The organism is Lysinibacillus sphaericus, from assembly GCF_006864135.1.
GTDB lineage: Bacteria > Bacillota > Bacilli > Bacillales_A > Planococcaceae > Lysinibacillus.
Window position 1 is genome coordinate 115343 of record NZ_SADV01000006.1, and the last position, 57671, is coordinate 173013.

The 57671-nt window shown below is 37.5% G+C and carries 61 protein-coding genes and 2 other annotated features (2 of these 63 running past the window's edge); of the genes, 14 read left to right on the forward strand and 47 right to left on the reverse strand.

What is annotated here, in order from left to right; translation table 11 throughout:
• The 17 genes from C7Y47_RS09610 to C7Y47_RS09690 all read right to left on the reverse strand — a co-directional run.
• Positions 1-1818, reverse strand: partial view of an ABC1 kinase family protein gene (locus C7Y47_RS09610; protein ID WP_142508580.1) — the 5' portion only. Its footprint begins 171 nt before the window's first position; the window shows 1818 of its 1989 coding nt (coding positions 1-1818); it begins with the start codon at positions 1816-1818; its stop codon lies beyond the left edge, outside the window.
• Between the two features lie 478 nt (positions 1819-2296).
• Positions 2297-3247 carry a c-type cytochrome gene (locus tag C7Y47_RS09615; RefSeq protein WP_142508581.1) on the reverse strand — a complete coding sequence of 317 codons (951 nt, stop codon included), beginning with the start codon at positions 3245-3247 and terminating at the stop codon, positions 2297-2299.
• A gap of 279 nt (positions 3248-3526) precedes the next feature.
• Positions 3527-4231: a DsbA family oxidoreductase gene (locus tag C7Y47_RS09620; protein ID WP_142508582.1), complete on the reverse strand. Its 705-nt coding sequence runs from the start codon at positions 4229-4231 to the stop codon at positions 3527-3529.
• 13 nt (positions 4232-4244) lie between these two features.
• The gene (locus C7Y47_RS09625) at positions 4245-5021 is read right to left on the reverse strand and encodes a sulfite exporter TauE/SafE family protein (RefSeq protein ID WP_142508583.1); all 777 of its coding nucleotides are present in this window, start codon (positions 5019-5021) and stop codon (positions 4245-4247) included.
• An 86-nt stretch (positions 5022-5107) separates the two neighbouring features.
• A complete protein-coding gene (locus C7Y47_RS09630; RefSeq protein WP_142508584.1) occupies positions 5108-5335 on the reverse strand; it encodes a sulfurtransferase TusA family protein in 228 nt (75 codons plus the stop codon).
• A 207-nt stretch (positions 5336-5542) separates the two neighbouring features.
• The gene (locus tag C7Y47_RS09635) at positions 5543-6670 is read right to left on the reverse strand and encodes an MBL fold metallo-hydrolase (protein ID WP_142508585.1); all 1128 of its coding nucleotides are present in this window, start codon (positions 6668-6670) and stop codon (positions 5543-5545) included.
• Positions 6671-6752: 82 nt separating this feature from the next.
• Positions 6753-7148 carry a DsrE/DsrF/DrsH-like family protein gene (locus C7Y47_RS09640; protein ID WP_142508586.1) on the reverse strand — a complete coding sequence of 132 codons (396 nt, stop codon included), beginning with the start codon at positions 7146-7148 and terminating at the stop codon, positions 6753-6755.
• A 12-nt stretch (positions 7149-7160) separates the two neighbouring features.
• Complete coding sequence (locus C7Y47_RS09645; protein ID WP_142508727.1) at positions 7161-7709, reverse strand: sulfurtransferase TusA family protein; 549 nt, start codon at positions 7707-7709, stop codon at positions 7161-7163.
• Positions 7710-7786: 77 nt separating this feature from the next.
• Entirely contained in the window at positions 7787-8074 is a 288-nt protein-coding gene (locus C7Y47_RS09650; RefSeq protein WP_142508587.1) for a rhodanese-like domain-containing protein, read from the reverse strand.
• Positions 8075-8086: 12 nt separating this feature from the next.
• Entirely contained in the window at positions 8087-8377 is a 291-nt protein-coding gene (locus tag C7Y47_RS09655) for a rhodanese-like domain-containing protein (RefSeq protein ID WP_436970104.1), read from the reverse strand.
• Between the two features lie 93 nt (positions 8378-8470).
• Positions 8471-8731, reverse strand: coding sequence for a metal-sensitive transcriptional regulator (locus tag C7Y47_RS09660; RefSeq protein WP_132361424.1), 261 nt, complete (start codon positions 8729-8731; stop codon positions 8471-8473).
• Between the two features lie 260 nt (positions 8732-8991).
• Positions 8992-9216: a sulfurtransferase TusA family protein gene (locus C7Y47_RS09665; protein ID WP_132361421.1), complete on the reverse strand. Its 225-nt coding sequence runs from the start codon at positions 9214-9216 to the stop codon at positions 8992-8994.
• A gap of 20 nt (positions 9217-9236) precedes the next feature.
• The gene (locus C7Y47_RS09670) at positions 9237-10298 is read right to left on the reverse strand and encodes a YeeE/YedE family protein (protein WP_142508589.1); all 1062 of its coding nucleotides are present in this window, start codon (positions 10296-10298) and stop codon (positions 9237-9239) included.
• 793 nt (positions 10299-11091) lie between these two features.
• Positions 11092-12144 (reverse strand): LLM class flavin-dependent oxidoreductase, encoded by a 1053-nt coding sequence (locus C7Y47_RS09675; RefSeq protein WP_142508590.1) that lies wholly within the window; start codon positions 12142-12144, stop codon positions 11092-11094.
• 16 nt (positions 12145-12160) lie between these two features.
• The gene (locus C7Y47_RS09680; protein WP_142508591.1) at positions 12161-13204 is read right to left on the reverse strand and encodes an LLM class flavin-dependent oxidoreductase; all 1044 of its coding nucleotides are present in this window, start codon (positions 13202-13204) and stop codon (positions 12161-12163) included.
• 16 nt (positions 13205-13220) lie between these two features.
• Entirely contained in the window at positions 13221-14636 is a 1416-nt protein-coding gene (locus C7Y47_RS09685; RefSeq protein ID WP_142508592.1) for a 4-hydroxyphenylacetate 3-hydroxylase N-terminal domain-containing protein, read from the reverse strand.
• Positions 14599-16068 (reverse strand): 4-hydroxyphenylacetate 3-hydroxylase family protein, encoded by a 1470-nt coding sequence (locus C7Y47_RS09690; protein ID WP_142508593.1) that lies wholly within the window; start codon positions 16066-16068, stop codon positions 14599-14601. The genes C7Y47_RS09685 and C7Y47_RS09690 overlap by 38 nt, the downstream gene beginning before the upstream one ends.
• Positions 16069-16591: 523 nt before the next feature.
• On the opposite strand from C7Y47_RS09690, the gene C7Y47_RS09695 reads away from it, so the two are divergent.
• Positions 16592-17416 carry a MetQ/NlpA family ABC transporter substrate-binding protein gene (locus C7Y47_RS09695; RefSeq protein WP_142508594.1) on the forward strand — a complete coding sequence of 275 codons (825 nt, stop codon included), beginning with the start codon at positions 16592-16594 and terminating at the stop codon, positions 17414-17416.
• 65 nt (positions 17417-17481) lie between these two features.
• Here C7Y47_RS09695 and hmpA read toward each other — a convergent pair whose 3' ends face one another.
• Positions 17482-18648 (reverse strand): NO-inducible flavohemoprotein, encoded by a 1167-nt coding sequence (gene hmpA, locus C7Y47_RS09700; protein WP_142508595.1) that lies wholly within the window; start codon positions 18646-18648, stop codon positions 17482-17484.
• A 190-nt stretch (positions 18649-18838) separates the two neighbouring features.
• Between hmpA and C7Y47_RS09705 the strand changes: the two genes are divergently transcribed.
• On the forward strand, positions 18839-19276 hold the full coding sequence (locus tag C7Y47_RS09705) for an Rrf2 family transcriptional regulator (protein WP_142508596.1): 438 nt from the start codon (positions 18839-18841) through the stop codon (positions 19274-19276).
• Between the two features lie 51 nt (positions 19277-19327).
• Here C7Y47_RS09705 and C7Y47_RS09710 read toward each other — a convergent pair whose 3' ends face one another.
• The 5 genes from C7Y47_RS09710 to C7Y47_RS09730 form a co-directional block, all read right to left on the reverse strand.
• Positions 19328-20308: a GNAT family N-acetyltransferase gene (locus C7Y47_RS09710; protein WP_142508597.1), complete on the reverse strand. Its 981-nt coding sequence runs from the start codon at positions 20306-20308 to the stop codon at positions 19328-19330.
• A gap of 87 nt (positions 20309-20395) precedes the next feature.
• Complete coding sequence (locus C7Y47_RS09715; protein ID WP_142508598.1) at positions 20396-20773, reverse strand: VOC family protein; 378 nt, start codon at positions 20771-20773, stop codon at positions 20396-20398.
• Complete coding sequence (locus C7Y47_RS09720) at positions 20770-21207, reverse strand: DUF1801 domain-containing protein (RefSeq protein ID WP_142508599.1); 438 nt, start codon at positions 21205-21207, stop codon at positions 20770-20772. Before C7Y47_RS09720 ends, C7Y47_RS09715 begins: the two co-directional genes overlap by 4 nt.
• A gap of 217 nt (positions 21208-21424) precedes the next feature.
• On the reverse strand, positions 21425-22078 hold the full coding sequence (locus C7Y47_RS09725; RefSeq protein ID WP_142508600.1) for a YdeI/OmpD-associated family protein: 654 nt from the start codon (positions 22076-22078) through the stop codon (positions 21425-21427).
• Positions 22079-22202: 124 nt separating this feature from the next.
• Positions 22203-22697: a DUF1648 domain-containing protein gene (locus C7Y47_RS09730; protein ID WP_142508601.1), complete on the reverse strand. Its 495-nt coding sequence runs from the start codon at positions 22695-22697 to the stop codon at positions 22203-22205.
• Positions 22698-23008: 311 nt separating this feature from the next.
• Here C7Y47_RS09730 and C7Y47_RS09735 point away from each other — a divergent pair, with 311 nt between their 5' ends.
• Positions 23009-24703: a methyl-accepting chemotaxis protein gene (locus tag C7Y47_RS09735; protein WP_142508602.1), complete on the forward strand. Its 1695-nt coding sequence runs from the start codon at positions 23009-23011 to the stop codon at positions 24701-24703.
• Positions 24704-24989: 286 nt separating this feature from the next.
• Positions 24990-25227: a binding site (T-box leader), on the forward strand.
• Positions 25228-25349: 122 nt separating this feature from the next.
• Positions 25350-26921: a 2-isopropylmalate synthase gene (locus C7Y47_RS09740; RefSeq protein WP_142508603.1), complete on the forward strand. Its 1572-nt coding sequence runs from the start codon at positions 25350-25352 to the stop codon at positions 26919-26921.
• Positions 26922-27081: 160 nt separating this feature from the next.
• On the opposite strand, the gene metG is transcribed toward C7Y47_RS09740, so the two are convergent.
• The 6 genes from metG to rsgA all read right to left on the reverse strand — a co-directional run bounded on the left by metG (position 27082) and on the right by rsgA (position 33148).
• Entirely contained in the window at positions 27082-28716 is a 1635-nt protein-coding gene (gene metG, locus C7Y47_RS09745; protein WP_142508604.1) for a methionine--tRNA ligase, read from the reverse strand.
• A gap of 63 nt (positions 28717-28779) precedes the next feature.
• Positions 28780-29046: a binding site (T-box leader), on the reverse strand.
• Between the two features lie 165 nt (positions 29047-29211).
• Positions 29212-29859, reverse strand: a complete 648-nt coding sequence (locus C7Y47_RS09750) for an HAD hydrolase-like protein (RefSeq protein WP_142508605.1) — start codon at positions 29857-29859, stop codon at positions 29212-29214.
• A 108-nt stretch (positions 29860-29967) separates the two neighbouring features.
• Positions 29968-30981: a DUF4179 domain-containing protein gene (locus C7Y47_RS09755; RefSeq protein WP_142508606.1), complete on the reverse strand. Its 1014-nt coding sequence runs from the start codon at positions 30979-30981 to the stop codon at positions 29968-29970.
• A complete protein-coding gene (locus tag C7Y47_RS09760; RefSeq protein ID WP_142508607.1) occupies positions 30974-31507 on the reverse strand; it encodes a sigma-70 family RNA polymerase sigma factor in 534 nt (177 codons plus the stop codon). The genes C7Y47_RS09755 and C7Y47_RS09760 overlap by 8 nt, the downstream gene beginning before the upstream one ends.
• A 103-nt stretch (positions 31508-31610) precedes the next feature.
• Entirely contained in the window at positions 31611-32033 is a 423-nt protein-coding gene (fosM, locus tag C7Y47_RS09765) for a FosM family fosfomycin resistance protein (protein WP_142508608.1), read from the reverse strand.
• A 38-nt stretch (positions 32034-32071) separates the two neighbouring features.
• Complete coding sequence (gene rsgA / locus C7Y47_RS09770; protein ID WP_142508609.1) at positions 32072-33148, reverse strand: ribosome small subunit-dependent GTPase A; 1077 nt, start codon at positions 33146-33148, stop codon at positions 32072-32074.
• A gap of 370 nt (positions 33149-33518) precedes the next feature.
• On the opposite strand from rsgA, the gene C7Y47_RS09775 reads away from it, so the two are divergent.
• Both C7Y47_RS09775 and C7Y47_RS09780 read left to right on the forward strand, forming a co-directional pair.
• The gene (locus tag C7Y47_RS09775; RefSeq protein ID WP_142508610.1) at positions 33519-34601 is read left to right on the forward strand and encodes a type III polyketide synthase; all 1083 of its coding nucleotides are present in this window, start codon (positions 33519-33521) and stop codon (positions 34599-34601) included.
• Between the two features lies 1 nt (position 34602).
• Positions 34603-35145: an isoprenylcysteine carboxyl methyltransferase family protein gene (locus tag C7Y47_RS09780; protein WP_142508611.1), complete on the forward strand. Its 543-nt coding sequence runs from the start codon at positions 34603-34605 to the stop codon at positions 35143-35145.
• 50 nt (positions 35146-35195) lie between these two features.
• On the opposite strand, the gene C7Y47_RS09785 is transcribed toward C7Y47_RS09780, so the two are convergent.
• On the reverse strand, positions 35196-36389 hold the full coding sequence (locus C7Y47_RS09785) for a GTP-binding protein (RefSeq protein ID WP_142508612.1): 1194 nt from the start codon (positions 36387-36389) through the stop codon (positions 35196-35198).
• A 169-nt stretch (positions 36390-36558) separates the two neighbouring features.
• Here C7Y47_RS09785 and rpmG point away from each other — a divergent pair, with 169 nt between their 5' ends.
• On the forward strand, positions 36559-36708 hold the full coding sequence (gene rpmG / locus C7Y47_RS09790) for a 50S ribosomal protein L33 (protein WP_053481849.1): 150 nt from the start codon (positions 36559-36561) through the stop codon (positions 36706-36708).
• A gap of 90 nt (positions 36709-36798) precedes the next feature.
• Here rpmG and C7Y47_RS09795 read toward each other — a convergent pair whose 3' ends face one another.
• The 4 genes from C7Y47_RS09795 to C7Y47_RS09810 form a co-directional block, all read right to left on the reverse strand.
• The gene (locus C7Y47_RS09795) at positions 36799-37602 is read right to left on the reverse strand and encodes a hypothetical protein (RefSeq protein ID WP_142508613.1); all 804 of its coding nucleotides are present in this window, start codon (positions 37600-37602) and stop codon (positions 36799-36801) included.
• A gap of 15 nt (positions 37603-37617) precedes the next feature.
• Entirely contained in the window at positions 37618-37914 is a 297-nt protein-coding gene (locus tag C7Y47_RS09800) for a hypothetical protein (RefSeq protein WP_142508614.1), read from the reverse strand.
• Positions 37907-38482, reverse strand: a complete 576-nt coding sequence (locus C7Y47_RS09805) for a hypothetical protein (protein ID WP_142508615.1) — start codon at positions 38480-38482, stop codon at positions 37907-37909. Before C7Y47_RS09805 ends, C7Y47_RS09800 begins: the two co-directional genes overlap by 8 nt.
• Before the next feature lie 136 nt (positions 38483-38618).
• Positions 38619-39257 (reverse strand): hypothetical protein, encoded by a 639-nt coding sequence (locus tag C7Y47_RS09810; protein WP_132361363.1) that lies wholly within the window; start codon positions 39255-39257, stop codon positions 38619-38621.
• Positions 39258-39696: 439 nt separating this feature from the next.
• On the opposite strand from C7Y47_RS09810, the gene C7Y47_RS09815 reads away from it, so the two are divergent.
• Positions 39697-41049 carry a hypothetical protein gene (locus tag C7Y47_RS09815; RefSeq protein ID WP_142508616.1) on the forward strand — a complete coding sequence of 451 codons (1353 nt, stop codon included), beginning with the start codon at positions 39697-39699 and terminating at the stop codon, positions 41047-41049.
• 264 nt (positions 41050-41313) lie between these two features.
• Positions 41314-41928, forward strand: a complete 615-nt coding sequence (locus C7Y47_RS09820; protein WP_132361359.1) for an exosporium glycoprotein BclB-related protein — start codon at positions 41314-41316, stop codon at positions 41926-41928.
• 143 nt (positions 41929-42071) lie between these two features.
• Here C7Y47_RS09820 and C7Y47_RS09825 read toward each other — a convergent pair whose 3' ends face one another.
• The 10 genes from C7Y47_RS09825 to C7Y47_RS09870 form a co-directional block, all read right to left on the reverse strand.
• Complete coding sequence (locus tag C7Y47_RS09825) at positions 42072-42584, reverse strand: YfiT family bacillithiol transferase (RefSeq protein WP_142508617.1); 513 nt, start codon at positions 42582-42584, stop codon at positions 42072-42074.
• Positions 42585-42734: 150 nt separating this feature from the next.
• Complete coding sequence (locus C7Y47_RS09830) at positions 42735-43217, reverse strand: hypothetical protein (protein ID WP_142508618.1); 483 nt, start codon at positions 43215-43217, stop codon at positions 42735-42737.
• Between the two features lie 446 nt (positions 43218-43663).
• The gene (locus C7Y47_RS09835; RefSeq protein WP_255505114.1) at positions 43664-44437 is read right to left on the reverse strand and encodes an alpha/beta hydrolase; all 774 of its coding nucleotides are present in this window, start codon (positions 44435-44437) and stop codon (positions 43664-43666) included.
• Complete coding sequence (locus C7Y47_RS09840; protein WP_142508619.1) at positions 44434-45234, reverse strand: ABC transporter ATP-binding protein; 801 nt, start codon at positions 45232-45234, stop codon at positions 44434-44436. The genes C7Y47_RS09835 and C7Y47_RS09840 overlap by 4 nt, the downstream gene beginning before the upstream one ends.
• An 11-nt stretch (positions 45235-45245) precedes the next feature.
• A complete protein-coding gene (locus tag C7Y47_RS09845) occupies positions 45246-46247 on the reverse strand; it encodes a FecCD family ABC transporter permease (RefSeq protein WP_142508729.1) in 1002 nt (333 codons plus the stop codon).
• A 22-nt stretch (positions 46248-46269) separates the two neighbouring features.
• Positions 46270-47277, reverse strand: coding sequence for a FecCD family ABC transporter permease (locus C7Y47_RS09850; RefSeq protein WP_142508620.1), 1008 nt, complete (start codon positions 47275-47277; stop codon positions 46270-46272).
• 265 nt (positions 47278-47542) lie between these two features.
• Positions 47543-48520, reverse strand: coding sequence for an ABC transporter substrate-binding protein (locus C7Y47_RS09855; protein ID WP_142508621.1), 978 nt, complete (start codon positions 48518-48520; stop codon positions 47543-47545).
• 219 nt (positions 48521-48739) lie between these two features.
• Positions 48740-49570, reverse strand: a complete 831-nt coding sequence (locus tag C7Y47_RS09860; RefSeq protein ID WP_142508622.1) for a helix-turn-helix domain-containing protein — start codon at positions 49568-49570, stop codon at positions 48740-48742.
• A gap of 10 nt (positions 49571-49580) precedes the next feature.
• Positions 49581-50045: a DinB family protein gene (locus tag C7Y47_RS09865; RefSeq protein WP_142508623.1), complete on the reverse strand. Its 465-nt coding sequence runs from the start codon at positions 50043-50045 to the stop codon at positions 49581-49583.
• Positions 50046-50070: 25 nt separating this feature from the next.
• Positions 50071-50637 (reverse strand): nucleotidyltransferase family protein, encoded by a 567-nt coding sequence (locus C7Y47_RS09870; RefSeq protein WP_142508624.1) that lies wholly within the window; start codon positions 50635-50637, stop codon positions 50071-50073.
• Between the two features lie 387 nt (positions 50638-51024).
• Between C7Y47_RS09870 and C7Y47_RS09875 the strand changes: the two genes are divergently transcribed.
• Positions 51025-51777, forward strand: coding sequence for a sulfite exporter TauE/SafE family protein (locus C7Y47_RS09875; RefSeq protein ID WP_255505122.1), 753 nt, complete (start codon positions 51025-51027; stop codon positions 51775-51777).
• Here C7Y47_RS09875 and C7Y47_RS09880 read toward each other — a convergent pair.
• Positions 51774-52133: a YybH family protein gene (locus C7Y47_RS09880; protein ID WP_142508626.1), complete on the reverse strand. Its 360-nt coding sequence runs from the start codon at positions 52131-52133 to the stop codon at positions 51774-51776. The two genes, C7Y47_RS09875 and C7Y47_RS09880, sit on opposite strands and share 4 nt — an antisense overlap.
• A 134-nt stretch (positions 52134-52267) precedes the next feature.
• Between C7Y47_RS09880 and C7Y47_RS09885 the strand changes: the two genes are divergently transcribed.
• A complete protein-coding gene (locus C7Y47_RS09885; protein ID WP_142508627.1) occupies positions 52268-52759 on the forward strand; it encodes an SRPBCC family protein in 492 nt (163 codons plus the stop codon).
• Positions 52760-53009: 250 nt separating this feature from the next.
• Here C7Y47_RS09885 and C7Y47_RS09890 read toward each other — a convergent pair whose 3' ends face one another.
• Together C7Y47_RS09890 and C7Y47_RS09895 are read right to left on the reverse strand one after the other, a co-directional pair.
• Positions 53010-53438 carry a hypothetical protein gene (locus C7Y47_RS09890; protein WP_142508628.1) on the reverse strand — a complete coding sequence of 143 codons (429 nt, stop codon included), beginning with the start codon at positions 53436-53438 and terminating at the stop codon, positions 53010-53012.
• A gap of 254 nt (positions 53439-53692) precedes the next feature.
• Positions 53693-54205, reverse strand: coding sequence for a DNA-deoxyinosine glycosylase (locus tag C7Y47_RS09895; protein ID WP_142508629.1), 513 nt, complete (start codon positions 54203-54205; stop codon positions 53693-53695).
• A gap of 742 nt (positions 54206-54947) precedes the next feature.
• Here C7Y47_RS09895 and C7Y47_RS09900 point away from each other — a divergent pair.
• The 3 genes from C7Y47_RS09900 to C7Y47_RS09910 all read left to right on the forward strand — a co-directional run.
• Positions 54948-56486 carry an ATP-binding protein gene (locus C7Y47_RS09900; protein ID WP_185903448.1) on the forward strand — a complete coding sequence of 513 codons (1539 nt, stop codon included), beginning with the start codon at positions 54948-54950 and terminating at the stop codon, positions 56484-56486.
• Entirely contained in the window at positions 56455-57168 is a 714-nt protein-coding gene (locus C7Y47_RS09905; protein WP_142508631.1) for a response regulator, read from the forward strand. Before C7Y47_RS09900 ends, C7Y47_RS09905 begins: the two co-directional genes overlap by 32 nt.
• A gap of 105 nt (positions 57169-57273) precedes the next feature.
• Positions 57274-57671, forward strand: the 5' portion of a protein-coding gene (locus C7Y47_RS09910; RefSeq protein WP_142508632.1) for a CitMHS family transporter. The gene runs 925 nt beyond the window's last position; 398 of the gene's 1323 nt are visible here — the first part of the coding sequence; it begins with the start codon at positions 57274-57276; its stop codon lies beyond the right edge, outside the window.

Sequence of the window (57671 nt, forward strand, 5' to 3'; positions counted from 1 at the left end):
AAGTAAGACTAAACGGGAAAACAAATTTGTAATAAAACGAGCATTATCCTCATCCGAAAAAACATCGTGATGTAACGTAATTTTTCCGCTCTCCACCCGTTGAATGAGCTGATTAACTCGTCTTGGCATTTTGTGCAATGCCGGAATAAGCATTGCTAATTCTTCTTGTAAACGTTCCTTCGTTGCCATCGGTTCTTTAAATGGCTTAAGGAAGGATGCTCGCATATATGCAGATGAAAAATCTTTCGCTTCCGTGAAAATATCAAAATTCGGGTCAATTACCCGTAATGTCCCTTCCAATGTTACTAATGAACGCAGCGCTAAACCTACTGCTGGATAGAAAGTAAGACCGAAATCACGAACAACCGTAAATAACGCATGTATTAATTCTTCTGTCGGAATTCGATCCACGTAAGAAATTTTCAAGAGAATTTGATCAATTGCTTGCTCTATTTTTGCACGATCTGCATGATCTGCATTTTCAACCAATAATGTTATGCCGTCAAATAAAGTATTTGAATCGCTTAGATGAATCCCCATTAAAATTAGCTTTAAGCCCTCTTGTTGTGTAGCTCCCAAACGGCCAACAGCCCCAAAATCAAGAAGGATCGGTGTGCCATCCGTCTCATCAATCTGAATATTTCCCGGATGTGGATCTGCATGAAATATACCCGAAACAAGCATCTGTTCAATGAAAGAACATAAAACAGTCCGCGCAAACTGCCTACGATCATTTTCTAATCGATTAAATTCAGCCACAGCATTTGCAACGCTTTTCCCCCGTACATATTCCATGACAATAATATTTCCATTACAATATTCTGTATAGATTTTAGGAATTTTCACCTTATAATCGCTTTTTGTAAGAGCATTCGTCACCTGCAATGTATTACGAGCTTCAATATCTAAATGAATTTCCTCACGTAACCCATCGCCAAATCCTTTAGCTAGCTCTCGAAACCCAAGCGACTCAGCCCATGTAGATTTGTTTGAAAGCCAATTGGCAAACTCCTCTAAAATATCGAGATCGTCTCGCATGATTCCCTTCACTTCTGGACGTAGTAGCTTCACCACGACTTCATCAAAATTTTTCAATCGTGCCTTATGTACTTGTCCGATAGATGCAGCCGCAATAGGCTCCATTTGAAAGCTTGCAAATATTTCATTCATAGGCTTAGGAAGTGAATCTTCTAAAATTTGGGTTACTTGCTCTGACGATAAAGGCTTCACATTATGTTGTAGCTTCTCTAACTCGTCAATAAAAATAGGCGAAAACAGTTCCTTACGAGTAGATAGTACCTGACCAAATTTAATAAATATCCCACCACATTGCTCCAAAGTAATCCTTAAAGCAATAGCAAGCTCCTTTTCGTTTTCTCGTTGTCTTGCGTATTTAATCGTTTGAACAACGCCATTTGTCACTGCTATTTTTAACACCTGACGCAAACGCTTTTGCTGTCGCCAGTAACTACGAAGGCGCAATAATATATTTTTTTTGCCATTCCGACGATCTCTAGCTGTCATACCACTTGGATCAAAAAGCTCAAAAACGAGATAGAGCAGCATCGAAATTAGTAGCATGCAGCCAATCCAAACAAGTGTACTGACCTCTGTCACTGTTTGCATCATTGGCTCGTATAAAAAATCTGTATGACGTAAATAGGTATACCAATAAACAAAGGACGTAAGCGTCACACTAATAACTACAGAAAGAACCCTACGTATAAAATTAATATTTGAACCAATTAATCGACCACTTACAAAGTAAATAAGTACTGATACAACAATGAGTTCGATTAAAAATTTCAAAAAAATCAACAGCGTCACCTCCGATGCTACTTCCTAATACTGCTAGTATAACAAATTAAGACCTGTACTTCTTTTAATGTATAGAACGGTTGACCCGAGAAATAGTTCTTTAATAAAGGAATGGTTTTGAGCGGCTTTCGCACAGAAAACATCTGCTGCGCTCCAGGGTCTCGGGCCAACACGATGTTGGTCACGAAGGCGTTATCACAGGACGTGATGCTTTTAGCCTTCATTCCTTTATTGCTGATCCCCAAGGAGTCCCCAGTCTCAACTCCAATCAACTTATATAATGTCATCCATAATTTTTTGGATAAGCAGAAAATCTGTAATAATTATTAAATATAAAAATCGAAGGATAACGTGCACATATACAGTCTCAAGATGTAGATTTCCATCTTTAGATAAAAAAATACCTTTAGACATAAATTATCTAAAGGTAGATGAAACGAATATTATTTCTACTCGCAAGGGATGTTCTCTCTTCATTTTATTTAGCAGAGAGTATTTGCTCCCAATTTATTGTGCCATTTTTAACTTGTCCCCGTTTTTCTTTATTCATAACATCATTAGGACGTTCGCCTTTTGGCCAATCTTTATCGTGATTTGCCCATTCAGGTCGATCCTGCGATAAGATAAAGGCTGCTAAATCAGCTGCATTTTGATCTGTCAAAGTACCTGCTGCACCAACCGGCATATTATGTTTGATGTAGCCAGCCATTTTCGACATTCTCGCCATACCCGCTCCATCATTGAATGAGTTTTTACCCCATAATGCCGGACCTGTATTAGCACCAGTACCTGAGCCATCAGCTGCGTGACAAGTAATACAAGACTGGGCATATACTTCTTCACCATTCGTAACATCCGGTATAGGAATGTTCTTCATAGTACTTGTACCTACCCATTCACGCCTTGCCCCAATAGGTACACCTTCTGAAATATAGGCGAAGTATGAGACCATCGCTTCTAACTCTTTACTATTCATATCAAATTTCTTTCCGTTCATACTGCGAACCATACAACCGTTAATACGCTCCTCAATCGTTACAATATCACCTGAGCGTGCAATATATTGAGGATAATTCGCCATAACACCTACCAATGACGAAACTTGCTCATCATAACCCGCCCCCGCATGACAGCTTGTGCAAGACAACTGATTCCCAACATATTCTTCTGCAGCAACATGTGTATTATTTACAAGCTCATAGCCGTATAATATTGCTTCCTTCATAGGTCCATCTGGTACTTCTTCAATACTTGGTGGCGCATAGACAACTGACTGAGCAGCCGCTGTCGTTGGTATTTTTGTTTGTACAGCAGTTTCTTTACTTTCTCCTTTAGCATCCCCTAAAATTTTGTCGCTAATGACTGCCCCCACAAAAAGTGTACCTGCTAACAGTACTGTCCCCGCTACTCCTGCTACTATAGGTTTCATCTACAATACCCCCCTTTGTATAATCACCTATATTTTAGCAAAGCAGCATGTTTTCCGATGTGATTTCCCTCACACCTTACGTAAATAGAACCATTTAGAGGATAAAGTTATGAATTCTTTTGTTCTATAACACATCAAACGAGACTTAATACCTCTCGCAGTATGCACTTTTTCCTAATCAATTTCACCTTGGCGTAATTACCGCTTTCGCACAGTAAAAATTGCTGAATGAAGATAAAAATGCCGAGTACAGATTACGCCCGGCATTTTAGTGTTCTCTTATAATTTACATTCACCATCAGCACAAATAGCTTCACCATCACCTATCATCTTTAATACCGGCTGAATACCCGCTATCTCTGCAGCTTGATGTAACGTCCGTACAAAAACATCAGTTGGCTCCGCACCTTTAATACCGTAACGATTTTCGAAAACAAAGAACGGAACACTTTGTACACCTAGTTGTTGGGCATCATATCGATCTTTGTCTAAAGATTCACTGAAGTCGTTTGATGCTAGTACACCCTTTGCAACTCCAACATCTAAGTCTAAATTTTCAATGACTTTTAACAAGAACCTCTCATCGTTTAAGTCTTTTCCTTCCGTAAAATAACCACTCATAAGCTCTTCCGTATAAACCGACTCTTTACCGAACTTCCTTGTCCATTTTGCCAATCGATGAGCTTTTTCAGTATGGGCTGTTTTCATTTCTTCAAAATTGTAATGCAAGTCAACCTCTTCAGCACGTCTCGCTATGCCCTTTGTTATTTCCTTTACTTCTTTTAACGTAGAGTTAAACTTCGCGGCCATCCCATCATATAAAGTTGGTGCATCTTTCTTAGGCGTATCTGGCCCAATTTGATATGCTTTATATTCAATTTCTACCTGCCCTGAATAACCCGCTAAGTCAATAGCACGTTCCAATTCTCGTTTGCCAACATAGCAGAACGGACATGTAAAATCCGAAAAAACCTCAATTTTCATTGACTACCGCCTCCTACAATATATCCACCCAAATTTTAATAGCAGATGCCAATATAAGCACCGCTAACATAGCTTGTAAAATTTTCGTATTTAATTTTTTCCCAGCTTTTGCACCTAGTGGAGCAGCTACTAGGCTAGCTATAATCATTATGAACGCGGGGTAATAATTAACTTGTCCCGTCATCAATTTTCCAATTGTCCCGCCTATTGAGGATATTAAAGTAATAGCGAGGCTTGTAGCGATTGTCATACGTGTTGGTATGCCCAATACTACTAGCATGATAGGTACTAACAAGAAACCACCAGCTGCCCCAACAATCCCCGATCCAGTACCAACAATAAACGCTAAAACAACTGCTATTAGTTTATTAAACGTTACTTCATCTAAAGGTTTGTCGTCAATTTGCTTTTTAGGAATAAACATCATCACTGCAGCAATCAACGCCAATACACCATAAACGATGTTAACGCCGTCTTCAGATAAAAATTTGGAGCCAAAACTACCAATGAAACTTCCTGTTAATACGGCACCACCCATATATATCATTAATGATTTATTTAAATAACCACTTTTTCGATACGTCCACACCCCAGCAGCAGAGGCAAAAAACACTTCTACTGCACTAATACCTGATACCTCATGTGCTGAAAAAGCAGCAAAACCTAGTAAAGGTGGGATGTATAATAACATTGGATATTTTATAATCGCTCCGCCAATTCCTAGCATTCCTGATACAAACGAACCGACAAAGCCAATTAAAAATATTGTAATGATCCATGTTAGATCCATAATTTTCCTTCTTTCCAGTTACTTCACTAAGGACCAATAACGAAAGGAGGGCTGTGCTACCTTCAAATAGACAACCCCCACCAGTCTTAAGCTTTCTGAATAAAGAATGTAATGACGCCAGCATCTTCAGATTTATCTAAAATTATATGACCGCCAGCTTTTGCCCAAGCAGGGATGTCCGCTAAAGCTCCCTTATCCGTTACTTGAACCTCTAAAACTTCCCCTGAAACTAATGTATCTATCGCTTTTTTTGTTTTCACTATAGGCATTGGACAAGATAAACCCTTTGCATCTAGTTGTAAGTTTGATTTCATATTTTTCTCCTTTGGAACGGCAAAGGTTGTAAGCGATTTTGCCGGTTTGTTTGATTTTCACGACTTTCCGAAGGATGAACACCTTCGCTTCGTGGCATTTACACGCTATTGCCACGCATGCGTACTCATTGCATTTCGTGGTGTTCTTAGAACTGAGTCCTCTATTTCAGTGGATGTTGGGACACCCGCTGAAATAAGTTAAACGAACTAGCGAACTGCGCAGCGATTCGGACCAATTTCCATCTCTGTTTGCTCATCCTGCGTTGGGGTAATCTTGCCCATATTTACTTGACGAATTTCTTGATATGCATTTGGCTGCGGAGGCAAATGCTCTGTTACGACGCTTCGGAATTTTGCTTCATCTTTAATATTTAAGCCGTGATTTTCGGCAAATAATTGTCCAAGATGTTTTGCTACAGTTCCATCTTCATTTAGTTCATCAATAATCATAAAGTGAGCCGGTAAAACAATTAAATCATCCGATAATTCTCTGTATCGTTTGTAAAGTGTTTCACGTAAATCACCCACCCAATCTTCTGCTAGACCCGCTAAATCAGGGCGTCCAATTGAATCAATAAACAAAATATCTCCAGTTAATAAATACTTGTTATCCACAACAAAGGACGTTGAACCAATTGTATGACCAGGTGAATAAATCGCTCCTACATCAACTTGAGAGGCACCAACTTGTACAGTTGTTCCATCAAGTAAAGGTGTATAGTCAAACACAACCTCCTCTGCATCTTTTGGTGGTAAATAATACGTCGCACCAGTAGTAGCTGCTATATGTCGCCCACCAGAAATATGATCCGCATGCAAATGTGTATCGAACACATATTTAATTTTTACGTTTTTCTCTTCCGCAAAGCTTGTAAATGCGTCAGTAAAACGCACAGCATCGATAATCGCTGCTTCACCCTCAGAGATGACCATATAAGAAAGGCAACCCTTCCCTAAACGTACAAACTGATAAAGCTCACCCCCATCTGTTAAATCTCCAACTTTAATCGGTTCTAAATATTCACTCCACGTTTTCATTCCACCTTCTAAATAAGCGATCGTACGTCCTGCTTCTGATAACATCTCAGCTACCATCAGCGATGATCCTTCTTTCGCACAAACGACTAATACATCTTTACCCGTTGGAATCTTCGGTAAAATATCCTCAACGCCATCTAATAGCTCAAAATACGGAATATTGAGGTATTCAAATTTATGGCCATCAATTTTCCAATCTTCAAACGCATCCGCATTTCGAACATCTAAAATAAATAGTTCTTCATCGTTAATTACTTTTTTCGCTACTTGTGCTGCGCTCCATTTTAGAACTGACACTATAGTTACCCCCTAAGGTATTATTTTATCGAATTTTTTAGCGGAAAGGACTGTCCTCTCCGCTTGTATAGTTACAAATAAATTAGAATGTCAATGACGGTGCTGCATCTTTAGCAAACTCTAAAAATGTCACAGCTCCCCCAACCTCAATACCTTCAATAAAATCAGCTATCGTTAAACCCATTACATCCATAGTCATTTGACACGCAATCAATTTCACACCTAATTCTTGTGCCATTTCCACCAATTGTGGAATTGCTGGTACATTAGCTTTAGCAAACCCTTCTGCAAAATGCTCCGCTCCAGCAGGCATAGGTAATGCATGCATCCCTTGTTTATGAATTAAATTTAATCCTTCGAATGTAAAGAAAATAGCTACTTCTTTTTCTGTAGCCGCCGCTGCCGTTGCAATATTGAATACCTTATACGCATCGAAAAGACCACCGTTACTTGCAATTATCGCTACTTTATTTGACATAATAAATTCCTCCTAAATTTGTTTTGTTAAATGTCCCGTCCAGGATGTCATACCTGGCAGAACGTTAAATACCTTTGTAAAGCCTTGTGCCACAAGCTTTTGAGCAGCTAGATCACTACGCTTCCCTGTTCGACATACGACATAAACCTCTTGCTCTTTATCAAGTTCTGAAAGACGTACTTCTAGTTCACCCATCGGAATAGACTTCGCTCCCTCGATGTGTCCAAAAGCAAACTCTGCCTCTTCGCGAACATCGAGAATAAGACCTTCCCTTTCCATCGCCACTTCTAACGCAATTGTACGTTCAAATATTTTCTCATCCATTGTGTCGTCTGAGCATTTGCGAATGTAATGTTTAAGCACATTTTCTTCTTCCACAGTCCCAATATATTGATGACCTACAGATTCAGCCCATGCAGCAATATCTGCTTTCGAACCCTTATCTGTCGCTGAGACTTCTAAAATTTGACCATCCACTAAATCAGCCATCGCCTTTTTCGTTTTAACAATTGGCATAGGGCAAGAAAGCCCCTTGGCATCTAGCTGAAAATCTACCTTCATACTCATAACTTCCTCCCTCATACCTGCACGGGTATTATTTTTGTTAAAAAAAATATAGCAAGTGCTACAGCATCTCCTTACTGTACTTCACCATCCCAAGCGAGCATGCCACCAACCATATTGGATACATCGAAGCCTTGACTTTCTAAAAATTGAGTAGCACGACCACTACGACCACCTGATCGACAAACGATAACATATGATTCATTTTTATTTAACTCATGCATACGAAATTCAAGTAAGTCAAGTGGGATATGAATCATTCCCGGAATGTGCCCTGACTCCACTTCACGTACATCAATTAACTTTATTGCCTGACCTTGTTCTAAAGCTTGTTGTACTTCCTTTGTTGAAATTTCCTTCATGCCATTCTCCTCCTAATATGCGCTCATGCCTCCACGGACATTTGTGACACGTTCAAATCCTTGTTTTTTTAATTGCTTACACGCCTGACTACTACGCATCCCACTTTGACAAATGACCACTATCTCTTTATCTTTCGGTAATTTATCAAAACTCGAACCAAGTGGAATATTTTTAAATTGCGGGATATTTCGCCCCTTATATTCAGCCGGTGTACGTACATCGATAAAAACTTTATCCTTATCATTCAACATACTTTTCAATTGCGCTGCCGAAATTGACTGCACCCCTTTCGTTGGCTTCATTCGCCAAATGAAAAACGCTATAACAACAGCAAGTAAAATCCATGTTCCCAAGTAACATTGCCTCCTTCCACATACTATTTAGGGTATATAAATTTATCTGCTTTTCACGACTAAATCCATCGCCTCTTGGATGGCTGTATTCACTTTTCCCGCATCCCCTTCAGCAGTCGTTACACATTCCAATAAATTTTCACTAACAATTACTCCAATAGTCCGATCAACCGCAGAACGCACGGCAGATAGCTGCGTAATTACATCCTTACAGTTTTTTTCTTCTTCCATCATGCGTAAAACACCACGCAGTTGACCTTCTATTCGCTTCACCCGATTAGCCGTTTTTGTACCGTAAGCCATACTATCACGCCTCCTTTCAAAACGATTGATTGAACTTGCTTACGTGATTCATGATATACCCCATTAGGTATATTGTCAACATGCAAGCTTGAATTTTTCTTAATCATCGTTACAATATCAGTTCCCTCTTGTATCAACGCTTTATCGATCCCTTTCTGGTTGTTACCCTCATTTTCTTATCTTTCAGTTACAAAAAAAAGCGAGAAATCCGACGATTCTATCATCGAATTTCTCGCTTAATAGCGCATTGCTATGAAGACTTACTTCTTTTTAATAGTTATTGTCCAAGCAGCTTCGCCAACTTGTTCATACTCCGTTACCTCGTGCCCTTCTTCAGCAGCCCAACGAGGAATGGATTCGGTACCTTGTGTACAATCAAATTGCACTTCTAATTCATCGCCTGAATGTAAGTCTTTTATAGCTTCTTTTGCTTCTACTAAAGGAAATGGACAAACCATCCCCATTACTTCTAATGTTTTTTTCATATGAATATACACTCCTTTTTTTACGCTGTTATTACTTGCGCAGCTCGCTTAGCTTTTTTACTTGGTCGAACGAATACAAAGTAAGATGCTGTCCATGTACCTAAAATCATAAACCCTAATGAAATCCAGCCTTGCCAAGTCATCATCGCTGTCATCACCAATCCATTACCAATTGAGCAACCTCCTGCTAAACCTGCGCCGAATCCCATCAAAAGTCCACCACAAAAGCTGTTAATCGCCGTTTTTGTATCTGGAATACGGAATCTAAATTCACCACTCATTTTTGCTGCGAATAATGATCCTAAGAAAATCCCTAGTACTAGGAAAACGCCCCAGTTGATGAAATTTATTTGTCCAGTCACCAAAAATTGCAAAATATTAGCAGAAGGTGTTGTAACGCCTAACCCTCCTATGCGACCAGTAGCAACACTTAATGGCCATGCTAAAGTTGCAATCACGCCAATAATTGTTGCAGTTATAAATGGATGCCAACGTTTTTCAAATAAAATATGTGCTAATCCCGTTTTTTTCGGCTTTAACCCCGGGATTTTCAATCGAGGCTTCTTGAGCTCACGGTATACGATATATGCTACAACTATTACAAAAATAGTTATAATCAACCAGTTGTTTACGCCAATTGTCTCGGCAATAGAATTACTTTCAATGCTCGTTTCTTTAATAGTCTTATCCAATGGCAACAATACGCCTGATTTCACCATTGCTGCTACAAGCATATAACCAGCTAATGCAATCCAACTGCCAATTAGACCTTCTCCTGCCCGATACCAAGTCCCTGTTGCACAACCACCAGCAAAAATAATGCCAATTCCAAAAATAAATGAACCAACTATAACAGCTACGATCGGTAAAGAACCAGCACTAAATTCAAATACCTTCAAACTAATTAAGGTATATACACCTACACTTTGAATTGCTATCGCAATAAGTAATGCGTAAAACATACGATTATCTTTTGTCAAATACATATCGCGGAAGCCGCCAGTTAAGCAAAAACGACCACGTTGCATAACAAATCCAAGTAAAGCTCCACAAATAAGTCCTGTAATAATCATTTGACCCATCTACCATTCCCCTTTCAATACCAAGTATTCTTATAAGGTATATTACCACTTATTTTACTATGAATTCAATCACTTTTTTTCATAACTGTGAAAAATCTAATAACTTTTTATGCATATTCACACAAAAACCCTTGCTACAAGTGCAGATAGCTGCTTCTTATAACAAGGGTTCATTATTTGTTTATTTTGTTAATTGCATGGCTGAACCAAAGAATTCATAATGAACTTTTTCGTCTTTCACACCAATCTCATGTAAATCTTTAACTTCTTTCAGCTAATATTTTTGGATTATCACCAAAACGTGTGGTTGATTTCCGTTCCGACTGGGCGCTTTGTAGCTGTCGCTATGCTTTCGCTACAGAAAACATTTGCCGCCGACGCTTCGCTTTCGCACAGAGCAGAGCTTCCTGGGGGCGTCCGATGAGCCGCTTTTGGTGTTGCTGTCGCTACGCTTTCGCACAGAAAACATCCGCTACGCTGCAGGGTCTCGGGCCAACACGATGTTGGTCACGAAGGCGTTATCACAGGATGTGATAACGCCTTCGATCCTCTATTACTGATCCCCGAGGAGTCGCCCAGTTTCCACTCCAATCAACTATTTACATAGTAGAAGTTTTAACAAAAGTCATCCACAACTTTTGGTGATGAACCATATTTTTTTGTAAAGGTTTTTTATAATGACTGTTTTCAGTTTTTTTGCAGTATGATTACCAAGGAATTGTATGCTCTGCACAAATAAAAGTTTGCTTTATTACACCCCTTTTTTGTATTTAACCTATAGAATTACAATGTTTTAAGGATTAAAAATACTGTGATTTAGTTTTGTACTAATATGTTTATGAAATTCAGGTAATTCTTTTAACGGTTCTTTAAAAGTAACTAGCACTTTTTCTATACCAATGCTACTTAATTTTTGTAATTTAGTAACTACCTCATCATAACTACCGATTAACCCTGTACGAAAACCTTCATTATTAGCTACAAAATCACTTAACTGAGTGGCATTTTTCCACATCCCTAACGTTTCTTTGCGATTCCGGAACTGCAAGATTGCTTCTTCATCGGCATGATCAATAATTGATTGAAATTCTCGGAACGCTTCTTCAGAAGTTTTACGGGCAATCACAAATGCATTAACAGCAAATTTTATCGTCCGCCCCTTTCTTTTCGCAATTTCATTTACATTTTCAATTTGTTTTTGCAGCTCTTCAATCGGAGCTCCGTTCATAAAATAAACATCACTGTGCACGCCTGCCATAACTTGAGCGTCCTCTGAATTACCACCTTGATAAATTGAAGGATATGGCTTTTGAATTGGTTTTGGTGTAAGCGTAGCATTTTTTATTGTATAGAAATCGCCCTCATAGCTAAAGTTGTCTTGTGACCAAAGACCTTTCAATACTTCTAAATACTCAGTTGAACGTCGATAGCGATCTTCATGGTTGATCCACTCAATACCAAAGGTTTCTTGTTCTTTTTTAAACCATCCACTCACTAAATTAATATGAAATCTACCATTTGAAATGACGTCTATTGTTGAACCTATTTTGGCTAAAGTTGCTGGATGGATGAACCCAGGCAAAACAGCTGCTATAAAGTGAATATTTTCCGTTTCAGCAAATAATGCTGCCGCAAGCGTTAGGGCATCCAGCTGTCCTTCCTCAGCACTACCATTACCACCGATATTCCCCATATATCGAATCGGAAATAAAACAGCATTTATATTTAACTTTTCAGCTAATTTTATCAGTGTTTTATTGTACTCAAAGCTTCCTTCTGTATTTTGCTCTATTCTAGAACGTAGAAATCCACCTGCTAAATTTGAGCCCCAAATAACAAATTCCATTCAATGATCACTCCATTTATTCAAATAATGGCAATACCTTTTCTCCGAAAATTTCCGCTTCCTCCTTATGTGGGAAGCCTGATAAAATAAAGTGCGTTACACCGATATCAATATACGCTTGCAATCCTGCTTTTACTTGCTCTGGCGTACCAACAATAGCCGTTCCTGCACCTTTTCGAATTTTACCTATACCAGCCCAACTGTATTGATCAAATCGCTCGTTTTCAGCAGTAAGGACGTTCATTCTTTTTTGAGCTACTGAATCTACCGTTTCATAATATTGATTCAGATTCGATTGTACAGGGTTTTCAATTTTACTAATAATGTTATAAGCAGCATCCCAAGCCTCTTGTTCTGTATCACGTACAACTATATGAATTCGAATACCGTACTCTAATCGACGATTATACTTTTTAGCTCGACTTTCAACATTTTGAATTTGCTCCTGAATGCTTGCTATAGGCTCTCCCCATTGCAAATAAACATCTGCAGCTTTTGCAGCTATTTCCTTAGCCACATCGGAAGAACCTCCAAAATAAATAGGAATACCACTTTCTTGATAAAGAGTAGGAATCAACTTTCCTTCAGTTACCTTAAAAAACTCGCCATCATAATGAAATGATTCTTCTTGCCAGGTTTCTTTCACTACAGTTAAAAATTCATCTGTACGTTCATAGCGTTGTTGATGTGATAAATAGTCACCGTCTTGTGCTAGCTCTTTTTCTGAACCGCCCGTTACAACATTGACCAACACTCTTCCCTTCGAAAATTGATCTAAAGTCGCTGCCATTTTAGATGCAACTGTCGGTGAAACAAAGCCGGGTCTAAATGCAATTAACGGCTTTATATGCTTTGTCTGATGAATGATAGCAGACCCTACGAGCCAAGAATCTAAATAAGGAATACCAGTAGGAATCAAAATCCCTTCAAATCCTGCTTTTTCTGCCGTTTGAGCTACATCTACTAAATACTCAAAGGTTGGCTCTCTTTCAGGCTGCTTTAACCCTAAATACCTTCCGTCTCCACTTGTAGGAGCAAACCAATAAAAATGTGGTTTCATCGTTCTCTCTCCTTACCTAATTAAATTCTTCAACTAGCTTTAACAATCGATCCTTTTCACTATAGTTTTGATATTGCGCTGCAAAGGTACGAACAGGATCACCTGAATAAAAACGTTCATATAATTCGTGACGCGCCCCAAGCTGACTACCTATTAAATCCCAAGCTAGTTTAATAAATTTGGTTCTTGCAAATGCACTTGTATGTGTACCTCCATAATACGCCTGTAACTTGTCACCTATTGGCCCATTGATTTCTTCAATAGTAGACGGCACTTGCAATAATCCACTTGCTCCAATTTGCTGTAATATTTCCAAAGCACGTGGATAATAACGTGTACCTAAATTTCGGGCAGTCGTTAAAAATCGTTGTTTAGGTAGATAAATTCCATTATGTTCGATAGCTTCATATTCAGCCGCAGTTAATAAACCCTTTATAGTTTCTAACTGTATGATTAACTCACTTAACTTCTCTTTTACATGTAAAAACTCCGTCGCTCCAGCTGTTTCCGCAAGTTCGTTGCCAATTGCTACTACCGATTCTAATTTACTAATTAGGCGTACAACCGTTTGATGCTGACTTAACAAAGATGATGCCGTTTCAGTTCGCAGCTTCCAAGCTAATTCAGGATCTTCTGCTACCAACACCCTTTCCCAAGGGATTAGAACATTATCAAAAATTACGACAGCATCCATTTCATCAAAACGAGAGCTTAAAGGGTGGTTGTGTGAATCAGTGGAAGCAAACGATTCTCGACATACCATATGTAACCCTTGAGCTGCGGTTGGAACATAAAATACATTTGCCATTGGTGCTTCCTCTAACCCTCGCTTATGATAAGAGGTTATGAGCAGTTCATCTACATATGGTGCTGCTGTAGCAATTGTTTTGGCACCGCTCACAAAAATACCTTCTTCATTTTTAGTAACTACACGTAATTTCCCATGCTCTATCTCTTCAGCAGATTTAGAACGGTTTTTTTGCGGGTCATGTGCTGCTACCGTTGATAATAAATCTAAATCACGTGCCGCTGTGTATAGTTTTTCAAGCTTTGTTGCAATGCCTGGTGACAAAACATCTAATTGTTGTCTACTTGCATACCAACCTACTAACTGCGAACGAGAATACTCGGATAAGCGGCTCATTACGCCAAATGTTTCATCTGCCCAGCATTTATAAGCTAAACTTTTCCTTTTCAAATCATTGATTGATGTTGGCACTAAAAAAGATAAATGGGCATTTGTACCTTCTGCCGTTTCATACGTTAAAATCGATTTTGTCGGCTCCACGGTTTGTAAATTTAATAAATGCTGGATTGTACGAACAGTCCCTTTAAAGGATTGATGGTTTTCTAAATTATTAACAATCCCTCCATCTAACCAAACTGTTCGCCCATTATTCAACCTCCGCAAATATGGAATCTGCGTATTCATCTTCATTTACCTCCCTTTCAATTAAATTATCTAAAAAATGGTTTAACTTATTTTTCAAATAGGATTTATCATAAGTTTCATACTGCAAGGCATGAACACGAATTGGATCACCTGTATAAAACCGTTCGTATAAATCATGACGTGAGCCGAGTTGACTGCCAATAAGTTCCCACCCAATTCTAAATAGCTTTTCTTTTGTTCGTGCATCTACCTTTGCCCCTTTATAGTACTTGGAAAACAATGGGAACAATTCGTGATTTTCTAGAATCGGAGATGACGATAATTGAATAAAGCCTCCTGCACCAATCTCCTTTAAAATATCTAGAGCACGACCATAGAAATGCGTACCTAAATTTCTTGCTGTTTGTAGTGGCGTAATATTAGGTAAATAAACATTCTGCTCATTTAGATGCCCTTCTTTTTCTGATGAAATTAATAAAGCTTCAATACTATCAATTTGTGTATAAAGCTCCCCTATTTTTTCCTGAACATGTAAAAAGTAATCTGCACCAATTGATTGAGCTATTGCCGTTGTAACCCCAGCAGCAAATTCTAATTTTGATAGTAAACGAACTACCGTTTGATGCTGCGCTAGTGCATCGAGTTGCTGATGCCGATGTGCTTTCAACACGCCCTCAGGTGAACCCTTAATAAGCACCCTATCCCACGGGATTAAAACATCGTCAAATAATAAAACAGCGTCCATTTCATCGAATCTTGAACTTAATTTATGATGCTCTTTATTTGAAGCAAATGATTCTCGACAAACAATTTGTAGCCCAGGTAAATTTAATGGCACAATAAACATATTTGCTTGTGCGATTTGATTTGATGATAATTTTTGCGGAGAGGTGACAATGACATCATGTGCATAAGGAGCACCAGTCGCAATCATTTTAGCCCCTCGTACAACTACCCCCTCCTTGGTCTCCCGTATAATACGCAATAATGCATCTTCATCTTGCTCTTCCGCTGGTTTCGAACGATCAATTTGAGGATCCAAAATTGCAGTAGTAACAATTCGCCGTTCATCTCTAGCTAGCTCATAATATTTCGTTATTTTTTCAACGAATCCAACATCATATTGCGCAAACTGTTGACGATCCAAATAGTATCCGGTAATTAGAGAATTAGCATAATCTGATAAACGACTCATCACTCCATAGGTTTTATTCGACCATAGAGCAAATGCCTTTTTACGCTTTATTAAATCCTCATAGCTACGCGGAATATAAAATGCACTATGAACAAATCGATTACTTTTTGGAATTTTAAAACCTGCAATGCTTTGATTGTTCTCATCATCTAGAAGTGCTAATAAATTTGTGATAGTTTCTAATGTTCCCGTAAAGGCTGGATGAGTTGTTACGTCCACTTTTACTCCGTCCAGCCACACACTTCTTCCATCTTTCAAACTTCCACTAAAAGACATTTATTATCTCCAACTCCTTTTCATGAACACAAAAAAACTCCCACCAAATCTCCTGCGTAAATCTTCGCTTAAGACATCAATGAGAGCTCCATTTTTATGGTCACTATGAGTATTTTTTATGGCTAAAAAGCAAAATCGGAGCTTTTAGTTCTAAAACCAAAGCTCCGATTTTTTCAGTCGCCACATTATATAAATTAATTTACATATTAAACCAAACAAAACCGATAAGTCAAGTATATTTTAAAAATCAATTATGCCTCGGCATAATTGCATCCGCCGCATTCATCTCACTACCTTTAGAAGTTGTGACCTTTCGCTACCATAACACTTGCTGAAGGAAGTTAAAAACTTATTGATTTATAAAAATGCGTTTGCTATAATCCTACTAATCCAATTGGTATAAAATAATTACTGACCGGAATCACCGGAGGCGTGTAAACAATTGTCGTTTACGCGTTTTTTTATTGCTTTTATTTAGTAGTCAGTGTCAATATTACTTTTTTAGATAACGGAGGATAAAATAATGAAAAAATTTCTTTTCCTTTTGCTATTGATATCAATGTTAGGAGCTTGTAATTCAAACGGAACTGCACAAGAAACATCAAATAAAACAATTAAAATAGGTTTTACACCCGGTCCATACAGCGACCAATTTCAATTTGGCATTGCACCGATACTAAAAGAAAAGGGATACACAATTGAAACAATTGTATTCAGTAATATCGTCCAGCCTAATATCGCTTTAGGTGATGGCTCAATTGATGCTAATATTTTTCAGCACACTGCCTATTTGGAAGACTTTAAAAAAGAGAAGCATTTAGATTTGACAGAAATACTTAAAGTTCCTACTGCACCGATGGGGGTCTATTCAGATCGTTTTGATTCTATCGACAGTTTTAAAAAAAATAAAGAATATACAGTAGCAATTCCTAATGATCCAGCTAATATTGCACGTGCTCTACGAATCTTAGACGATCTTGGATGGATTGAACTAAAAGAAGGTTATTCACCTACTACAGTGAGTAAACAAGATATCACGAAATACGTATACACTATTGATTTCGTTGAAATGGAGCAAGCACAATTGCCACGTTCACTGTCTGACGTAGATTTTGCACTTGTAAACGGTAACTTTATTTTGTCCTCTGGAAGAAAACTATCATCGACCTTGGCATTGGAGAACCCAACCTTCGAATACCAAAATCTATTAGCAGTTCGCACTGAGGATAAAGATAAAAAATTTGTAAATGATTTAATTGAAGCATATCATTCGGCGGATTTTCAAAAATTTATTGAATCTAATAAAGACTACGAAGGATTTCACCGACCAGATTATTTTAAAGACTAATTCTTTATAAAATTAAAAAGATGACGTGCTTTTAAATAAGAGCACGTCATCCACAATTTTGAATTTTATTTTACTAATTGCATGGCTGGACCAAAGAATTCATAATGAATTTTTTCGTCTTCCACGCCAATTTCATGTAAATTTTTAATGACCGCTTCCATAAAGCCAGCAGGTCCACATACGTAAACATCTGCATTGTTGGCTACTTTTTCAGCTAAAAATTCTTTTGTGATTTTCTTATTTTCATCCGAATATAACGCTATGTATGTTGCACTAGGAAGCACATTTACTTTCTTTTGAATGTCATCGCTAAATGCTACAACTTTTTCATTGCGCGCACATTGGATAAAGCTCACTTCATTTGCCGCATTATCTTTTAGTGATTGCAGCATACTGTTTAATGGTGTTACACCGATACCACCGCTTATAAATGTAATTGGAGCAGCAGTTTCTTCTAAGACAAATAGTCCTGCTGGAACACTTACATCCACTAAATCTCCGACTTCTAATACGTCGTGAATAAAGTTAGATACTTTACCATTTGGCGTATGATCACCTTCACGTTTTACAGAAATACGATAGCCATCTTCTGTACTTGCTTGTGAAAGTGTATATTGACGGTTCATTAAATACTCTTCACCTGGTACTTTCACGCGGATACTGATATATTGACCTGGCTCATAAGCTGGTAGAGGGGAACCATCTTCATTTTCAAAGTAGATAGATGTAACAAGATCACTTTCTACTACTTTCTTCGCTACTTTCAATGGTTTAAATAAGCGCCATCCGCCATTACCCTCAGCTTTTTGATATAGCTCTTCTTCTACTTGAATGAAGATATCTGCAATGACGCCATATGCTTCAGCCCATGCATTAATGATATCATCTGTTGCTGCATCACCAAGCACTTCTTTAATCGCTTTTAGTAAGTATTCTCCTACTATTGGATAATGCTCAGGTAAAATACCTAGACTACGGTGTTTATGAGCAATTAACATCACCGCTGGTAAAATAGCTTCTAAATTTTCAATATGAACTGCCGCAGCATAAACTGTGTTTGCTAATGCTGTTTGCTGACGACCTTTTTCTTGATTTGTATGGTTAAAAATATTTAATAATTCGGGATGAGCTTGGAACAAATTTTTATAAAATGTTTTAGTAATCTCCACTCCATGAACTTCTAATACAGGAACTGTTGCTTTAATAATTTGTACTGTTTCTTGTTTTAACATATCGCTTACCACCCTTTCATGATTACAATATAACGCTCTCAATTTTTAAAAGCAATATATAAAATACATCTTTAACAAAACGGACATAATTAATGTATTTTAAATACATCTTTAAAAAAGTATTGAATTTATAATACTTCAAGGTAAAAATGCTATAATTATTTTGAACTATAGAAAGTAGGGTGTTCTTATGCGCTTAACTTTATACACAGATTATTCTCTCCGGACGCTCATATATTTGGGTGCGAAGGGAGATGGCCAATTATCAACTATCCAAGAAATTTCAGATGCTTATAATATATCGAAAAACCATTTAATGAAGGTGACACACCAGCTTGGATTATTGGGCTATATTGAAACGATTCGAGGGCGTGGTGGAGGAATTCGCCTAGCAATTGATCCAAAGACTATTACAATTGGTGAAATAGTACGTCATACAGAAGAGGATTTTCATCTCGTCGAATGCTTTGACAAAGAAAATAATCTTTGTAAGATCGCTCCAGAATGCCAGCTGAAAGGCATATTATACGAAGCATTGCAAGCCTATTTAACCGTCTTAGATCGCTATACTCTAGATGACTTTTTACATTCGAAAGAAAAGTTGATGGCACTGTTGTTTGGCGAATAAAAATACCCGCACAACTCAAGTTGGACGGGTATTTTTTATGTTTATTTTATTTTACAATGCCTTTGAAAAGAAAATCATATCGAGTGCACGAATTCCATTTTCATAGATTGGCTCAGGGTAATTACTGAAAAAATCTTTTTCAATGGCTTCCATACGAAAACCTGCTTTTTGATAGAAGGCAATATTATCAATACTAGAATTTGCAGTTCCAACTATTATCGTTTGATATCCTTGTGATTGACAAATGGTTGTTATTTGTCGCAGTGCTTCTTTCCCAAGTCCTTTACCTTGATACTTCGGTACAATCGCAATATTTTTTAACTCAACTGTCGAATCAGACTGTTCAAGAAGTAACGCTACACCCGCTAACTGCTCACCACATTTTATTTCGTATAACTCACCGTCCTCTAAATATTCTCGAACAGCGACTTCACTTTCATCAGCTAATAATAGTTGAGGTAAATAGTCTTCCCGAGCACCTTCCACTTTCTTTAAGGATGTACGATATCGAACAAAATCTTCGCGCTCAAAAACATTTAAAACACACGGCTGCTTTTCTTTGATCTCTAGCCATGAATGCTCCTGCGGAAAATCATTCTCAACTCCTAATCGAATAAAAGACAACTTTTCCTGCGCCTTTTGTGAGCGTATATTAACCTTTCTAGCTCCTGCAAAAACACGCTTTAGCCCTAACTCAAAGAATGCAATATCTAAAATCGCAACTTTTGATTGAAGATTATAGCCTTTTCCCCAAAATTCATAGCCCAGCCATGAGCCAATATGACAGCTCTTTTTATTGTGATCAATAAACATTAATGCCGTCACACCAATCAGTTGTCCTTCCTCATCCAGTACAACACGAGGGACTGTTTTTCCAGCCTCTTCGTCCACACATTCACGTTTAATAAAATTAATCGTATCTTCCACTTTACCAGCAGGTAACCCTAGTGCATCTCGAACCTGTGGCATAGAAGATAGTGCATGCATCGCTTCAGCATACTTTATATCGTGTCTCACTAAATTTACTACCATATGCTATTCTCCTTTTAACATGATTAACAACGGACTTAATATCATCCTCTACTAACATAATGCATTTATTTATATTTCTTTTGAAAATCAATTATACGTTAGTTGCCATGATACACCAAAACGATCCTGAATCCAGGCAAATTTCTTAGAAAATCCATAATTATTAAGTGGCATTAAAGCTTGTCCACCTTCTAAAATTTGAGCAACTAAACTATCGATTTCTTCTTCAGACTCACATTCCATAAAAATAGAAGTTGACGGTGTAAATGTAAAGTTATGCTGTATTACACTATCATTCACCATCATTTTCAAACCTTTTAAATGTAGAACAGCCATCGCAATCTGTTGTGAGTTTTCCATATAGGTTAAGCTTTCCACCTGTAATTCTGAAAACCACTGTTGATATTGCTGGATAGCTTCATTGGCTTGTCCCTGAAACATTAAAAATGTAGTGGCACTTTTCATTTATTTAACTCCCCTTCATATTTTAAAATCCATTGCGCTGGTGTCATTTTCGCAACAAGCTCTCCTATTAATTCAAACGGAATATTTTTAGTGCTTGTAAAACGAATACAACTTTTCCCCATATTGAGTTTCGTCGGTACTCGTTTCGCATATTCCTCTTGGAACCACGAGAGTAACGCTCGATCTGCATAAATGCCCATATGATAAACTGCAATATGCCGTTTCTGTGCAGCAAGACTTATAAAGGGCAAGGGAGTATTGGGTGTGACATGATAGCCCTTCGGATAAGTAGTTAGTGGGACCACATAGCTTACCATGTCATAGTACATACTTTCTTCAAAACCCTCTGGTAAATTGTTTTCTACCACGTCCACAAGTTTGCCAAAACTCTCCCGCCATTTTTCATCCACTTGCTCAATATATGTGCTTTTCATGCCCTTCCCTCTTTTCAACATAGTATTATTGCTAGGTGTGTATTTTTATTAATCAAAAGACTCATTCATTTCATAACGTAGCATTGATCTCCGTTCTGACTTAATATTTAATCGCTCCGCTACATAATAAATCCTAGTTGCTAACCATCTGTCTTATTTTGCTAATTACAATAAATATAGCATCATTTAAAGGAATCAATAAAGCCTCTTTAATAAATTATGCTTTACCCTCCGCCTTTGCTTTTCGGTATAATTCCTTTGTTTTGTAGCCCAATCTAATAATTTCACGCATCTCCTCTAAACGTGCTACTTGCGTCTCTTCCTTTTTCGCACTATAAATATATCGGGCCCAGTCCTTTTGATAACCCGGTGTTAATCCATTATAAAATATTAAATCATCCGGATTTTCCATAAGTGAATCACGCAATTGAGGAATCATACCTTCATAGTCACTAACGCATTGACTACTCGCTGTCTTCTTGCCGCGTCCCTTGCCATCTCTCTTTATACTTACTATAGAAAATGTCTCATCTAACGACATAAGACTTGCAAATTTATAATCACTGCCAACAATGTATTTTTCCTCGTCCACTTGAATTGCTGGGAAGATTTCATCGCGGTGGATAAACTGTTCATACTTCTTATTACCCTTTTTCGGATAAACAAAAAATAAATAACCTTGTTCCGTAAGCGTGTTTAACTTTCGTACATTTTGTAAATACGTTACCATTTCATCAATAGTAAACACAAAGGCAATTATTCGATCATGAGGTGCATTCCCTATTTGGGTTATTCCCTCTAATTGCATCTCCTCTGGTTGATTATGAATGGCAATAGACAGTCCATCCTTCATTTTAAATTTCTTTAGCATAGTTTTGACACCTCTTCTAATGATCAATACAATTTTCTCTTAGTTTTGATAGTATAGCTGATTTAGTGCAATTTTCGTACAAAAAAACGCTCGATTATTCTCGAGCGTTTAAGATTGAGATAAGCTATTTAATTTTTGTAGCCACAACTATTCCTCTAATAATCGGAATGGCCATTACAATTAGCACTAGTGGTAGGAACCACCAACCAAGACTCTCTGCCTCTCCAAGTGCAATACGTACCATTTGGAATGATATAGCTGTAAATATAATTAGACAAAGGTTTTTTATTTCATTCAATATTTTTCGGCTATTTAAATAAAACGCCTCTACATTACTTTCGTTTAAGCGTGCTGGGTAATTATGAATATGCGGAATTTTTTCAAGTAATCCTAGTAATATCCACAGCAATATTCCGATAAACGGAAGGATGAGTAACTCTATTTTTGAACCCCACCGATTAACTTCTCCTGCACCATTAAAATGACCTGGAATCTTCTCGGGTAGTTGTCCCCACATTACAACAATATAAAAAATGGACAGTATAAATAACCCGCCACCGATAAAGTCCCCAATCTTTTCATATCTTGTTTTCGGCAATTTCAAAATTGGCCTATACATATCTTCCCACATCCTTACTTGTTCCTTTATTCATTTTACGTTACTACAGTTCAGTTAGTTTCAAATTTATGCAAATTGTCATAATTTTCGAGGTATACAGGTAACTATCCGCCTTCACTTACTGTAAAAAAGCAAATTATTCAGCTTTTTTATCATTCTACCTACAACTATTTACCTTATTATTCCTAATATATATTATAGAAATACTCGCAATACTTTGTAAAATTCATATAATCTGATATAAATGGTATAAACACATTTCATTTTTTTGTAACATTTCTACTAAATTACTGAGAAAGGAAACGACAACTATGCGATTTACTATCTACAAGAAGTTAGTACTCGGTTTTTTTATTGTTATTTTAGTATTAGTTGGCACAATCGGATTAAATTTCAAACAGCTTAATTCAGTAAACAAAACATATCGTGTGTTACTCGAAGAACAAACAACTAAATCTATTAGTATTCAAGAGCTACGCGCAATTGCTAAACAAGAAATTGTAAATATCAGAGGTTATCTATTACTTGGGGGTGAGCAAAATTTCCAAAGTAATACGGCTTCACGTGAAGAGTTTAAAAAGAAATATGATGAATTAAAGGCTTCATTCGATTCTCAAAAATCTAGCGATTTATTAGAGGCAATCAATAAAAGTGAGCAAGATGTCCAAAAGTTCGCAGATCGAATGTTTTCATTAAAGGATGCTGGAGAAACAGAGCAATACGAAAAGCTCGATAGTACACAAGGTCGCCTACTTATAAAACAATTCGATAACCGTGTAGCTAACCTTGCTAACTACCAAGATGATTATATAAAAGAAAAAATCGCTGCTACATCTAAAGAAATTCAAGCTATTAAATTCCAAATGATAATTCTTGGCATCTTCGCTGTTGTCACTAGTCTCATCATTGCTATGGTCATGGGAAGCCTTATCTCCCGCCCTATCAAAGGTATGGCAAAAACCGCTAAAAAGATTACTAATGGCGATTTAACAGCTGAGCAAATTCACATTAAGAATCGTGATGAGGTAGGTGATTTAGCAATTGCCTTTAATCAAATGGCGGTAAATTTAAAGGATCTTATTACAAATGTACGGCATAATACTGTACAAGTAAGTGGTTCTGCCGCTGAATTAACCGCAAGCGCTGAACAAACAATCCAAGCGACAGAGCAAATTACTTCCTCTATACAAGAAGTGGCAAGTGGCTCCGAGGCCCAAGGGAAAAATGCTACTGAAAGTTCAGCAGCTATGAAAACTATGACAAAAGGCATTCAGCAATTGGCTACGACGACAGCTGCCGTTTCAGAGCTTGCTATAGAAACAAATACTGAAGCTAATAAAGGAAATGAATCACTACACCGTGTTATTACACAGATGGACACAATTAATTCAGCGGTTTTAGAATCTGCTAGCGTTGTGAAAAACTTAGGAAATCATTCCTTTGAAATCGGAAATATTATTGGTCTCATCACGGATATCGCAGAGCAAACAAATTTACTAGCACTAAATGCTGCGATTGAGGCAGCTCGTGCAGGAGATCATGGTCGCGGCTTTGCAGTAGTTGCAGATGAAGTGAAGAAATTAGCAGATCAATCCAAGCAATCAGCTGAACAAATAGCAAGTCTGATTTCAGAAATACAACAGGATACAAACCGTGCCGTAACTGTTATGGAAACTGGAACACAAGAGGTAAAAGTCGGTATGCAAGTGGTAAAGGTAGCTGAGGAAGGCTTCTCAACAATCGTTAAACTGATCGAACAAGTATCCCAACAAATTCAAGAAGCAACAACAGTTTCAGAGGAAATGTCATCAAGTGCTGAGCAAATTTACGCATCCTTCGATGAAATTGCAACAATCGCACAGATGTCTTCTTCAAATCTACAAAATGTAGCTTCTGCTTCTGAAGAGCAACTAGCAACTATTGAAGAAGTTGCCGCTTCTGCTGCCACACTATCCAACATGGCCGAGGAATTACAAACACAGGTTTCACGTTTTAAAGTGGAGTAAAAAGTCTTTTCAAGAAGCTTGTATTATTAAAGGTGTTCAATCTTCCGAATTTTATTTGTTAATTAAATACGATTCGGGAGATTACTTATGTCTTTGAAATCTAGAATACGCCATTTAGGAGTCCCCAGCCTCCAATTTACGTGGCATATATTTTAACAAACAAAGCCTCCGCTTTTGGTAATAAGACAACATTAAGGCTTTTACATAAGACAGAAAAAATATAATTTTTAGAATTTTATTGACAAATTAAAAATACCCAAGTATCATTGCTTTCAACAACACATTATTGTAGGCCAAGATTGGAAATAGTAGAAATGCAAGTGTACTTGTAGAGAGTCGGTGATTGGTGCAAACCGATAGGCACACATTTTGAACTCGTCCATGAGCCACTCCCTGAACTTTGAGTAAGGGACGTCGGTTTCCTCCGTTAACGGGATAGACAGTGACTGCTGTCGATAAGGGGACTTTTTCTGTAAAGAGAAGGTCAATTAGAGTGGTACCGCGAGCATAAACTCGTCTCTATATTTTTATATAGAGGCGGGTTTTTTATTTTTATTGAAATTTGGCCTAAGTGTGTATTTCGTCTCTATTGTGCAAGGCTGAGACTTTATCAATATAATGACTACTACAAAAGGAGTGTTTGAAAATGGGAAGAAAAATTTGGGTGTTTGATACAACTTTACGTGACGGCGAGCAAGTGCCTGGTGCAAAACTAAATTTATATGAAAAAGTAGAGATTGCACAGCAACTCAAAAAATTAGGCGTCGATATTATCGAGGCTGGTTTCCCGGCTTCATCACAAGGAGATTTTGATGCAGTTAAAGCTGTCGCACAAAAAGTTGGTCATACGAATGACATTATGATTACTGCTTTAGCACGTGCTGTACAGGCAGATATCGATGCTGTTTATAACGCTGTAAAATACGCTGAAAATCCTATGATTCATATGGTGCTCGGTACTTCTGATATTCATGTTGAGAAAAAATTTAGCAAATCCAAGGATCAAATTCTACAGATTGGTGTTGATGCAGTAAAATATGCGAAAACTCTTCTACCACAAGTCCAATATTCAACAGAAGACGCATCTCGTTCAGATTTCGAGTATCTTTGGAAAACCATCGAAGCCGTAATGAAGGCTGGTGCAACAATGATTAATGTACCTGACACAGTCGGCTTTGCAGAACCAGAAGAATTTGGATCGATGATTTATAAACTAAATGAGCGTATGAAAAATCTAAACGATAGTGTTTTGTTGAGTGTTCATTGCCATAATGATCTTGGTATGGCCACTGCTAACACGCTTGCTGCGATTAAAAACGGCGCGGATAAAGTAGAATGTACAATTAATGGCATTGGTGAACGCGCAGGAAATGCAGCATTAGAAGAAGTTGTCATGGCATTGAAAACACGTGGCTCTGTATACAATGCTGAGACACGTATTAACACAAGAGAAATTATGAATACATCTCGTCTTGTTTCAAGCTTTATGGGCTTAGACGTACAAGTAAACAAAGCGATAACTGGGGATAATGCTTTTGCCCATTCCTCTGGTATTCATCAAGACGGCCTTCTAAAATCTCGCGATGCTTATGAAATTGTACATCCAGAAGATGTAGGTCTTGACGATATGGAGCTAGTCCTTACGGCTCGCTCTGGGCGTCACGCGGTGAAAAATGCCCTTGAAAAACTTGGTTTTTCCAATCTTTCAGCAGATGAGTTTGAAGGAATTTTCGAAGGCTTCTTAAAGCTTGCGGACGCAAAAAAAGAAGTTTACGATCACGATTTATATGTTATTGTGGAAAGCTATTATGAAAAACATGACGCAAACAATGCTAATGCCACACATTATAGTGATCAGTTCTTTGACTTCGATGATTTACAAGTCGTCAGCAACGCAAGCTTCCCTTCAGCAAGTGTGAAAGTACGTAAAGGAGGGCAGATATTTAAAGCAAGTGCAGTTGGCTCAGGTCCGATTGATGCCCTATATTCTGCCATCGCAGAAATTACAAACATTGATGTAAAACTTGTAGAATATAATATCAATAGCGTTTCCCGTGGTAAAGAAGCGCTTGGAAAAGTAAAAATTACAATCGAGCATGAAGGTGAAAAATATATCGCAAAAGCGGCAGATACAGATATTTTAAAAGCGAGTGCGCTAGCTTATATTAATGCCATCAATAGTATTGTTGTCGCTAAATTAACGCCTGTTATGAACTAAATAGATTATGCCTCGGCATAATTGCCGCTGTCTCACAGATAAATTGCCACAAGACTTGGCGTTCTTAGACTGAGTCCCTCTATTTCAATGGATGTTTGAACATCGTTGAAAAAAGCTAAAAGCAGTATGACATTATTGCGTCATACTGCTTTCATTTTTCCTATCGACTACCCTCTACTAACTTTTGATATTCCTCTTCAATTAATTCAACATCAAGACGTTCAAACAGTGGTGTCACTTCACTAATGCTTGCTGGTAATTCCACTTGTTCATGCCACATTACTTCATTGATCTCTAACATTTTTCTCACCTTCTCAGCTGAAAACGGTAAAAATGGATGTAACAGCTGTCCAAGATTAGCAATTATATAAACACACGTTGCAAGTGTTTGATTGCTAGCTTCTACATTCTCTTTCACCTGTAGCCACGGCTGCTGCTCGTCAAAATAGCGATTAGCTGCACGAATGTATTCAAAAATAGCCTCTAAAGCTTGTTTAAAATGACCCGCTTCTAGTTGAATCCCAACATCATTAAATAGCTGAATCGTATTTTTTCGAATAATGGCATCTATCTCGGCTTGAGGCACTTGACGATCAAACGATTTTTCTAAAAACTTCAATGTTCGATTGACAAAATTACCATAAGCACCAAGTAATTCGCCATTATGGCTATAAATAAATTCTCGCCAAGAGAAATCAGTATCACGATTTTCTGGCGCATTCATTGTTAAAAAATAACGAACAGAATCAGCATCGTATCGACTCAAAATATATGGCACCCATACCGCCCAGTTTTGGCTCGTCGATAATTTCCGTTTTTCTAATGTCAAATATTCGTTTGATACAATATGTGTAGGTAAAGCCTTTGCCCCTATCCCCATAAGAATGGCTGGCCATATAACTGTATGGAACGGAATATTGTCTTTACCATGCACATAATACGAAATCGTTTCTTCATTCCACAAATCTTCAATAGCTATTTGATGCTGCTTCGCCCATTCAATACTCGCTGTTAAGTAACCCGCTACTGCTTCAATCCACACATATATTTTTTTGCCTTCAAAACCTGGTACTGGCACATCGATACCATTTGGTAAATCCCTTGTTACTGCGCGGTCTGGTACCCCTTCTGCCAAGTAACGTTCTGTTAAACCTAAAGCATTGTCTCGCCAGCGTTTTTCCGCCTTAGCCTCCGCTAAATAAGTCTCCAATCTCCCTTGAAACTGACTAAAAGCAAAATAAAAATGCTCTGTCCCCTTGATAATTGGCTCATTCCCACAAATTTTACAGTGTTTATCGATTAAATCGAGCGGGTCTAAAATTGTTGAGCAATGATCACATTGATCACCACGCGCCTTCGCACCACAGTTTGGACAAATCCCCTCTACAAATCGGTCCGGTAAAAACTGCTTATCTGTTTCACAGTATGCTTGTTCAATTTTCTTTTTATATAAAAATTTGTTCGCTAGCAGCTGTGAAAAAATTGCCTGAACAGATTCATGATGGTGCTGCGCATCTGTTCGCGTATACATATCGTAAGTAAATCCTAAATCATTGAAGCATCTTGAAAACTCTTCATGATAATGATTAGCAATTGCTTCCGTTGTCGTATTTTCCTGCGCAGCTCGAATTGAGATTGGTGTACCATTACAATCACTTCCCGAAACATATAAAACCTTCTCGCCCTTTTGTCGGTAATATCTAGCCAAAATATCACCCGGTAATAATGCAGCAACATGCCCTAAATGCAAAGAACCATTTGCATATGGCCACGCGCCTCCAATAACAATTGTCATCCTAAGTTGCTCCCCTCAACAAAATTGTAAAAAAGTGTATAAAAAAACGCCCTAATCAAAATTGATTAGGACGAGTATACCCGTGTTACCACCTATATTTACAAATAGCTCACACTATTTGCCGCCATCAGTGCGTCTCATTCAAATTTTTAATGAGAGATACTGCCGCTGTTGTAACGAGTGCCCATCTCGTCGTAATCTACTTGCAAACTTGCTTTCGGTACGAAGCTCAAAGGTCATTTTCAAAAGGGGGCATTTACCTCATTTCCACCAACAGAGGCTCTCTATATAATGCTTATCCAATTTACTTTTCCTTATCAATGCTCTTACTATAGATTTCCTCCATTTTACTCTTTATGCCGTTGAATTGCAATGCATGTCGATAAATTGCTCTTAGTTCTCGATAAACTGAAAAACTTAGGCGATAAATCATTCAATCTTCTCGATAAAACGAAAAAGTTGGGTGATAAATCAGAAAATGTAGTCGATAAAATTTTATCCAAACTTTATTTCAAGCAACTCTTTTAAATTATTAATGACAATGTCCGCTTTTCGTAATTCTGTTTCCTGCGCAAAGTCGAAACGTACGCCAACTGAAAGCAACTGATTATCCTGAGCTGCTTGAATATCAGAAGAACGGTCACCTACTACTGCGCCGCGTTCAATGGCATTTTCCTCGATGACCTTTTTCACTAAATCAGATTTATGACCGCTCGAAATGGACTGAATACTATATGTACCGTTGATAAAACGCTGTAATTGATAGGTTTCTACAATTGCTTGTAAATACTCTGTTTGCCCATTACTGGCGATGAATAAATCATAGTTTTCTGCCAACGTAGCAAGTGTTTGCTCTGCATTTGGATATAATGCGCCCTGGCGATTACGTATTTGTTCAATAAGCTTAACATGGAATAATGCGTTGCTTTCTTCACGTGTCTCTAGCGTGTGCATAGGACATAACGTTTCCCAGACAACAGGTAATGGAACACCCATAATTTCACGGTATTTCTCTATTGGTGTTTCTCCTTGCCACAAGCCTTTTGCACGCAGCACATTAAACGTCGCCGATAATGCTGGCTCTAATATTAGATTTGTTTGAAATAAAGTACCATCCATATCAAAAATAATAGCTTTTTTCATAAAATCACCCCTACGGTTATGAACGTTTTCTACTTTTTATTGTTTCTCTTTCGTGCCATTTAAATAATATACCCCCTCTAGTTCTAAAACTAAAGGGGGATCCTATTTTTAAGGTTCTAAAGGTACCACTATTTCTAATTCCTTTATTTCCTCCCAATAACCCTGCTCGTTCGTCTTACCTGGTCTAAGTGTAAAAGATTTCGGCATTTTCTCCATAGGAGGCAGTACTACAATAATATGATGTCCATTATCCTTGGTCGCACCCATTTGTATATTCTCCCCATCGTATAACTTTCCCTCACTATCTGTTACCTCAAACTCAAAAAATGGCCATTTATCATTTCTATCTAAATCGTTTGGATAATCTACTAGGATATCTATACGTGTCGATAGCGGTGTAAATGAAACCTTCCCAACGTTTAACTTGTATAACCCATTGTTCGTACTAGCTATTACATTTGGATAGATCTTAACAACTTCTTCCTTTAATTTTTCAAGAGTAAAATCTATATGCCAATTACCTTTGTAGCCAAATAAATCGCTTCCATCTAATGCGACTTCAATGTTATCCCCGTATATATCTGGATTTGATAAAGTTAATTCATGATGTTCAATAATCGTGTTTTTATCTATATCATCTTGACCTGTAGAACCGATCGCAACATCTATTGGCTCCCCATTGACAGTTAGCTTATTCGTACCTACAACCTCTTCTTTTAAAGAAACACCATTCTGCCCTGTATAAGCAACCGTAACTAATAATCTATTACCATCATATACCGCTTCTTCAACAGCCATTGTAAGACCTGCATGTTTATCCTCCTTTCCTATTTTTGTCATCAAATGATTTTGTTCAATTTTTTCAGCTGCAATATCCCCAAATTCAGCATAAATAACCCCAATATAAGGTACATTGGCCAGTGCAGTCGCTATTGTAGGGGAGAAAAATCCTGCACCTAGTAGCGCTATACATAATCCACAGGCTACTAAAAGGGGTTTTATAATTCTAATGTTCCGTTTCTTCTTTTTTGCAGCACGCATTGCCGCCTGCTCTCGCGCCATCAATTGTTGAAGTGGAATATCGATACGATCAATAAATTGATTATTATTTTCCTTACTCATACAAGTAGCCCTCCCTTAAGACTGGTTTTAATTCTTTCTTAGCTCTATTAATATAGGACTTCACTGTTCCTTCAGGACAGCCCAGCATTTTTGCAATCTCTTTAACAGAAAAATCATGATAAAAGCGTAACCATAAAATCGTTTTATACTTGGCATCTAGTGTTTCAAACGCCTCTTTTAAATCTAATGTATGCGTAATATTTTCAATATTTTGATGTCCAGCTAACTCTATAAATAACGCCTCGTCTCCTGAAGTAAATTTCCTTGAATCTTTTCTAATAAAATCAATAGATTTAAAAGTAACAATCTTAACAATCCACCCTGGAAAACTGCTTGGATTCTTTAATGTTTTCAATGTTGTATAGGCTTTATAAATAGATTCTTGATAAATATCAAGCGCATCCTGCTCATTTCGAACATACGAGTAGGCCGTGCGATATAATTTCTCACGCATCAAAACGATCAACTGCTCAAAGGCTTCATCATCCCCCTTTTTTGCGCTTTTAACCAATTTTTCTAGATCCACCTAATCTCCTCCTTCTAACTACACTTTAAAGTCGTTTTGGGAAATGAAAACGTTGCAAAAAAAAATAGATGTCCTCCATTTAGAGACACCCATTTTTTTAATTTTAATCAAAAAACTCCATATGCATTTTTTCCTTCTTATAGTAATCCATTCGGTCCTGTAAAGTCCCCGTATGAAATTCGAATTTATGGCCGTCTGGATCCGTGAAGTAAATTGATTTTTTATCTCGTACATCTCTTTGTCTGCCTTCCAGAATGTTGACATTATGATGTACTAGCTTTTCATACATTTTGTCAAAATCGGCCTCCTGGATAGAAAACGCTATATGTGTATAGGATTGATGTATGTCATTGCGTGGGATATCCTGTTCTACATTCAGGGCAAGCCACAGCCCATTTACATCTAAATAGGCTGTACTTCTACCCTTCACTAATAATTTTGCGTCAAAAACCTTTTCATAAAATGCGATGGATTTCTCTAAATTTGACACTGAAAATAATAAATGATTTATGTTTTGGATTGTCATTTTCGTACCCCCAACTATGAAATTGCTGCTGACTCTTATTAATTTGATTTTTTGCCCTTCTTTAAGCCTTTCGCAATTTGCTTCGATTTGCGTTGCTCATTTAGCCTTGCTTGAGCATTTGTTTTGCGTTCGATAAAAGCAAGCTCTCTTTGCAATTTAAAGTAGCTTTGGAGACGTGATCGTTCAAGTACACCGTCTGTAATTGCTTGCTGTACAGCACAGTGTGGCTCCTTCTGATGTGTACAATCCCTGTAACGACAGGCCGCAGAAAGTTCCTCAATATCCTGAAAACTAGCGGATAAGCTATCACTCTGATCCCATAATTGTAGCTCCCGCATCCCAGGTGTATCAATTAAACAGCCGCCTTCTGGCAATAAAACTAACTCACGATGTGTTGTTGTATGGCGTCCCTTCGCATCATCTTCACGAATACCTGAAACCTTCATAAGCTCCTCACAACTAAGAGCATTTGTCAATGTGGATTTCCCTGCGCCAGAAGAGCCAAGCAATGCGCCCGTCACACCTTCCGTAAATAGCGCACGAATATCTTCTAAGCCCTCACCTGACAGCGCACTAGTCACAAAAACATCTACACCAAACGCTACAGACTCAACCTCACGTATTTTACTAGCAACATCTTCACAAAGATCTGCCTTCGTCAATACAACGATCGGCTTAGCACCCGAATCCCACGCAGCTACTAAATAGCGTTCTAAACGACGAATATTAAAGTCTGCATTTAAGCTCATAACAAGAAGTACGATATCAACATTCGATGCTACAATCTGCTCTTGTATTTCCAGCCCCGCCGCCTTGCGGGAAAAGACTGATTTTCGTGTAAACAATTTATGAATGATCGCCTTTTCCTCACCAGGCATTTTCTCGACTAGCACCCAATCTCCTACAGCGGGAAAATCTTCACGTGCTAATGATGTATAGGCGTAATGTCCAGCAATCGTTGCCAGCCACTCTCCTTCTTCAGCTAGTACACGATAGGAATGTTTATGCTCTAAAGTAACCCTAGCCGGCACACAATTCGCCAGCTTAGCCTCCTGCTTAAATCCAGTCATTTGCTCTTCAAAATATGGTAAAAATCCTAAAGTTGTTAAATTCAAGTTGTTTTCCTCCTAAATGTGAATATCCTTTGTACTCAAATTGATACTAAACACAAAAAACCTTGTCTCTGCGCAATTCGGCAGTTACAAGGTTCACAGGCACATTTAAGAGAATATACAAATTTCCACAATTGTCATTTAAATACACAGCGTGGTCAATTTATATATTTTAGGCGTGTGAAACTGAACAAACCGAATTGCAGCTCGTTAAAAACGGATCTATTCATCATGTCACATCACCTACTTCCGATTTAGTTATTTCCAATATAGCGAAATATTCCGAAATTGTCAATTATCTTCTAACAAGCATGTATCCCCTCCCCCCCTGCATACAATAAACAAGACCACTATTGGCAAAGGAGATGTTGAATTGTCAAAAATCATTTCTATTAGTACATACCAACCACCGTACACATTACAACAAATAAACGCAGAGGAGCTAACAAAGGAACTTTTCCATGCGAAAATCCCTAAGTTAGAACGTTACTTAAAAGTTTTTGAGAATGGTGGTATTGCAACACGCCATTTTTGTGTACCACCTGAATGGCATCGTACCGATCATTCCTTTGAGGAACGAAACGATTTATATATTGAACTAGCTACACAATATAGCGTTGATGTTATTCAAGCCTGTTTACAAAATGAAGCGTTTTTACAATCACCGGTTTCTCCTAAAGACATTGATGCTATTATTTTTGTAAGTAGTACGGGTATTTCCACACCAAGTATTGATGCACGCGTTATGAATAAACTTCCTTTTTCAGACAGACTTAAACGTATTCCACTTTGGGGACTTGGCTGTGCTGGTGGTGCGGCGGGTGTTAGTAGAGCCTATGATTTTTGTCGTGCCCATCCAGAAGCAAAAGTTCTTGTCGTTTGTGTCGAGCTTTGTAGTCTAACCTTTCAGCCAAATGATTTTTCAAAAAGCAATTTAATCGGTGCGTCTCTTTTTGCAGATGGGGCCGCATGTATACTCGTCTGTGGAGATGACGTGAATATCGCAGTAAAAAAGCCAATACCTGCTATTATCGGGACTGGCTCTAAATGGATGCCAGATTCAGAAAATGTTATGGGTTGGAATATTAAAAACAATGGTCTACATGTCGTTTTTCAGAAAAGTATTCCTGCCATCATTACCAATTGGCTTGGTCCATTCATTGAACAATTTTTATTGGAACATGAACTATACAATGAACAGCTTACCCATTTCATCGCACATCCCGGCGGTAAAAAAGTGTTAAAAGCTTATGAAGATACTCTATATCTAGCTTCCAAAAAAACCGATATTTCTCGGGAAATATTGAAATTTCACGGAAATATGTCATCTCCTACGGTGCTATATGTATTGGAGCAATTTATGTTAAACGAAGGACAAGTAGAGGATACTGGCTTGCTCGTCGCTCTCGGCCCTGGCTTCTGTGCTGAAGCTGTATTACTTAAATGGAGGGAGTAGCATGATTATCTACATTATTTTGATCCTCGTCATTCTACAAAGATTGACAGAAGTTTTCATTGCAAAACGCAATGAAAGATGGATGCTTTCACAAGGGGCATATGAAGTTGGTTCTTCTCATTATCCATATATGGTTGCTTTGCATGCTGGTTTTTTCCTATTTTTAATTATTGAAGTCGTTACTAATCATAAAAGTTTATCTCCTTTATTTCCGTTATTATTCTTATTATTTATTGCCGTTCAAGTATTACGCATTTGGTGTATCCGTTCATTGGGGTCTTTTTGGAACACAAAAATTCTCATATTGCCGGATGCAGAAGTTGTACGAAAAGGCCCTTACACATTTATGCGTCATCCAAATTACGCTGTAGTTTGCTTAGAAATTATGCTTCTACCTTTAATGTTTCAAGCATATTTTACAGCATTTTGCTTTACACTTTTAAATGTGACAATGCTGTCCGTGCGCATTCCACTTGAGGAAAAGGCCTTGCGAGATGCGACTAATTATAATCATGTATTTCACAAGAAGATTTCGGAATCCTAGCCGAAATCTTCTTTGTTTCGCTTTCGCTATCTAAACACTTGCTGAAAGAATTAATGCCATTCCCAATTGAACGGATCTTGTAAACCATCCCATGAGTTATTAAACTCATCTTCCGTTAATAAACACTTGTCTAGTTCTTTTATAATCGCCTCTTTATCTAAATCAACACCAATAATAACGAGCTGTGTCATGCGATCTCCAAATTCCTCATCCCAATCTTCTACTACCTCAGGACTTTGCAAGAAAACATCCTGCTGTTGTTCCTTTGGTAGAGCGGCTACCCAATAAGAAACTGGTTCTATTTTTGCCGATGAACCTGCCTGTGATAGTAATAATGCAACATTCTGATGTTTCGCACTCCAAATAATACCCTTTGCTCGGACAATAGATTCTGGCATATGATCACACCATTCTACAAATCGCATTGGATGAAATGGTCTTCTACGCTTATAAATGAAAGAAGAAATGCCATACTCCTCCGTTTCCGGTGTATGATTTTCATGACCAAGCTCTAATTCCTTTAACCAGCCAGCAGATTCTGATACCCGTTCAAAGTCAAAGCGTCCAGTATTTAAAATCTCAGCTGGCTCTATTACACCGTTTACTGTACGAATTAGCTTGGCTTCAGGTTGTAATGCACGTAAAATACGTTCTAATCTTTCAAGCTCTTCATCTGATACTAAATCACATTTGTTTAATACAAGGACATCACAAAACTCGATTTGGTCAATGAGTAAGTCGGCAACATCCCTTTCATCTAACTCGCCGACTGCCTCCTTACGCTCTAAAAGACTTTCACCCGACTGAAAATCATGCCAAAAACGATTCGCATCTACAACGGTCACCATCGTATCAAGTTGGCAAAACTTTGTTAAATCAATACCAAGCTCCTCATCTAAATAGCTAAATGTTTGAGCAACAGGTATTGGTTCGCTAATCCCCGTCGATTCAATTAAAATATAATCAATAGTACCGAGCCTTGCGAGACGCTCCACCTCCTGCAATAAATCCTCACGTAGCGTGCAACAAATACAACCATTCGATAACTCCACAAATTTTTCCTCTGTTCGTGAAATGCCGCTTCCATTTGCAATTAGTTCTGCATCGATATTAATTTCACTCATATCATTGACGATTACAGCAACACGCATATCTTTTTCATTTTGTAAAACATGATTCATCATTGTTGTCTTACCAGAACCTAAATAACCACTTAACACTGTAACAGGGATTTTCTTTGTCATCTTTACAACTCCTTAAATCGTAATTATTACTATTTACATTTCGTAATTAAAACATAGAGTCCTAAAAAACGCAACGCTAAAAACTTTACGGAAATACGGTATTGACATATTTCTCTAAAAATAATAATGTATAAAGCGTAATAATTACGATTTAAAAGGAGGTTATTTTATGCGTGTACAAGTGACATTAGCCTGTACAGAAACAGGTGATAAAAACTATATCACTACAAAAAATAAACGAACTAATCCAGAAAGGCTGGAGCTTAAGAAATATTCACCACGTTTAAAAAGGGTTACATTACACAGAGAAACGAAATAATATGTATTACGTCTAGAATCCACTAGTAACATAAAAATGGCTGTTTCAAAAGTGTCTGTCGTACTTTTGAAACAGCTTGCAACACAAATTTTATACAATTTTATCAGTATTGATTTCGATAGTAAGCTCGTTCAATTTATGTTCCAGATCCTCAAGTAAGCGTAATTTATGATTCAATTGCTTCTCAAAATCCATTGATTGAGCAAATACCTTATTTACTTGAGCATCTATATGTGTAATAAACCCTGTATTCATTATCGTTTTTCCACTCAGGGAAAGGCTATATTTTTTGATATTCGCCAATTCTTCCGTTAATTTTGCTATCTCACTACTTTTCTCCTCTATTTCTTTGGTTAAATGCTTATTAAGATTGTCTGAACTGGCTTGTTCTAAACGGGATCTTTCAAGGGCTTCAATGATAGTATTCATTTGTTGGCTTATATCTTTTGTAAAAACGTTTAGCTTCTTTTCAAGGCAATCGACTATAGTCTTATCATGAACATCTGAATTTGTAGAAAGTAATTTATCTTTAGCGGATGTTAACGTTTCCTTCATTAGCTTATTTTCTGCACGCAGCTCTTCTAATTCCTTTAATAAACCCTCTATCGAAGAAAGTTGTTTTTTCTTCTGGGTTTCTCTTGCTTGTATATCTTCATAGTAAGTTTTAAGCTTTTTTTCATGGTCTCTCTTCTGCTTTAAAAGCTCCATCGAAAGCTCCTTTTTCTGCTTTGTTAATTGAACATTTTCCCGCTCTAATCTCAGTACTAGTGAATAATAATCACTATCTCTGAGCCTTTTAACTTCATTTTTATATTTCGCTAATTCTGCTCTTAAAAAAATGATCATTTGCTGCAACTGAATAGGATCATTGTTTTTAACAATATCATTATCCACACTCGCGCCTCCTAATCACGACATTTTTTTAAGTAAACTAATCACTTCTTCAAATTGCTCCTTACTATCCTCTAACATCTCATCAAGCTGCTTAATAATCTTAATATCTATTTCCTCATCACCAATTTCTTCAGCTTTGCTCTTTTCTCCTGACATTAAATAGGCAAGAAGTAGATTCAATGTGCCTTTTTCGAGATAGGCAAAGCTGTTATTTTTCGTATTATTATAGTTAGATAGATTCGTAAGCTGTTCCTTTATTAGTTGATGGACAACACTATCTATTTTTTGATTTATATTTTCAGACTCACTCATTTTCATCCTCCTGTGTATGACTAATTCCATTGAGATTAATAGGATTTAAGACAACGACACCATCTTTGAACTCATCACAATATGTAAAACCCATGATACTTCCTGAATAAGAAAAATTATGACCCCACTTAATTTGAAAGTTAGGAAATGATAATGTTTCGTTTGGCTCTAACGTTGTTTTGCCTATAGGTCTAAGCCAGAATTCCTCCTTGCTTGATTGATCGTTGATTCGTTCCCAGCTACTGTTGCCTTTTAAATTTGGTGCGAAATGTTCATAGACATACCTTCCTGAGAAAGAGAATGGAGAGTCTTCAGGCAGTTTTATACATAGATACGGATTCGTTATAGGCTGATTCCCTATATTGCGAATATGATAGGAGCCCAAACATAAGCTTTCCTCATCAGGATTATAAGAAATATTGAACGAGGACGTGAAATAACTAATGATGTTGACACTATCCGGAATAATAAGCTTCTCAACCGTTTTTTTAATTTCATGAACATAAAAATCTGTTTGTTTTTTTAGTTCATTTATCTTTTCTTCCACATGATCGATACGAGTAGTCATAATTAGTACCCCCTTGCCAATAGTATTTAATTAACCAACCTACTTTAAGCGCTAGCTACTGTCTGAAATCTTGCATAAAAAAAAGAGAGGATTAACCTCTCTTTATAATATGATTTTCTTCTATGTGTTAGTACCATTAACCAACTGTTGGGAATATAGCTGGGCACTGCTGCGGGCGTACTACACCCGGACATGCGAACGGTAATTCTGCTCTTGGTTCGCAGAAAGTCGCTAAGAATTCCACAGTTACTGGGAATGTAGATTGAATACTTTGGCAAACAGATACAGTAATCGTTAATGCAGAAAACGTAATTGTCCCTGCTCCAGCTGTTAATGTTCCAGTTGTACACACGAAACAATCTAAATCTGTGAATAAAATTTCTACATCTGTCCCTGTTGGCGCACATAATGTAACTTGTTCGCAACGAGAAAGTGGAATAGTATTGCTTGTGAACATAGTGCCGTTCGGTAAACAAACAACTATCGTAAGAATAAAGTTCTTTTGAATAGTTAAATTTTGAAGACATACAGTTGCACCATCAATTGAGAATTGGCGATTCTCACGGTTCAAGATAACAATAGGGTTTGTTGTTGATGGAACTACCTTACATGTAACTACTGCACCTGTTAAATCAGTCGTTGGCGTTACTCCTGGAAAAGTAATTGGTCCAGTAGGGGAAAAATCAAACGACATTTCCTTTACAATCCAGTCAAATACCTTATCGACGTTTATACAAATAAGTTCTTGCGCCTGGGATGGCATATTCTCTAGCATCCTTTTGACACCTCCATAATTTTTTTACCTTTCGTTTGTATCTTATGTTTTCTAACTAAAAGTGCATGGGCTAAAAAGTAATTCGTTCTGATTTTTATGAATCAATTATGCTTCAGCAAAATTGCCGCTGTCGCACAGATAAATTGCCACAGGACGTGGCTGAGTTCCTCTATTTTTTAGCAGGTGTTTGAACCTGCCGAAAAGTAACTTAAATTAGCAATGTATCCCCTATAAAGGCGGGAGTCTTCTGTAACTGGTGCTTTACTTTCGTTACGAAAAATAATTGCAAGTTAAAATACTAAAGTATCAGTATGTATCGTTTTTGCTTATACCGCCCTTTCTTAAGAAGAAACTAAAATGTTTGAAAGGACCGGTATATTTGTAACAGAAAGTAAACATTTTTAATAAAATATAAATGGACTGAAAGGGGTGAAATGCAATGGAAAATTCAAAATTGTACTCCACTCAAGGCATTGAACAATTGAAGCAAAAAATAGAAGGCTACAAGGATACATTAACTTCATTAAAAATGGGAAATTCAATTGAAGATTACCTATTTATGAAAATGGATTTTGATGAAATTAAAACGCAAATGGCACTGTTAGAAGAGCTAAACGAAACAATAGATGATAAGCAAAAAAATTCCCAAATCAGAGGCTATGAGGAGCAGATAAAACTTCTATCAGCACAAATTGAGTCTTTGAATCAAACAATTGAAGAAATGAACCGAGATATACTAAAGGTTTTAAACAAATTACTTACGATTGAAAATACCGAAGCTCCAACCACTCCACCTAAAACTGAAAAAATATCTAATTTCTTTGCTAACGGTGCTCAGAAGGATTCGATCATTACACAGACAACAAGCCCGTCGACGAATACATCTAAGCAGCCCTCTTATAAAATGCTACAAAACCTGGCAGGTAAAGCAACAAATACGCAATTAGATGGAAACAATGGTACACCTTCTACTCGCAACGGAAATCAAAAAGATGTACCCGAGGAACGCCATTTTAATCAACAATACTTTCAATCAATAAATACTCATCCAAGCCAAATATATAATGGCTTATATAGAAATACGAACACTGAATCCACCTTCCATTTTAAGCACGCTACGAACATACAAGAAATTCCAGTTAGTATCAACGGACCTGCCTTAGCGCCTGACGATGCCTCAACTCCCGAGAATTACAGAAAAAAAAATACTGCTGTCACTGTAGCTGAAATGAACGCTGCCATAACGAATGAGCCAAGCAATCTTGAGGTACTTGAAACTGTTATTGAGCCTGTCATTCCAGAAGCAACCGAAAATGTTCTTGAGCCTGTTATTCCAGAAGCCGAAAGCGTTATTGAGCCTATCGTTCCAGAAGTAGCCGAAAACGTTATTGAGCCGCCTGTCGTTCCAGAAGTAGAAGAAAACGTTATTGAGCCTGTCATTCCGGAAGTAGACGAAAACGTTATTGAGCCTGTCATTCCAGGAGTAGCCGAAAACGTTATTGAGCCTGTCATTCCGGAAGTAGACGAAAACGTTATTGAGCCTGTTATTCCGGAAGCGACTGAAATGGTTATTGAGCCTGTCGTTCTAGGAACAGATAAAGTGGTTAACGAGCAAGTGGACGCAAATAAATCACCTATTTTAAAAGGTGATTTATGTGAAATTGTTGAACCTACATTAGGGGAAGTATATGAAACCCATACACAAATTGAAGAGGTAAACGAATCACCTGAGGAAAGCCAGAAAAAAGAGAAGGGTTCTTTGTTTTTCAATTTCTTTCGAAAATGGAGTTAGTTTAAAGTTGTTGTGTTCACAGCTTAGGATCAATCTAGATTTATACGATAAATTTGTCCAATACGTATGAAAATACATATTGGACTTTTTTTGTTTAATTAACCACATAAGCAGAAGGTCAATTTCATTATAGAATACTTGTCATTGACAAATAACCTCTAAAAAAGGCCTCCATAATTTCCACATATAAAAACTTCAATGCGGATATTTGCCCTAACCCTATAATCTTAGCTGAATAGAATAATGAAGAAAGGGGGTGTAAAAATGTGTATGAATTGTATGAATTCAGCGTGCGGCGGCTGCGCAAATCAAAATAATCAGTGTACTGCACTTGGTCCTTTTGAAGCTATTGAAGCTGCATGTATTACGACTCCACCAGCAACAGGCTCCATCATCCCATTCGCATCAGGAATAGTTCCTGTTGTTTTAACATCAGTTCTTGGTGGCGCTATCGGTACAGTTAGTCTTGTAGGATTCGGTACGTCTATTCCAGGGGTAACTCTTACTGGTACAAATATAGATTTAACTGCCGCTACAGGAACAGAAGCCTTTTCAGTTCCACGTGCTGGTACTATTACATCTATTTCTGCATCATTGTCTGCAACAGTTGCTGTAACCCTTACAGGAACAGCAACAGTCAGAGCACAAATTTACCGCGCGGTTGCGGGAAGTAATGTTTTCAGCCCTACAACAGCATTCGTTGATTTAGCACCTGCTCTATCAACTATAGCAGTAGGTACTATTACATTTGGTACTGCAAACGTTGCACCAGTGCCAGTAGCTGCTGGTGATCGCTTATTAATGGTGTTCTCCATTACTTCCTCAGGGATTGTTGCTACTGTGACTGGTAACGCAAGTGCAGGAATTAATATTGTATAAAAAATTATGTTCGTAAGTTAGATAAAGCTACTATACAGTATCATTATCCGTGTAACATACGATATTGACTTAAAAACAATTTCAAAAGTAGGCGATTTTCTTTAAGATCTGGAAATCGCCTATTTTCACTCTGGAAAAATTCTTTATTTAGCTAAAGCTATCTGAATATGAGCAAGATGATGTTTCCCATGCCAAGCATATAAGGCTACAGCTTTTTCAAGTGTCATTAATCCTGAATCAGGATGATTAAATGCTCGTTGTAATTGCTCTGCTGTTAAGTTTGTTAGCAAATAAACCCAGCGTTCATGTAAGCTCTCAATCATTTTATAAGATGTTGAGGCGGGCATTTTCGAATCCGGAAGCTGTGCCCATTCCACTTCGTTATAAGGTTTAATTGTCGGCATATCCTCCGTCAAAGCTAGTTTAAAACGGATGTAGCTATTCATATGACTATCTGCAATATGGTGGACAAGCTGCGTAACAGTCCAAGCATTTTCTCGGTAGGATTTCGTTAATGCTTGCTCACTGGCTCCACTAAGTGCCTCTGCTAGTTGTTTCGGTAATAGACGAATATCCTTCATCCATTCCTGTACCTGCTGTGCTGTAACTACTTCCGGAAATTGAAATTGTCCAATTGGATATCGTAAATCGGTCATAATAACTATCCTCCATTTCTATTTTCTTACTTTTTATTTTACCAATTTTATAATTTTGTCGCTATTCGCATTAATTGTTCTAAGCAAAACCCTCATTTTATAAGAATTTCAGCTTACAAAACGAGGGTCATTATGTGAAATATTCACTCTCTATTCATGTATATCGTAAATTAACGTATCAAAATAACTTTCATTTACATACAGTAAAATCGCCCATTCCCCCGGTTTTGGGATTTTTACACTTGATGGTCTATGGGCATCTGCACCATTAACAGGACCACCAAGCCCTATAGTCCAGCCATCTACTAAAATAGGGTGCACTGTTTTTGAATCTTTATGATAGCCGACAATTGTTAACTTGGTATCACGATCTTCTGCAATTCCCCAAATATGCCACATCCATTTTTGAGTGTTTAAACTCGGCATATTGGCCCCGATAACACCTGATTTATCCTCATTACCAATAATACCTCTCTCTCCAAACTCTACAGCCTTTTTGTCCCAATCAATTAATTTGAAGTCACTTTCTTGCACAAAGTCAGGTAAATCCTTTGGCAGGGTAACCGCTTTCTCATGCCTTGTACAGCCTACCAACATTAACAACACTGTTACCATAAGTATCCATCGCCTCATTACTACACTCCCTACAAGTCATAGTTATTTCATTAAACGAATGTATCGCGTAAATTGTTGCAGAGTATTCAGATAATTTTTTGCATTCTTTTATTCTATAGATCTCATCACAAATTTAACTAACGACTTTAGTGGATGAGTAATCGATAAAGCTGTCTCTTTTTCGAATTGCCGTGCAGCCTCAACCATTGAAAGCTGTGCAACTGAAATATACTGCCGTTCGCCCGCTACATCATGAAGGGCTTGAGCGTGCGAATTGTTGAGGCTCAGCTCAGCGGGTGTCAAGCGCTGAAAGAATTTGAAGGCGTGTAGCATAACGTTATGAATTACTGAAGCATCCTCTATTTGTGCTAAATTAATTGTTCATCTGCCAACACTCCCTTTTTATAATGAATTTTTAAACAAAAATAAACCGCATTACCATAAAATAATGCGGTCATTACAATTTATTTTTTGTTCATAAAACGTATTGCTCTACTCATAACAGTTGGGACGATGGAAGCATGATTTTCCTCCAACGCTTCATAGAAGGAGATATCCATGATTTTCTGTAATTCACTCGCGATTTGTTGTGCATCATCCACCATAAAGGTTTCAAGTTCCCCCACGCCAATGAATAATTTTTCATAAGCAAATGGACGCTCTTTTATAAATGTTGTGGCAAAATTGAATAGTTCATGCTCATTCCACCAAATAGAAGGGCTAATCGCTATATAACGTTGAAAGCTTGCTTGATGATGGAATAATTGCCAAAGTACATAGTAACCCGCTAATGAATGCCCAAACAGTGCTTCATGCTGCATATTTACTGGGAATTCAGCCTGAATGCTTGGCTTTAATTCCTCCTCTAAAAATCTACTAAAGTTCGCTGCTCCTCCATGTTCCTCATAGCCATTACCTTTAAATCTTGCAGGATACGTATACGTTTCGGCTTGTCCTGTAAAATCATAAAATCTCCGTTCATGCATATCCGCACCATGCCCAATTCCTACAACAATAGTTGGCAAAACACCCGTTTTAGGTGCATTACGACTTTGTAGGCGGACCGCTTCCTTTACAAGATGGAAATAGGACGATCCATCTAATACGTATAAAACAGGAAAACCTCCCTGCGGTACTTCTCCATTCGGTACATAGATATTTACTGTATAAGTATAATTCGTAAATTTCGATACAATTTGCTGCGTCTCATAATCAAGTACTTTCTTTTCCTCCATCATTTATCGGTCTCCTTCATAACATCATAGCCATAACATACTGGTGTTTTCGTAACTGGATCTTGCATAATACGTGCATTAATATTGAATACGTTCCGCATAACATCTGCACATAAAATTTCCTCAGGCGTGCCAGTTTTCATTACAGCTCCCTGTCGCATTGCGATTAAATGATCGGAATATCGTGCCGCATGGTTAATATCGTGCAATACCATCACAATCGTACAACGATGCTGTTCGTTTAAGTCTTTGACAATTTCTAGCACTTCTAACTGATGCGCCATATCTAAATAAGTTGTCGGTTCATCTAATAACAAAATATTCGTTTCTTGGGCTAAGGCCATTGCAAGCCATACACGCTGGCGTTGCCCTCCAGAAAGCTGAGCAAGCTCTCGATTTCGATACTCCATCGTATTTGTCACATTTAAAGCCCATTCAATCATTTCCTCATCCTTGTTTGTTAGGCGATTAACATTGTTACGATGTGGATAACGACCGTAAGCAATAAGCTCCTCAACCTTTAACTGACCTGGGGCAATAGGCGTTTGGGACAAGATTGCTAGCTTTTTCGCAATATCCTTCGTCGATAAATTTTGCATATTTTGGTCCTGTAAATAGACCGTTCCTTGCTGCTTCTTTAATATACGACCAATTGTTTTTAATAATGTTGATTTTCCACATCCATTTGGGCCAATAATAGTCGTAACCTTTCCTTCTTCTATTGTTAAATTTAAGCCTTCAAACACCCGAACCTGCTCATAGCCAGAAGCCAAATTTTCCATTCTAAATGCAGTTTGCATACTATTTCCCCCTATGCCTTCGATTTCACTAGTAAATATAAGAAATATGGAATCCCGATAATCGAAACAACAATACCAACTGCCAGTTCAGACGGCGCAAACACTGTTTTCCCTATAAAGTCAGCAAAAATAAGCAATCCCGCACCTATTAATGCACTTACTGGCATGACATAACGATGTTGTATCCCAACAAGCTGTTTAGCAATATGTGGCGCCATTAATCCAATAAAACCGATACTACCTGACACCGATACGCAGGCACTGACTAAGCCGACGCTTGCCAATAACAGCTTCATCTTCTCTTTTTCTACCGCTATCCCTAAGCTAGTAATACTGTCCTCTTCTAATTGAAAATAATCGAGCAAATATGATTTCCGATAAACATAAAAGCCTATTAAAATAAGCCATGGTAGCATAGTCACAACAAAAATCCAGTTTGCATTATAAATAGAACCAGCCATCCAAACTGCAGCAGCTTCATAATCCTGAGCATTCATTTTCAATGATAAAAACAGTGACAATGCCCCGAATCCACTATTAATCGCAATCCCTGTTAAAATTAGCCGTTGCATATCTAAATGACCGTTTTTCAGGGCAAACGTGTAAATTAACACAGCAGCCATCGCACCACCAACGAATCCAAAGATCGGCATCATCAAAATGGACAGCCAGCTACTCATATCTGCAGATGTGAGATGTAATTGAAAGAAAAACATAAAGATAACTACCGCTGCACCAGCACCAGCATTGATCCCTAAAATCCCAGGGTCTGCTAGGCCATTACGCGTAATACCTTGTAGCACAACCCCTGCCATCCCTAAACCAACACCTACTAGTGCTGCAATGACAATACGTGGTAAACGAAATTCAAAAATGACAAGATCAAATTTTGAATTTGGTTCAATGCGTAGCAATGTTTTTAAAATATCCATCACCGACATATCAAAGACACCGTTTGTAAGATGTAGATAGCTGGCACCAAGAATAAATAACATGAGTATCGAAACAGTCATAACGAATACACTCGAGGTTTTTTTACGCACGTTTTTCACCTCCGTGTTTACGTACTAAATATAAGAAGAACGGAACACCAACAAATGCCGTTAATACACCGATTGGCGTTTCGAATGGGTAATTAACAAAGCGACTGAGTACATCACAAAGCGCTAAGAAAAATGCTCCTACTGCAGCTGCACACGGAATGATAAAACGGTAATCCACTCCAACAAGGAAACGTGTAATATGAGGAATGACTAATCCTACAAAGGCAATCTTTCCTACAAGTGCAACAGCCGTACCTGTTAAACAGACAACGGCTAGCATACTAATAATTTTCACGGCTTTTGTTTTTTGCCCGAGTCCAATAGCTATATCTTCTCCTAATGAAGTTATCGTAATGGACTTAGCTGATACTAATGCAAGAACTAAACCGACTAGCCCAAATGGAATAGCTAGCATGAGCATATCCATATCCACCATATGTACCTTTGTGTTATACCAAACACTTACCGTTTGTGATACTTGGAAATACATCGCAATGGCTGTAGCAATACTGCTCAAAAACGTACCAATGACTGTTCCAATAATAGCGAGCCTTACTGGTGATAAACCATTTCGAATTAAAGAGCCAAAACCAAATACAATCCCTGCTCCTAATGCTGAACCGAACATTGAAAGTAATATCATTTGGTAATTAGGAAGCCCTGGGAAAAATACTATTGCTAACGTAATCATAAATGCAGAACCATCATTAACTCCCATTAGCGAAGGGGATGCTAAATAATTTCGTGTAATACCTTGCATTACTGCCCCAGCCACCGCTAAAAATGACCCAACTAGTAATACCGCGGCAATTCTAGGAATACGTCCTGTTCGTATAATTTGGTGGTCAACATTCGAAGGATCAAATGCAGTAATCGCCTGCCACACCGTAATTGCACTAATGTCTTTTGTGCCGTACATAACGGATACTAATGCCACAATTGCAATTAGGATTGGAGCAGCTGCTAATATTGAAAATGCCACAATGTTTGTTTTTTTCAACTTCCACACCTTTTTCTATATCAATTATTCCTCGGCATCATTGTAGCTGTCGCTGTGCTTTCGCTACAGATAAACAATGCGTCCGAAGGCTTTGGCCCAACACGATGTTGGTCACTCAGGCGTTTTCACAGGATGTGGAGTTCTTAGCCTGAGTTCCTCTTTTCAGCGGATGTTTGGACATCCGATAAAAGAAGTTGAACTCTATCTTATAAAAGGCTGGTAATAGCCTGGTGATGCCACCAAATCTACTACCAGCCTCTTTATACTATTTAAGTAATTTTTCAGCTGCGATATCTAAGAATTTCACCTTAGACCATGCAGTACCACCTTGCGCTAAAGGTTCAATGGCATTTAAGAAAACTTGATTATTTTGTGATGCCTTTAAGCTTGCAAAGATTGGATTCTTTTGTAGCTCTTCTAATGCTTTTGGTGCGTCAGCATTTTCTGATTCCTCAAATTGAAGGAAAATAGCATCTGGATTAACCTCTGCTAATGTTTCAAGAGATAGTTCAGCCTGTGCCTTTGCAGTTTTTAAAACCTCTGGTATTGGAGCCCCTAAATCTTCATATAGAACAGGGTTTAAATAAACGCCCGCAGGATAGATATACATGATGCCACCACGTACTCGAATAACTAGAACTTGCTTGTCCGCTAATTGCTCTTTAGATTTCATTTGAGAATCAGCAACCTTCGCTTCATAATCAGCAATAATTTTTTTAGCCTCGTCTTCTTTACCTGAAAGCTGTGCAAGTAATGTTAAGTTCTCTTTCCAATTTGTAGAGACATGTGAATATGGAATCATCGTTTGAATTTTATTGAGCTTTTCAGCCATTTCCTTAGGATATTTTGTAGAACCTAAAATAACATCTGGATCAAGTTTAAGAATGGCTTCAGTATTCGGTGTCATTTTATCTCCAACAAGCTCAGCACCTTCTAATTCAGAAGCAAGATATGCTGGAATTTTCCCAGCGATATCAAGCACGCCAACAGGCTTGATACCGAGCATTGCCGCATCTTCCATTGACTCTAAGCTTGCAGCTACTATGTTTTTGACATCTGCGGCAATTTCGTATTTTTCACCTAAGTATGTAATCGTTTGTGTTTTCGCTTGATCTTGTGTTTCTGATGCACTAGTTTCTGCTGCATTATTTGTAGATTTAGATTCTTCTGCTTTATCCGTTCCACATGCAGCCAAGGATAGAGCTAATAGAGCAGGTGCACACATTTTAAAATATTTATTCATAGATTTTCTCTCCTAACGAACATAATTATATTGATAATGATAATCATTTTCATTTATAAGTCAATAGCATTGATCCTTTTAATTGATATTCATTATCATTTACGGATACTATCCTAACAAAGAGAAAACCAGTTGTGAATGGACGAATTCGCGAAGTACATGGACTTTTGCCGATTTTCGACCACAAAAAAAGCCGCTTCTTTTTTAAGAAACAACTTTTTATACGTATTTAGCTTCCCCCAGCATTATTTTTCGATATGTTGTCGGGGACATTCCAGTACATTTTTTAAATACTCGACTGAAATAAAAGCAATCTACATAACCTACACATTCTGCTATCTCTGCTACTGGAGAATCGTCATATTTCAGTAATTCCTTCGACCGTCGGATACGATATTCCGTTAAGTAGACGCTAGGCGTCATCCCTGTGTGCTGTTCAAACAGATAAGCAAATCTACGACGCTCCACGCCAAATTCTTCAGCAATTTTCGAAACAGAAAGTTGAGTAGCATAATTCTCATGTATATACTGTAAAGCTTGCTCCATCTGGTCACTTGCTGTATCGAGTATCTTCACTTTTGCCGATATAAGAATGGCTTCCAAAAGATTCATAAATAGAGTCTTTGCTTTGAATATTGACATATTACCTGGCATTGCTTGGCATTCTATTAACTGCTGTACATAGTCAATAATTTTTGTATGATAGCCTGTATTAATTAAAAAGTGCTGAGTTGATAATGGACATTGAGGTATTTCTTCAGAAGGGATATGGTAATGAACAACCGCATACTCCCATCCTTTATCATCTGAAGCTTTAATTTCGATTGGCATTTGTGGTCCTGCATGTACGACCATTCCCGGCTCCATCCCATAAGGGACACCGTTAAAGCTAAATATAGCGCTACCTGCAAGCGGCACAACCAATCCACACTTCCCAGGGGCTGTTGTTCGACCAATATCTATTTGGCCCGGCTCCATTTTATTTGTAAAAACATCCGTAAAACTTACAGATGCATGTGCATAATAATCGATTAAATACTTGATATCCACTTTATACCCTCTACATTCTTAAGGACTTTCGAACTTGTGAAAAATGATGCAAATCATGATCTACTAAACTTGCAAAATAACCGGAAAGCGTTAATTCTGAATCACCTATTGTAAAAGGCTGTCGCCATTGCTCATCAACTATTTGATAAAGCGCGTCAATTAGCTGCTGTCTCTGTTTAATAAAATTGGCTATCGTTTCTTCTTTACTTTGTGCACGACTATCTTTTGCTGCACTAGTATTCATCTCTTCTACAGTCGGTCCTTTTGGTAAGCTTTCTTCTGTAAAAAGAAACGGTAGACGTTGTTTTACCACGAATTCATCCCATGGAGTAAGATGTCCAATTACCTCTGCCACCGTCCATTTTCCAGGAACTATAGACGTGCGCCATTGTTCTTCTGTTATGCTTGCTAAACTTTCGACAAACACGATAGCTTTTTCATAATGCGAGATTATTTGATGTTTATCGTGATACAAATTCCCTTAGCTCCTTCGCTTCATTTTAGTAGAAAATCTGTAGTTTCGGCCAAATTGATTTCCACTGTTTGTTATGGATTCTGCTTTTATAAACTTCATGCATCGGAGAGTCTTTTTGAAAATATGGTGTAGGAGCGACAGTTCCGGAAACTAAGTGTTTGATACCATGTGGTGCAGCTATCTCAAGTATTCCATTAGTAAATCTCACACCAATAGCTGTCGGGATTTCTGGAAAATGCGCCATGCCATCTATAGATGACTGATAAGGTGTACTATTATTTACTACATGCATCCTTGCTTGATTTTTCACAGACCAAGGCTCATTCGGTAAATACTTCATCAATTCTTGTTCATGCTGCTTTTCATAGTTCTCGGAAAGATTTACTTTATCAAAATATATCACATCAATATCGGCTAATGGCGTTCTATATTCTTTTTCATGCAAATAATCCCACACCTTGGATCGAATAAATCCTGCACATACCCATGAATCAGGTAATTGTAACTTTTCTACAGTTTTTAAAATGTTCATCATCCATTTATCTGCGGCAATTAAACTTTTTAGCTCTTGTTCTGTTTTTATCAGTTTCATTCACCTCTGAATTTGTCATACCAATGTTTGCACTGCTAACGAATTATGATTCTCAACCTATGTTCTTATTTTGTTAGCAACATCCTTAGGTGCTTCACGAAAAATATCATGACCTGCGTTAGCGATTGACCCAAACTATTTATAACTCGATTTCATAGCGGCTAAGCAGGGCCAATTAGGAGAGATTGGCGCTTTAAGGGGACTATATTTCAAGAAGTGTTTATAGTGAAAGAAAAAATCAATTGTATTTTGTATAAATCACATTTATATAAAACAAAAATAATATATTAGATTTATAAATTATATATCAGTACCCTTTAACTAATAACGCTAAAGGAGACGTTTATGAAAAAACCTTTTATTTTGATTGTGATGTTTGCCATTGTAATGAGTCTTTTTTATACAAAGCTTACACTGACGCTCGTCGGTATTGGAATTATTGCTGCTTTTATCGGTACACTTGCTGGGGGGGCTGGGCTAATTACGATCCCTGCTATGATGCTTGTTGGTATACCTATTCAAACAGGCATTGCTACGAATAAATTTTCATCGGGCGTTGCAGCGTTGTCGAGCATCTTTTATCTTCTTTATCATAAAGAGCTTCGTCTAGTATCTATTATGAAATATGTTGCTGTAGCTATTGCTGGCGGGGTTTGTGGAGCACTCCTAACCGTATCTATCTCAGAAAAAACAATGAATATTATTGCCTGTATGCTACTTATCTTCGCCTTATTTATAACGCTGAAAAATAAAAAATGGACTGTTAGCTCCGAAGAAATTGACATTAAACACAGCAATAAATTATGGCAGCCATTTTTAATAGCGGTTTATGATGGCGGCTTTGGACCTGGCTCTTCAACCTTCAGCATACTGCATTTTTTACGCTACCATTACTCCTACATAAAGGCTGTACAGCTCACACGCGTACTTATTTTCGGAAGCTGCACAGGGGCATTTATCGTTTTTTACCAAACAGGCTTTATTCAATGGCATTATGCAATGGCGATGGCAATAGGCTCCATTATCGGCTCTCAGCTCGGACTTTTAATTCTACCGAAAATTCCGATAAAAATAGCTAAAATCCTCTTAATAATCATCATTTCATTACTACTTATTCAAGTAGCAATAAAAATAATTTAACTGCTTAAATGCTCATGAATTAACTTCCATTCATTGTTTAAGACCGTAAAAATATTCGTTGCTCTTCCGCTACCCGATACAAATTTCCCGTTATGATAGCCTTCATAATGGTATGTATAAATACAGGTAGCCGATTGTCCATCAACCGTAAGCCACTGAACATCGGCGGCCGAATAAACTTCTTCCTTTATCATATCCCATGCATTATTGAAATAAGCTCCTATTTCTTCTAAAGTTATGCATGTTTTATCCGAAAACCAATACACCGCTTGTGGATGCAAAATTGCCTTTACGTTATTAAAATCATGGGAATTTGTCGCTGCAATATAGTTGTCTAAAGCTTGTTGATATGGCATGGTAATTCCTCCTTTCTTAACTAATATTAATCGGAATTCTACTACTTAGAAATAACAAGAATGAAATAGAAGAAGACATGACAAGACTATTTCAAACAGTTTATGATGAAATAAAAGAAACAAGGAGGGTATCCATGCTTGCTACTATTCAACAACAACAAAATAACTATGTCGTAAAATTTAATCGACCACTGTCACATTCAGTTGATGCTGTTTGGGCAGTATTAACGGAGAATGAAAAGCTTCAAAAATGGATGAATAATTTAGAAATCATTGATCTTCGAAAGAACGGCACAATACATTTTAATATGAATGATGGAACAAACGCTTATAAGGAAATTGCAATTACTGACTATGCCGTGAAGAATATACTCGAGTTTGATTGGGGCAAAGATACAGTAAGGTTTGAGCTCTCCCCTACTAGCAGCGGCTCTATATTAATATTACTTGAATCGATTAGCGAGCTAACTGAGCATACACCTAAAGATTTAGCCGGCTGGCATATATGCCTAGACATGCTCTCAGATTTATTAAACGGAACTGCACATGACGAATTTCCAATGGAAGAATGGCACAATAGGTTTGCAGAGTATACGCAGCTTGTGGATGACGTAGAGAAAATTTAAGCGGAATTACGAATAAACCCCCTAAGCAGAGAAACACATGCTTTAGGAGGTTTATTATTGTTGAAAAATAAAATGGTCAATGCAGACATTTTAGGTGATTTACGTTTTAAGCTACTCGCTTTAACATGCTAGAAGATACATGCTAATTCAGGAACATTTCCTTGGCCATTTTTTCAACACTATGAACCAATAAAAATCCCCTATTAATGACACCTTTATTTCATATACATTTGCTACTTAATACGCCTAATTACCATCTCGTACATTCATACGAGCGAATATTTCTTCTTGCAATAGTTTGGAAGCGCCAACCACTTCTATTACTCCAACGGAACCCTGCAATAAACTCTCTTCCTACAGCAGTTAGGAAGAACCAAAAACCTGTTCCATTAAACATCCATATATACGTATTTCTAAATAAGCAAGATTGAATACCACTTGTACCTACTCCAAAAGGTGGCAGTGATGGCACAAAGCTAGGCGGTGGACCAAGAGGCATTTGACCTGCTGGTGGCGGGCCGAAACTAGGTGGTCCAAATGATGGTGGCGGGCCGAACGGCGGTGATGGACCAAAACTAGGCGGGCCAAACGATGGTGGTGGTCCAAAACCAGGAAGTCCAAATGATGGTTCGAAACCGGGTTCTGGCAGTGGCACAATTTCTTCATATGGATTGTACATGATAAACCCCTCCCTTTACATAATTCAATATATGTAAAAGGGCTAATAACCGTTGAGCAAATTGCCCATTAACTTTGTATTCAGTCGTTCTAAACCGTATTCGTATTTACAAGGTATGTTTTCCAAAAAAGTCGTATCTTCATTTTAAATTCTTATTATTGCCCCACAGAATCTTACTAACTTTGGCAGTAATGCCCTATTATAATCCTCTCCGTCAAATAACACTAATCAGCAGGGATTTTTTTGTCATGTGATTATCTAGGCAAATAAGAGTGCATCACTCGCCAATCCTCAAACTTTTCTTCAAAGGATTTAATATTTTTACCTGGTATTGGACTAGTCGAAGGCATTTTTTGATATGCTCGACCATCTAAAACTTCAAGGCCAATATGCTTTTTAAAAACTTCGAATGACTTTGCGCCATTAAAAAGCACTAACTCAACATTAGAATAGTGTTCGAAAAGCGTTTTAAAATCATTCGGTTTTTCATTACGAATGGCCGCATCTAAGCTCCCTTTACGCTCACACGATTCTATTGTATCCCAGAGACCAATATGATGATCCTTTAGCCATTTTAATCTTTGTCTATACTCCTGAGGTACATCCATCTCTAATATTTCCCCAATAATCGGCCAAAAGTGATTGCGTGGGTTACCATAATATTGTTGTTTCTCTAATGATTGCTTTCCTGGCATTGAGCCGACGATTAACACCTTCGTTGACAAATCAATAACTGGTGGTAATACATTTTTAAGTTCACTCGACATTACAATCAATCCTTCCTAATATTGTAGCGGAAAATTTGTGTTAATGTTATTAAATGTCATGTATCAAATACCAAAAATAAAGGTTCATCACTATACAGTGGGGTTGATTTCCGTTCCGACTGGGCGCTTTGTTGCTGCCGCTTCGCTTTCGCACAGAAAAAACATTTGTAGCTGTCGCTTTGCTTTCGCTACAGAAAACATTTGTAGCTGTCGCTTCGCTTTCGTAAAGAGCAAAGCTTCCTAGGGGCGTCCGATGAGCCGCTTCACTCGCGTTGCTCGCTCCAGGGTCTCGGGCCAACAGATGTTTTTTTGCGCGAAAGCGTAGTGCCAACGAAGCGGCAGCAGCAGGATGTTGGTCACGAAGGCGTTATCACAGGACGTGATGTTTTTAGCCTTCGTTCCTCTATATCGCTAATCCCCAAGGAGTTGCCAAGCCTCCACTCCAATCAACTTATATTCAAAGCATACGTATTAACAAATGTAATCAACATCTTTTTGTGATGGTTTTCCCACTATCTTCAAATAGATCAAGCTTGAGGGCCTCCTCTATTTATTAGCTATTTATGATAGACTAATCATCAGACAAATGGCTATTTTCGAGATAATTTTATTTTTCCGTAAAGGTAGCAGTTACGAGTATCAAACTACATAGAGGTGAAATATGAGAAATTGGTTCCGATCTCTTACAGTTAGAATGATTTTTTTAATAAGTATCCTAATCCTTTTAATATGTGGAATGTTCATGTATCTATTGCAAGAGCATATCCGGGATACGACAGAAAAACAGATGGGAGCGGAAGCATTAAATATTGCTAAAACTCTCGCATCTATGGAAGAAATCACTGCAGCATTTGATAAAGAAAATCCAAGCGAAATTATCCAACCCATTGTCGAGCCTTTAAGAAAAGAAACTGACGCAGCATATATTGTCGTTGGAAATTCTCAAGGAATTCGTTATTCACATCCTTTAAAAGATAAAATTGGAGAGAAAATGGTTGGTGGAGACAATGATGCCGCATTGCTAGATAGACAAGCTTATATTTCTAAAACCATGGGATCATTAGGCGAATCTATTCGTGGTAAAGCTCCCATCATAATAGACAATAAAATTATTGGTGTTGTTTCTGTCGGTTTTTTAACAGAAAATATCGACACAATCATCGAAAGCTATATTCACAAATGGATTAAATACACCTTAATTATTCTTTTAATAGGCATATTAGGTGCAATAGCCATTTCCATTTATATTAAAAAATTATTGTTTAATATGGAACCTATTCAAATCGCTAAATTATATCAACAAAACAAGGTCATTTTAGAAACAACAGCCGAGGGTATAATAGCTGTCGATCACTTTAATCAAATTACGACTATTAATAGAAGTGCATACGAAATGCTAGATTCCGCTCATAATAAGTCTCTATCAGATTGGATGGGTGCAAAAATTGAACATATTTTTACGCCTAAAATTGTTGCAGAGAAAAACATTCATAATTTAGAGCTACCACTTGATGAGCATATTATCATTTTAAATAAAACGCCTTTAGTTGAAAAGAAAAGGAAAATTGGTTCACTATACACCTTCAGAAAGAAAGTAGATATTCAAAAAATCATTGATGAATTAAAACAGATGAAGCAGTATGCAAATGTTCAACGGGCATATACTCATGAATTTGCTAATAAGCTCCATATCATTTTAGGTTTGCTTGTTCATAAGCATTACAACGAAGCTATTGAATTTATTAAAGAAGAACGAAACATACAACTTAAAAATCAGGCTTTTTTAAATAGCAATGTAACAACCCCTCTTCTACTTGCATTAATACAGGGGAAAATTGCAGAAGCGGCAGAACTAGGCATCAAACTCGAGCTTAATGAAATTTCTTCCTCAATCGAAATATCCAAACAGCAAGAAAATGCTATTTTAACAGCTCTTGGTAATGTGCTTCAAAATGCTATTGAAACTTTAAAAAGCTGGGAATCCTCAAATAAATTGATTCAACTATCTATCAATAATTATAAAAACCATTACTTATTTGAGATTCAAGATAATGGCCCGGGTATTGATAATACTATTTACGATAAAATTTTTACAAAAGGTGTATCCACTAAAGAAGGGTTAGATCGCGGACATGGACTAGCTATAAGCAAGAAAGCCCTTCAGGAGATAAATGGAGACATTTTATTGGATTCAGGTGATTTTTCTGGAGCATGTTTTTTAATAATAGTTCCTAAAGGAGACGTTGAGAATGACAATATCAAAAAGTGTCTGGATTATTGAAGATGACTTTAGAGTGGCAAAAATTCACGCAGATTATGTTCATAATATAAAAGGATTTATCGTTACTGAAAATTTACGTACAGGAAAAGAAACGATTGAAAAGCTAAAGACGACCTCTAGTTTACCTGAAATTGTATTAACAGATTTGTATATTCCTGATGTTGAAGGTTGCTCATTAGTAAGCCATATACGCCATCTTTATCCATCTATAAAAATCATCGTAATCTCTGCAGCAACTGAAATAAGTTTAATAAAGGATATATTGGACTTAGGCATTTCAGATTACTTAATAAAACCCTTTGAAGAGCAACGACTTCAAAGAGCATTTCAGAAATATTTACAGGAACATCATTTATTTCAAAATAGCAAAAATGTCACTCAAAAGGATCTTGATTCATTATTTTATAGGGAATCTAGCACTAAAATAATAGATGAAGAAACGTTTGTAAAAGGTATAGATTTGCACACATTACAAATTGTTAAAAGCATTTTCGAAGATCTCAAAACCCAGGAGCTTACAGCCTCACAATTAAGCGAACTCATCGGTTCAAGTCGTTCAACAGCCCGCCGTTATTTAGAATACTTAGTTGGGGAACAGTTTTTACAGACAAAATTGATTTACGGCACCGTCGGAAGACCTGAACGGAAATATGTATATCATGGAACTTATGAACAAAACTAATATTATATTCTTTATTTAACATATGACTATATTGTTTTCCTCTCTTTGGCACTATGATATTTTTTAAATAATCTGAATGATTGATCACAAAGGGAGGAAATATTTTTGAGTTTAAGTATAATCGGATTTTTAACAATTATTATTATTGTTGCTTTGCTTATTAGTGGTCGTGTATCACCACTTGTAGCAATGGTAATACCACCTATCGTGGCAGCATTTATAGCTGGCTTTAATTTTGATGAATTAGGAGAATTCTTTAGTTCTGGATTAAGCTCTGTGATGAACGTAGCTGTTATGTTTATCTTTGCGATTATTTTCTTTGGTATTATGCAGGATGTAGGATTATTCGAACCATTGATCAATAAAATGATTGCGCTTTCAAAAGGAAACATTATTGTTGTTGCAGTAATAACAGTAATAATTGCTGTAGTGGCACAACTAGATGGTTCTGGTGCTTCAACATTTTTAATTACAATCCCAGCATTATTGCCTTTATATTTACG

Coding starts and splice junctions, on each gene's coding strand:
- C7Y47_RS09615 (WP_142508581.1), bottom strand. CDS start 3,247: ATGAAACCTATAGTAGCAGGAGTAGCGGGGACAGTACTGTTAGCAGGT.
- C7Y47_RS09620 (WP_142508582.1), bottom strand. CDS start 4,231: ATGAAAATTGAGGTTTTTTCGGATTTTACATGTCCGTTCTGCTATGTT.
- C7Y47_RS09625 (WP_142508583.1), bottom strand. CDS start 5,021: ATGGATCTAACATGGATCATTACAATATTTTTAATTGGCTTTGTCGGT.
- C7Y47_RS09630 (WP_142508584.1), bottom strand. CDS start 5,335: ATGAAATCAAACTTACAACTAGATGCAAAGGGTTTATCTTGTCCAATG.
- C7Y47_RS09640 (WP_142508586.1), bottom strand. CDS start 7,148: ATGTCAAATAAAGTAGCGATAATTGCAAGTAACGGTGGTCTTTTCGAT.
- C7Y47_RS09645 (WP_142508727.1), bottom strand. CDS start 7,709: ATGAAGGTAGATTTTCAGCTAGATGCCAAGGGGCTTTCTTGCCCTATG.
- C7Y47_RS09650 (WP_142508587.1), bottom strand. CDS start 8,074: ATGAAGGAAATTTCAACAAAGGAAGTACAACAAGCTTTAGAACAAGGT.
- C7Y47_RS09655 (WP_436970104.1), bottom strand. CDS start 8,377: ATGAAGCCAACGAAAGGGGTGCAGTCAATTTCGGCAGCGCAATTGAAA.
- C7Y47_RS09660 (WP_132361424.1), bottom strand. CDS start 8,731: ATGGCTTACGGTACAAAAACGGCTAATCGGGTGAAGCGAATAGAAGGT.
- C7Y47_RS09665 (WP_132361421.1), bottom strand. CDS start 9,216: ATGAAAAAAACATTAGAAGTAATGGGGATGGTTTGTCCATTTCCTTTA.
- C7Y47_RS09670 (WP_142508589.1), bottom strand. CDS start 10,298: ATGGGTCAAATGATTATTACAGGACTTATTTGTGGAGCTTTACTTGGA.
- C7Y47_RS09675 (WP_142508590.1), bottom strand. CDS start 12,144: ATGGAATTTGTTATTTGGGGCTCAAATTTAGCAGGTGGATTTCTACGT.
- C7Y47_RS09680 (WP_142508591.1), bottom strand. CDS start 13,204: ATGAAACCACATTTTTATTGGTTTGCTCCTACAAGTGGAGACGGAAGG.
- C7Y47_RS09685 (WP_142508592.1), bottom strand. CDS start 14,636: ATGAATACGCAGATTCCATATTTGCGGAGGTTGAATAATGGGCGAACA.
- C7Y47_RS09690 (WP_142508593.1), bottom strand. CDS start 16,068: ATGTCTTTTAGTGGAAGTTTGAAAGATGGAAGAAGTGTGTGGCTGGAC.
- C7Y47_RS09695 (WP_142508594.1), top strand. CDS start 16,592: ATGAAAAAATTTCTTTTCCTTTTGCTATTGATATCAATGTTAGGAGCT.
- hmpA (WP_142508595.1), bottom strand. CDS start 18,648: ATGTTAAAACAAGAAACAGTACAAATTATTAAAGCAACAGTTCCTGTA.
- C7Y47_RS09705 (WP_142508596.1), top strand. CDS start 18,839: ATGCGCTTAACTTTATACACAGATTATTCTCTCCGGACGCTCATATAT.
- C7Y47_RS09710 (WP_142508597.1), bottom strand. CDS start 20,308: ATGGTAGTAAATTTAGTGAGACACGATATAAAGTATGCTGAAGCGATG.
- C7Y47_RS09715 (WP_142508598.1), bottom strand. CDS start 20,773: ATGAAAAGTGCCACTACATTTTTAATGTTTCAGGGACAAGCCAATGAA.
- C7Y47_RS09720 (WP_142508599.1), bottom strand. CDS start 21,207: ATGAAAAGCACATATATTGAGCAAGTGGATGAAAAATGGCGGGAGAGT.
- C7Y47_RS09725 (WP_142508600.1), bottom strand. CDS start 22,078: ATGCTAAAGAAATTTAAAATGAAGGATGGACTGTCTATTGCCATTCAT.
- C7Y47_RS09730 (WP_142508601.1), bottom strand. CDS start 22,697: ATGTATAGGCCAATTTTGAAATTGCCGAAAACAAGATATGAAAAGATT.
- C7Y47_RS09735 (WP_142508602.1), top strand. CDS start 23,009: ATGCGATTTACTATCTACAAGAAGTTAGTACTCGGTTTTTTTATTGTT.
- C7Y47_RS09740 (WP_142508603.1), top strand. CDS start 25,350: ATGGGAAGAAAAATTTGGGTGTTTGATACAACTTTACGTGACGGCGAG.
- metG (WP_142508604.1), bottom strand. CDS start 28,716: ATGACAATTGTTATTGGAGGCGCGTGGCCATATGCAAATGGTTCTTTG.
- C7Y47_RS09750 (WP_142508605.1), bottom strand. CDS start 29,859: ATGAAAAAAGCTATTATTTTTGATATGGATGGTACTTTATTTCAAACA.
- C7Y47_RS09755 (WP_142508606.1), bottom strand. CDS start 30,981: ATGAGTAAGGAAAATAATAATCAATTTATTGATCGTATCGATATTCCA.
- fosM (WP_142508608.1), bottom strand. CDS start 32,033: ATGACAATCCAAAACATAAATCATTTATTATTTTCAGTGTCAAATTTA.
- C7Y47_RS09780 (WP_142508611.1), top strand. CDS start 34,603: ATGATTATCTACATTATTTTGATCCTCGTCATTCTACAAAGATTGACA.
- C7Y47_RS09785 (WP_142508612.1), bottom strand. CDS start 36,389: ATGACAAAGAAAATCCCTGTTACAGTGTTAAGTGGTTATTTAGGTTCT.
- rpmG (WP_053481849.1), top strand. CDS start 36,559: ATGCGTGTACAAGTGACATTAGCCTGTACAGAAACAGGTGATAAAAAC.
- C7Y47_RS09800 (WP_142508614.1), bottom strand. CDS start 37,914: ATGAGTGAGTCTGAAAATATAAATCAAAAAATAGATAGTGTTGTCCAT.
- C7Y47_RS09805 (WP_142508615.1), bottom strand. CDS start 38,482: ATGACTACTCGTATCGATCATGTGGAAGAAAAGATAAATGAACTAAAA.
- C7Y47_RS09810 (WP_132361363.1), bottom strand. CDS start 39,257: ATGCTAGAGAATATGCCATCCCAGGCGCAAGAACTTATTTGTATAAAC.
- C7Y47_RS09815 (WP_142508616.1), top strand. CDS start 39,697: ATGGAAAATTCAAAATTGTACTCCACTCAAGGCATTGAACAATTGAAG.
- C7Y47_RS09820 (WP_132361359.1), top strand. CDS start 41,314: ATGTGTATGAATTGTATGAATTCAGCGTGCGGCGGCTGCGCAAATCAA.
- C7Y47_RS09825 (WP_142508617.1), bottom strand. CDS start 42,584: ATGACCGATTTACGATATCCAATTGGACAATTTCAATTTCCGGAAGTA.
- C7Y47_RS09830 (WP_142508618.1), bottom strand. CDS start 43,217: ATGAGGCGATGGATACTTATGGTAACAGTGTTGTTAATGTTGGTAGGC.
- C7Y47_RS09835 (WP_255505114.1), bottom strand. CDS start 44,437: ATGATGGAGGAAAAGAAAGTACTTGATTATGAGACGCAGCAAATTGTA.
- C7Y47_RS09840 (WP_142508619.1), bottom strand. CDS start 45,234: ATGCAAACTGCATTTAGAATGGAAAATTTGGCTTCTGGCTATGAGCAG.
- C7Y47_RS09845 (WP_142508729.1), bottom strand. CDS start 46,247: ATGACTGTTTCGATACTCATGTTATTTATTCTTGGTGCCAGCTATCTA.
- C7Y47_RS09855 (WP_142508621.1), bottom strand. CDS start 48,520: ATGAATAAATATTTTAAAATGTGTGCACCTGCTCTATTAGCTCTATCC.
- C7Y47_RS09870 (WP_142508624.1), bottom strand. CDS start 50,637: ATGAAACTGATAAAAACAGAACAAGAGCTAAAAAGTTTAATTGCCGCA.
- C7Y47_RS09875 (WP_255505122.1), top strand. CDS start 51,025: ATGAGTCTTTTTTATACAAAGCTTACACTGACGCTCGTCGGTATTGGA.
- C7Y47_RS09880 (WP_142508626.1), bottom strand. CDS start 52,133: ATGCCATATCAACAAGCTTTAGACAACTATATTGCAGCGACAAATTCC.
- C7Y47_RS09885 (WP_142508627.1), top strand. CDS start 52,268: ATGCTTGCTACTATTCAACAACAACAAAATAACTATGTCGTAAAATTT.
- C7Y47_RS09890 (WP_142508628.1), bottom strand. CDS start 53,438: ATGTACAATCCATATGAAGAAATTGTGCCACTGCCAGAACCCGGTTTC.
- C7Y47_RS09895 (WP_142508629.1), bottom strand. CDS start 54,205: ATGTCGAGTGAACTTAAAAATGTATTACCACCAGTTATTGATTTGTCA.
- C7Y47_RS09900 (WP_185903448.1), top strand. CDS start 54,948: ATGTATCTATTGCAAGAGCATATCCGGGATACGACAGAAAAACAGATG.
- C7Y47_RS09905 (WP_142508631.1), top strand. CDS start 56,455: ATGACAATATCAAAAAGTGTCTGGATTATTGAAGATGACTTTAGAGTG.